The sequence below is a fragment of the Paraburkholderia sp. GAS448 genome (assembly GCF_050435685.1).
Classification (GTDB): domain Bacteria; phylum Pseudomonadota; class Gammaproteobacteria; order Burkholderiales; family Burkholderiaceae; genus Paraburkholderia.
Genome location: NZ_JBNDKT010000005.1, coordinates 339815 through 397212, shown reverse-complemented (window position 1 = coordinate 397212; position 57398 = coordinate 339815). Strand labels below are relative to the sequence as shown.

General features: G+C 60.4%; 54 protein-coding genes (1 of these 54 cut by a window edge). 25 read left to right on the top strand and 29 right to left on the bottom strand.

Features of this window, described 5'->3' with window-relative positions:
- Window positions 1-1308: the 5' portion of a pyridoxal phosphate-dependent decarboxylase family protein gene (locus tag P3T23_RS13195; protein ID WP_429316599.1), read on the bottom strand. It extends 114 nt beyond the left edge of the window; only the first 1308 of its 1422 coding nucleotides appear in the window; it begins with the start codon at window positions 1306-1308; the stop codon falls past the left edge of the window.
- Between the two features lie 278 nt (window positions 1309-1586).
- Between P3T23_RS13195 and P3T23_RS13190 the strand changes: the two genes are divergently transcribed.
- Both P3T23_RS13190 and P3T23_RS13185 read left to right on the top strand, forming a co-directional pair.
- Window positions 1587-1775, top strand: coding sequence for a hypothetical protein (locus tag P3T23_RS13190; protein ID WP_429316598.1), 189 nt, complete (start codon window positions 1587-1589; stop codon window positions 1773-1775).
- Window positions 1776-1893: 118 nt separating this feature from the next.
- Window positions 1894-3153 carry a M20/M25/M40 family metallo-hydrolase gene (locus P3T23_RS13185; protein ID WP_429316597.1) on the top strand — a complete coding sequence of 420 codons (1260 nt, stop codon included), beginning with the start codon at window positions 1894-1896 and terminating at the stop codon, window positions 3151-3153.
- A 56-nt stretch (window positions 3154-3209) separates the two neighbouring features.
- Here P3T23_RS13185 and P3T23_RS13180 read toward each other — a convergent pair whose 3' ends face one another.
- Entirely contained in the window at window positions 3210-3770 is a 561-nt protein-coding gene (locus tag P3T23_RS13180; RefSeq protein ID WP_429316596.1) for a hypothetical protein, read from the bottom strand.
- Between the two features lie 485 nt (window positions 3771-4255).
- On the opposite strand from P3T23_RS13180, the gene P3T23_RS13175 reads away from it, so the two are divergent.
- The 10 genes from P3T23_RS13175 to P3T23_RS13130 all read left to right on the top strand — a co-directional run bounded on the left by P3T23_RS13175 (window position 4256) and on the right by P3T23_RS13130 (window position 13144).
- Complete coding sequence (locus P3T23_RS13175) at window positions 4256-4861, top strand: hypothetical protein (RefSeq protein ID WP_429316595.1); 606 nt, start codon at window positions 4256-4258, stop codon at window positions 4859-4861.
- Window positions 4858-5427, top strand: a complete 570-nt coding sequence (locus tag P3T23_RS13170; RefSeq protein WP_429316594.1) for a hypothetical protein — start codon at window positions 4858-4860, stop codon at window positions 5425-5427. Before P3T23_RS13175 ends, P3T23_RS13170 begins: the two co-directional genes overlap by 4 nt.
- Before the next feature lie 476 nt (window positions 5428-5903).
- On the top strand, window positions 5904-6737 hold the full coding sequence (locus P3T23_RS13165) for a transporter substrate-binding domain-containing protein (RefSeq protein WP_429316593.1): 834 nt from the start codon (window positions 5904-5906) through the stop codon (window positions 6735-6737).
- Between the two features lie 40 nt (window positions 6738-6777).
- Complete coding sequence (locus P3T23_RS13160; RefSeq protein ID WP_429316592.1) at window positions 6778-7494, top strand: amino acid ABC transporter permease; 717 nt, start codon at window positions 6778-6780, stop codon at window positions 7492-7494.
- Window positions 7495-7516: 22 nt separating this feature from the next.
- Window positions 7517-8167: an amino acid ABC transporter permease gene (locus P3T23_RS13155; RefSeq protein ID WP_429316591.1), complete on the top strand. Its 651-nt coding sequence runs from the start codon at window positions 7517-7519 to the stop codon at window positions 8165-8167.
- The gene (locus P3T23_RS13150) at window positions 8164-8916 is read left to right on the top strand and encodes an amino acid ABC transporter ATP-binding protein (RefSeq protein WP_429316590.1); all 753 of its coding nucleotides are present in this window, start codon (window positions 8164-8166) and stop codon (window positions 8914-8916) included. The genes P3T23_RS13155 and P3T23_RS13150 overlap by 4 nt, the downstream gene beginning before the upstream one ends.
- Window positions 8917-9041: 125 nt before the next feature.
- Window positions 9042-9803 (top strand): IclR family transcriptional regulator, encoded by a 762-nt coding sequence (locus tag P3T23_RS13145; RefSeq protein ID WP_429316589.1) that lies wholly within the window; start codon window positions 9042-9044, stop codon window positions 9801-9803.
- Between the two features lie 321 nt (window positions 9804-10124).
- Window positions 10125-11630 (top strand): hypothetical protein, encoded by a 1506-nt coding sequence (locus P3T23_RS13140; protein ID WP_429316588.1) that lies wholly within the window; start codon window positions 10125-10127, stop codon window positions 11628-11630.
- Window positions 11631-11789: 159 nt separating this feature from the next.
- The gene (locus P3T23_RS13135) at window positions 11790-12233 is read left to right on the top strand and encodes an SRPBCC family protein (protein ID WP_429316587.1); all 444 of its coding nucleotides are present in this window, start codon (window positions 11790-11792) and stop codon (window positions 12231-12233) included.
- Complete coding sequence (locus P3T23_RS13130; protein ID WP_429316586.1) at window positions 12230-13144, top strand: ATP adenylyltransferase family protein; 915 nt, start codon at window positions 12230-12232, stop codon at window positions 13142-13144. The genes P3T23_RS13135 and P3T23_RS13130 overlap by 4 nt, the downstream gene beginning before the upstream one ends.
- A gap of 78 nt (window positions 13145-13222) precedes the next feature.
- Here P3T23_RS13130 and P3T23_RS13125 read toward each other — a convergent pair whose 3' ends face one another.
- Complete coding sequence (locus P3T23_RS13125; protein WP_429316585.1) at window positions 13223-13846, bottom strand: MlaC/ttg2D family ABC transporter substrate-binding protein; 624 nt, start codon at window positions 13844-13846, stop codon at window positions 13223-13225.
- A gap of 367 nt (window positions 13847-14213) precedes the next feature.
- Here P3T23_RS13125 and P3T23_RS13120 point away from each other — a divergent pair, with 367 nt between their 5' ends.
- Window positions 14214-15707, top strand: a complete 1494-nt coding sequence (locus tag P3T23_RS13120) for an MDR family MFS transporter (RefSeq protein ID WP_429316584.1) — start codon at window positions 14214-14216, stop codon at window positions 15705-15707.
- Between the two features lie 139 nt (window positions 15708-15846).
- A complete protein-coding gene (locus tag P3T23_RS13115; protein ID WP_429316583.1) occupies window positions 15847-16812 on the top strand; it encodes a D-2-hydroxyacid dehydrogenase family protein in 966 nt (321 codons plus the stop codon).
- Window positions 16813-16911: 99 nt separating this feature from the next.
- Here the strand turns inward: P3T23_RS13115 and P3T23_RS13110 are convergent, their stop codons facing one another.
- From P3T23_RS13110 to P3T23_RS13100, 3 genes are all read right to left on the bottom strand, one after another.
- A complete protein-coding gene (locus tag P3T23_RS13110) occupies window positions 16912-18294 on the bottom strand; it encodes a pyridoxal phosphate-dependent decarboxylase family protein (protein ID WP_429316582.1) in 1383 nt (460 codons plus the stop codon).
- 141 nt (window positions 18295-18435) lie between these two features.
- The gene (locus P3T23_RS13105) at window positions 18436-18678 is read right to left on the bottom strand and encodes a hypothetical protein (protein WP_429316581.1); all 243 of its coding nucleotides are present in this window, start codon (window positions 18676-18678) and stop codon (window positions 18436-18438) included.
- Window positions 18679-18818: 140 nt separating this feature from the next.
- Window positions 18819-20276 (bottom strand): FAD-binding oxidoreductase, encoded by a 1458-nt coding sequence (locus tag P3T23_RS13100; RefSeq protein ID WP_429316580.1) that lies wholly within the window; start codon window positions 20274-20276, stop codon window positions 18819-18821.
- Window positions 20277-20592: 316 nt separating this feature from the next.
- Between P3T23_RS13100 and P3T23_RS13095 the strand changes: the two genes are divergently transcribed.
- Window positions 20593-20886, top strand: a complete 294-nt coding sequence (locus tag P3T23_RS13095; RefSeq protein WP_429316579.1) for a DUF1330 domain-containing protein — start codon at window positions 20593-20595, stop codon at window positions 20884-20886.
- Window positions 20887-21019: 133 nt separating this feature from the next.
- On the opposite strand, the gene P3T23_RS13090 is transcribed toward P3T23_RS13095, so the two are convergent.
- Window positions 21020-21973, bottom strand: a complete 954-nt coding sequence (locus tag P3T23_RS13090) for a LysR substrate-binding domain-containing protein (protein ID WP_429316578.1) — start codon at window positions 21971-21973, stop codon at window positions 21020-21022.
- A gap of 164 nt (window positions 21974-22137) precedes the next feature.
- On the opposite strand from P3T23_RS13090, the gene P3T23_RS13085 reads away from it, so the two are divergent.
- Together P3T23_RS13085 and P3T23_RS13080 are read left to right on the top strand one after the other, a co-directional pair.
- Entirely contained in the window at window positions 22138-23307 is a 1170-nt protein-coding gene (locus P3T23_RS13085; protein WP_429316577.1) for a M20 aminoacylase family protein, read from the top strand.
- A 52-nt stretch (window positions 23308-23359) separates the two neighbouring features.
- On the top strand, window positions 23360-24148 hold the full coding sequence (locus P3T23_RS13080) for an ABC transporter substrate-binding protein (RefSeq protein WP_429316576.1): 789 nt from the start codon (window positions 23360-23362) through the stop codon (window positions 24146-24148).
- 98 nt (window positions 24149-24246) lie between these two features.
- Here the strand turns inward: P3T23_RS13080 and P3T23_RS13075 are convergent, their stop codons facing one another.
- Genes P3T23_RS13075 through P3T23_RS13065 form a run of 3 tightly spaced genes read right to left on the bottom strand, consistent with a single transcriptional unit; the run spans window position 24247 to window position 27094 of the window.
- Window positions 24247-25017 carry an ATP-binding cassette domain-containing protein gene (locus tag P3T23_RS13075; protein WP_429316575.1) on the bottom strand — a complete coding sequence of 257 codons (771 nt, stop codon included), beginning with the start codon at window positions 25015-25017 and terminating at the stop codon, window positions 24247-24249.
- Entirely contained in the window at window positions 25017-26006 is a 990-nt protein-coding gene (locus tag P3T23_RS13070) for an ABC transporter permease (RefSeq protein ID WP_429316574.1), read from the bottom strand. The genes P3T23_RS13075 and P3T23_RS13070 overlap by 1 nt, the downstream gene beginning before the upstream one ends.
- An 8-nt stretch (window positions 26007-26014) precedes the next feature.
- A complete protein-coding gene (locus tag P3T23_RS13065) occupies window positions 26015-27094 on the bottom strand; it encodes a sugar ABC transporter substrate-binding protein (RefSeq protein WP_429316573.1) in 1080 nt (359 codons plus the stop codon).
- Window positions 27095-27428: 334 nt separating this feature from the next.
- Here P3T23_RS13065 and P3T23_RS13060 point away from each other — a divergent pair, with 334 nt between their 5' ends.
- Window positions 27429-29171 carry an IlvD/Edd family dehydratase gene (locus P3T23_RS13060; protein WP_429316572.1) on the top strand — a complete coding sequence of 581 codons (1743 nt, stop codon included), beginning with the start codon at window positions 27429-27431 and terminating at the stop codon, window positions 29169-29171.
- A gap of 30 nt (window positions 29172-29201) precedes the next feature.
- Here the strand turns inward: P3T23_RS13060 and P3T23_RS13055 are convergent, their stop codons facing one another.
- Window positions 29202-29930, bottom strand: a complete 729-nt coding sequence (locus P3T23_RS13055) for a FadR/GntR family transcriptional regulator (RefSeq protein WP_429316571.1) — start codon at window positions 29928-29930, stop codon at window positions 29202-29204.
- 363 nt (window positions 29931-30293) lie between these two features.
- Window positions 30294-30884, bottom strand: coding sequence for a TetR/AcrR family transcriptional regulator (locus tag P3T23_RS13050; protein ID WP_429316570.1), 591 nt, complete (start codon window positions 30882-30884; stop codon window positions 30294-30296).
- Window positions 30885-31099: 215 nt separating this feature from the next.
- Between P3T23_RS13050 and P3T23_RS13045 the strand changes: the two genes are divergently transcribed.
- Complete coding sequence (locus tag P3T23_RS13045) at window positions 31100-31876, top strand: SDR family NAD(P)-dependent oxidoreductase (protein ID WP_429316569.1); 777 nt, start codon at window positions 31100-31102, stop codon at window positions 31874-31876.
- Between the two features lie 90 nt (window positions 31877-31966).
- Here P3T23_RS13045 and P3T23_RS13040 read toward each other — a convergent pair whose 3' ends face one another.
- The 4 genes from P3T23_RS13040 to P3T23_RS13025 form a co-directional block, all read right to left on the bottom strand.
- Complete coding sequence (locus tag P3T23_RS13040; protein WP_429316568.1) at window positions 31967-33067, bottom strand: NAD(P)H-dependent flavin oxidoreductase; 1101 nt, start codon at window positions 33065-33067, stop codon at window positions 31967-31969.
- 187 nt (window positions 33068-33254) lie between these two features.
- Complete coding sequence (locus tag P3T23_RS13035) at window positions 33255-34169, bottom strand: LysR family transcriptional regulator (RefSeq protein WP_429316567.1); 915 nt, start codon at window positions 34167-34169, stop codon at window positions 33255-33257.
- Window positions 34153-35232: a LysR substrate-binding domain-containing protein gene (locus P3T23_RS13030; protein ID WP_429316566.1), complete on the bottom strand. Its 1080-nt coding sequence runs from the start codon at window positions 35230-35232 to the stop codon at window positions 34153-34155. Before P3T23_RS13030 ends, P3T23_RS13035 begins: the two co-directional genes overlap by 17 nt.
- 12 nt (window positions 35233-35244) lie before the next feature.
- Window positions 35245-36057 carry an oxidoreductase gene (locus tag P3T23_RS13025; RefSeq protein WP_429316675.1) on the bottom strand — a complete coding sequence of 271 codons (813 nt, stop codon included), beginning with the start codon at window positions 36055-36057 and terminating at the stop codon, window positions 35245-35247.
- On the opposite strand from P3T23_RS13025, the gene P3T23_RS13020 reads away from it, so the two are divergent.
- Together P3T23_RS13020 and P3T23_RS13015 are read left to right on the top strand one after the other, a co-directional pair.
- Window positions 35938-36222, top strand: a complete 285-nt coding sequence (locus P3T23_RS13020; RefSeq protein WP_429316677.1) for a hypothetical protein — start codon at window positions 35938-35940, stop codon at window positions 36220-36222. The genes P3T23_RS13025 and P3T23_RS13020 overlap by 120 nt on opposite strands.
- A gap of 508 nt (window positions 36223-36730) precedes the next feature.
- The gene (locus P3T23_RS13015) at window positions 36731-37492 is read left to right on the top strand and encodes a carboxymuconolactone decarboxylase family protein (protein ID WP_429316565.1); all 762 of its coding nucleotides are present in this window, start codon (window positions 36731-36733) and stop codon (window positions 37490-37492) included.
- 65 nt (window positions 37493-37557) lie between these two features.
- Here P3T23_RS13015 and P3T23_RS13010 read toward each other — a convergent pair whose 3' ends face one another.
- The 3 genes from P3T23_RS13010 to P3T23_RS13000 all read right to left on the bottom strand — a co-directional run bounded on the left by P3T23_RS13010 (window position 37558) and on the right by P3T23_RS13000 (window position 42954).
- Window positions 37558-38853, bottom strand: a complete 1296-nt coding sequence (locus P3T23_RS13010; RefSeq protein ID WP_429316564.1) for an MFS transporter — start codon at window positions 38851-38853, stop codon at window positions 37558-37560.
- A gap of 788 nt (window positions 38854-39641) precedes the next feature.
- Window positions 39642-41468 (bottom strand): cytochrome c biogenesis protein DipZ, encoded by a 1827-nt coding sequence (locus P3T23_RS13005; protein WP_429316563.1) that lies wholly within the window; start codon window positions 41466-41468, stop codon window positions 39642-39644.
- Window positions 41469-42255: 787 nt separating this feature from the next.
- The gene (locus P3T23_RS13000; RefSeq protein WP_429316562.1) at window positions 42256-42954 is read right to left on the bottom strand and encodes an HAD-IA family hydrolase; all 699 of its coding nucleotides are present in this window, start codon (window positions 42952-42954) and stop codon (window positions 42256-42258) included.
- A 405-nt stretch (window positions 42955-43359) separates the two neighbouring features.
- Between P3T23_RS13000 and P3T23_RS12995 the strand changes: the two genes are divergently transcribed.
- Entirely contained in the window at window positions 43360-44088 is a 729-nt protein-coding gene (locus P3T23_RS12995) for a haloacid dehalogenase type II (RefSeq protein ID WP_429316674.1), read from the top strand.
- Between the two features lie 62 nt (window positions 44089-44150).
- Here the strand turns inward: P3T23_RS12995 and P3T23_RS12990 are convergent, their stop codons facing one another.
- From P3T23_RS12990 to P3T23_RS12970, 5 genes are all read right to left on the bottom strand, one after another.
- A complete protein-coding gene (locus P3T23_RS12990; protein WP_429316561.1) occupies window positions 44151-45038 on the bottom strand; it encodes a LysR substrate-binding domain-containing protein in 888 nt (295 codons plus the stop codon).
- 701 nt (window positions 45039-45739) lie between these two features.
- Complete coding sequence (locus P3T23_RS12985) at window positions 45740-45946, bottom strand: tautomerase family protein (protein ID WP_429316560.1); 207 nt, start codon at window positions 45944-45946, stop codon at window positions 45740-45742.
- A 19-nt stretch (window positions 45947-45965) separates the two neighbouring features.
- Window positions 45966-46196 carry a tautomerase family protein gene (locus tag P3T23_RS12980; RefSeq protein ID WP_429316559.1) on the bottom strand — a complete coding sequence of 77 codons (231 nt, stop codon included), beginning with the start codon at window positions 46194-46196 and terminating at the stop codon, window positions 45966-45968.
- Window positions 46197-46221: 25 nt separating this feature from the next.
- The gene (locus tag P3T23_RS12975; protein ID WP_429316558.1) at window positions 46222-47631 is read right to left on the bottom strand and encodes an MmgE/PrpD family protein; all 1410 of its coding nucleotides are present in this window, start codon (window positions 47629-47631) and stop codon (window positions 46222-46224) included.
- 95 nt (window positions 47632-47726) lie between these two features.
- Window positions 47727-48719 (bottom strand): NAD(P)H-dependent flavin oxidoreductase, encoded by a 993-nt coding sequence (locus P3T23_RS12970; RefSeq protein ID WP_429316557.1) that lies wholly within the window; start codon window positions 48717-48719, stop codon window positions 47727-47729.
- A 371-nt stretch (window positions 48720-49090) separates the two neighbouring features.
- Here P3T23_RS12970 and P3T23_RS12965 point away from each other — a divergent pair, with 371 nt between their 5' ends.
- A complete protein-coding gene (locus P3T23_RS12965; RefSeq protein ID WP_429316556.1) occupies window positions 49091-50002 on the top strand; it encodes a LysR family transcriptional regulator in 912 nt (303 codons plus the stop codon).
- 93 nt (window positions 50003-50095) lie between these two features.
- On the opposite strand, the gene P3T23_RS12960 is transcribed toward P3T23_RS12965, so the two are convergent.
- Window positions 50096-51607 (bottom strand): CoA-acylating methylmalonate-semialdehyde dehydrogenase, encoded by a 1512-nt coding sequence (locus P3T23_RS12960; RefSeq protein ID WP_429316555.1) that lies wholly within the window; start codon window positions 51605-51607, stop codon window positions 50096-50098.
- A gap of 109 nt (window positions 51608-51716) precedes the next feature.
- Here P3T23_RS12960 and P3T23_RS12955 point away from each other — a divergent pair, with 109 nt between their 5' ends.
- Together P3T23_RS12955 and P3T23_RS12950 are read left to right on the top strand one after the other, a co-directional pair.
- Window positions 51717-52661, top strand: coding sequence for a LysR family transcriptional regulator (locus P3T23_RS12955; RefSeq protein ID WP_429316554.1), 945 nt, complete (start codon window positions 51717-51719; stop codon window positions 52659-52661).
- Between the two features lie 354 nt (window positions 52662-53015).
- Window positions 53016-53870 carry an aldo/keto reductase family oxidoreductase gene (locus P3T23_RS12950; protein WP_429316553.1) on the top strand — a complete coding sequence of 285 codons (855 nt, stop codon included), beginning with the start codon at window positions 53016-53018 and terminating at the stop codon, window positions 53868-53870.
- Between the two features lie 125 nt (window positions 53871-53995).
- On the opposite strand, the gene P3T23_RS12945 is transcribed toward P3T23_RS12950, so the two are convergent.
- From P3T23_RS12945 to P3T23_RS12930, 4 genes are all read right to left on the bottom strand, one after another.
- Window positions 53996-54856, bottom strand: coding sequence for a class I SAM-dependent methyltransferase (locus tag P3T23_RS12945; RefSeq protein ID WP_429316552.1), 861 nt, complete (start codon window positions 54854-54856; stop codon window positions 53996-53998).
- Between the two features lie 5 nt (window positions 54857-54861).
- On the bottom strand, window positions 54862-55323 hold the full coding sequence (locus P3T23_RS12940) for a GNAT family N-acetyltransferase (protein ID WP_429316551.1): 462 nt from the start codon (window positions 55321-55323) through the stop codon (window positions 54862-54864).
- 392 nt (window positions 55324-55715) lie between these two features.
- A complete protein-coding gene (locus P3T23_RS12935) occupies window positions 55716-56156 on the bottom strand; it encodes an ion channel (RefSeq protein WP_429316550.1) in 441 nt (146 codons plus the stop codon).
- Window positions 56157-56620: 464 nt separating this feature from the next.
- The gene (locus P3T23_RS12930) at window positions 56621-56935 is read right to left on the bottom strand and encodes a YdhR family protein (RefSeq protein ID WP_429316549.1); all 315 of its coding nucleotides are present in this window, start codon (window positions 56933-56935) and stop codon (window positions 56621-56623) included.
- Window positions 56936-57398: the final 463 nt, after the last annotated feature.

Genomic DNA, 57398 nt, shown 5'->3' with positions numbered 1-57398 from the left:
GGTCGTGTTGCTGAACAGCGCTTCGCCGCTTGCCAGCACCGCACTTGTGACAGCATCGGTCCATGCATCGTGGTCGGCCTCGGTGGCGTCAGGCCGTCGATCCAGAAAACGGACCAATCCCTGATTGATTGTCGGCTCCCACACCAACTCCGTGCCAGGAAGAGCGGCGATGCCAGTCGCGAGGCTATGCGCTGCGTCGCAACAGCGATCGATCAGAGCGCCGACGCCCTGGCGGCCGAGTTGACGTAGCGCGGCATAAGCCGCGACACCGCGCCCGCGCCGGGACCAATCCGGGTTCCAGTCCTTTTGCTCGCGCACCTGATCGTTGTGCGAGATGTAGCTTGCCTCGTAGGACATCGCATTGCGGTGGGCCTGCGGATGCGCGACGAAAGCAAAACCGCTGTCATACGGCACGTTCAGCCATTTGTGCCCGTCGGTTGCCCATGAGTCGGCCTGCTCGACGCCGGCCAGCAAATACTTGTAACGCGCGCTGACGTTCGCCCACAGGCCGAAAGCGCCATCGACATGAACCCACGCATCGTAGCGATGCGCGAGAGGAATCAGTTCGGCGAAACAATCATAGGCGCCGATGTTCAGATCGCCCGCCTGAAGCAGGACGAGAGTGGGTGTGTCGGGCGCTTCCTGCAGCGCCTGTTCGAGCGTTGCAGCATCCAGTTGACCGGCCTGATTCGTCCGCAGCCCTGTCATCGCTCCTGTTCCCATCCCCAGCAAGCGCATGGCGCGAAGGATGCTGCCGTGGAATTGATCGCTGCTCAGGATACGGATTTTTGGTGCGCCGCAAAGGCCGTCGCGCTCGACCTGCCAGCCGCGGCTCGCAAGCAATGCGTGGCGCGCTGCCGCCAGCGCGGTGACGTGCGCCATCTGACAACCGCTGGTCATAGCGAAACTGGCGTGGCGGGGCAAGCCGAGCAAATCCTTTAGCCAGTCTCCGCATACTTCTTCAATGACGGCTTCTGCCGGTCCGCATGAATACGATGCGGCATTTTGATCCCAGGCGCTGGTCAGCCAGTCCGCCGCCAACGCGGCGGGCAACGATCCACCGATCACCCAGCCGAAAAACCGGCCGCCGGCGCTACCGATGATGCCCCCGGCCGTGTCGGCGACAAGTTCATCAATCACCCGCTCGGCGGGCATGCTCTCGCTGTTGAGTGGTTTCGCCAGGCGTTCGCGCAACGAATGCAGACTTGCGCTGGCGGCGACTGGACTATGTTCCAGATTTTCCAGATGCGCGAGGGAGTGGCTTAGCGCATGTTCAAGCGCGAGGCGAAAAGAGGATGTGTCGTTCATGCCTGGTTCCCTGATAGATGTGGCCGGGCAATAACCAGCGCCGCTGGCGCCGCAGCGATCACCTGGCATTCGGGGCAAGTGTAGCGACTATACACAGCGTTGACTGGCGTTCGCAGCATGGAACCTGGCCTGCGCTGCGCCTACCTTATCCAGACCACAACGATGTCGAGGCTGCCGCCCTTGACATTCCAGCGGTGGGAATGTTGAAACTGGACCCGACAGCGTGGCAAACACGAAGTCGCGCTGGCGATCGCGTTTCAGTCTCGGAGAGAATCGTCGTGAAGATCAATCATATTCATCGTCTGGTTACTATCGCAGCAACTTTGGCCATATCCCTGTTCGCTGTCGACGCGTCGGCGCAGCAAGCTGACAGCATGAAACCAGGCATGACGGACATGTTGGGAGAGCAGATGAACATGTCACAGACAAAGACAAAGACAGCAGACGACCCGTCGACGGGGCTATGATTCGATCAGGTGTTTCTCTCTAGTGTGTAAGGGAGCCCCGTTTTCGACCAGCCCGTTATCGCCTTGATCATTTCATTTTGCAGGCTGCGGATGTGATGTGATAGATGCGAGAGATGCCATGAACCACACCGAATTGAAGAACCGTATCGCCGGATGGCTCGACCAGCATCGCGACGAACAGCAGGCACTGCTTGCAGCACTCGTCCGTTGCCCATCGGACAACCCGCCGGGAGATTGCGCGCCCCATGGCGAACTCACCGCCAGCGAGATGGAAAAGCTGGGCTTCGCGGTGGAGCGTCATCGTGTTCCTGACGAAGTCCTCGCGCGTCACGGCATGCGCAGCGTGATCAACGTCGTCGTGCGCGAGCGGTTCGGTAGAGGCCCGACCGTCGCCCTTAACGCGCACGGCGACGTGGTGCCTGCCGGCGGCGGCTGGAGCACCGACCCATACGGCGCGGAAATACGCGACGGCTGGATGTATGGGCGCGGCTCGGCGGTATCCAAGTCCGACTTCGCAAGCTATGCGTATGCGTTGCGCGCGCTCAAGGATTGCGGTGCACCGCTTGCCGGCACGGTAGAACTGCACTTCACCCACGATGAAGAAACGGGTGGATTGGCAGGACCCGGCTGGCTGCTCTCAGAGGGCATCACGCGCCCCGATTTCGCCGTCTGCGCTTCGTTTTCGTATCACGTGACAATCGCCCACAACGGCTGCCTTCATCTCGAAGTCAAGGTCAGCGGAAAGTCCGCGCACGCGGCGCGACCCGACACGGGACACGACGCGCTTGAGGCCGCGACACGTATCCTCGCCGACCTGTACGCGCATCGCGCGATCCTCAGCGAGCGTCATTCGAAGGTTGCCGGCATCGACACGCCGACGCTCGTGGTCGGCCTGATCGAAGGCGGCATCAATACGAACGTGGTGCCCGACGAAGTCACGTTCCGGCTCGACCGGCGGATCATTCCCGAAGAACAACCCGAAGCGGTCGAAGCCGAACTGCGCGCGCTCATCGAAGCGAGCGCCGCAAAGCTGCCCGGCATTCGTGTCGGTATCACGCAGATCCTGCTCGCCCGGCCATTCATGCCAATCGAGGGAGCCGAACGGCTCGCCGATATCTTCTGCCGCGAGGCCAGCCTCGTGATGGGCGAGGAGGTGCCGACCAACGGTGTCCCGCTGTACGCCGACGCCCGGCTCTACGTCGAAGCCGGTGTCCCGACCATCATGTACGGCGCGGGACCGCGCACGCTGCTGGAGGCGAATGGCCATCGCGCGGACGAACGCGTACCCGTTGCGACGCTTTCGCTCGCGAGCAAAGTGGTGGCTAACGCGATCGTGGAACTGCTCTGCACATCCGCCGGGTCAGGGGAGGGTCAATGACGCGCTCGACAGGATGGTCGAACGGGCGCAGGATGGCATGACGATGATGTCAGGTTCTAATCTGCAGCCGAACCGGAAGCCGAGCGGCGGCCATCCAGATCTTTTATCGCCGGGAACACGTCGCGATCCCAGGAATGGTAGCCATAAGACCGCCACACGGTCTTGTGCGCCACGACGATTTCGAACAGCGGTGTCCCGGGCTGCAGATTCCCGCGTTGCTGATTCCTCTTGAACAGCCATTGCACGCTGTCGGGATGATAATCCTCGGCTACTTCTGCACTGGCGATGGCCTGCCGATCCACGATGACAAGATGAACGTCAGGATGAGTTTGAGCCCATGACTCGAATTCACCCTTCCCTCCGAGCGAGCCCTTCCAGCGCGTGCAATAGATACAGTCTTTCGCCGAATGCACAACGAGCAGGACAGGCTGGCCTTCCTTGACGGTGGCTTCCCGCAATCGCTCCTTCCAGTCCACTTTTGGCTTTGATGCGGGAACACTTGCGTCGCTGGCGGTATTTCCGTCATCTGTCTGTGCAAACGTCGGTGGCGCCAGAAGCATCAACAAGACCATCCATACAATCGATGTCGAAGACGGTATCGCTTTGAACAGTCTCACGGCAACGCTCCTGTAGTGGCCGGCAGAAGAGCCCTGAATGTTTTCAAAGTTTATCCCGTCCGGCAAGGCGCGGACGGTGCTGCAACACACATACTGTACTGCAATGCAGGAGCGCGGCAACGGCGTCTTGTGCCATCACGGCGAAGTCAAATGCGACCCGAAGCGGCTAGCGACCCTTGCCCGGCTGTGACGGCCATTCACCCTTCCCCGTCGCGGCGATCATTCCGTCGCGAAGTCCAATACTGCCATCCAGACAGAAAGGCTTAATGTCCAGAATACACAGGGCATCGAGCGCTTAGCCGTCCAGTGCCTTGCAGAAAAATAACACCAGCCACGAAATCTAAAGAATCGTAGTTGTGGGCCGTAAAAGAGAATACGTGTTCTCGTCGTTCGACGCATCTGATGCTGTCTGATCCATCGAGTGACGGCTACCGGGGCCAGCTTCTGTTCGAGATAATCCGAAAAAGTAGAAACAAGAGATATTCATGTTCAATACAAAACGCACAATCGCGCTTGCCGGTGCAATCGGTCTTGCGCTATCGCTCTCCGCCTGCATGACGCCTCATTCCTATGTGGACCAGTCGCTCGGCGAACCGCACTACGCAGATCTGAAAAAGTCCGCAAGCCCACAGCCCATCCAGTTGCTGGTCGAGTTCCAGACCAAAGGCGTAACCAATGCACGGGCCACTGACGCCGTCAGACCCCGCGTGTACGAGCAGGTATCGCAATCCGGCCTGTTTAGCCAGGTGTCGTACGACCCTGTACCGTCTGGCCGCAAGCTGTCCATTTCCATCAACAACATCGCGTTGACGGACAACGTTGCAGCCAAGGGCTTCGGCGTAGGACTGACTTTCGGCCTCGTAGGCACGATGGTCACCGATGGGTACATCTGCACCGTCAACTACGTCGAACCTGGCCACGATGCGGTGACCAAGGTAGTCAAGCACGCTATCTACACGACAATCGGCAACGCATCCGGCCCGGCGGGACTTCAACCGATGCCCATTCAGCAAGCCTCCGACACGATGATCAAACAGATCGTGGCCAGGAGTCTGGAAGAAATCGATCAGTCGTCGGACCTGGCCCAGTGATTCGCTACCTCGAAGCCCGTCGGCGCCTGGCCAGGTCGCTTGCCGTACCGGCGATTCTGGCTGGCGCGCTGAGCTTGAGCGGGTGCGTCACGCAGCAAGTGCTGCCCTATCAGGTGAGCGTGTCCAACCAGATGACGCTAGCGCGTCTCCCTCATGCAGCACGCTACCGGGTAACGACTGGCGCAGAACCCGCCGACGTTCAGACCTCGGTGCGAGCCGTTCGCTTCTCCGCGCCGGGAAGCGGTTCGTGGTCCTCATACCTGAACGAAGCGATCCGCACCGAACTGTCGACCTCGGGAAATTACGACGCTGGCGCAACTGCAACACTGGAAGCGACGCTCCTTGAAGTCCGGGTGACAGACGGCAAGGCAGAACTGACGGCGCACTTTGTCGTCAGACGCGATCAGACCGTCCGCTACGACAAGATGCTGCGCGTGGACACCCATTGGGATTCGGAGTTCCTTGGCGTGCTCGCCGCGTCGAACGGACTTAATCAAACCACAGCCATCTTCCAGGATCTGCTTCGCAAACTGTTCGAAGATCCGGATTTCATCGCAGCCACGTAGGTCGGAGCCGGCCTGGATCACCGGGTTGGGCGGCTGCGGGATAGGTGATCGCTGATGCATGTCAATTCCCGGCTTATCGGTGTTCGATTCCACCGCATCGCCGACAGTAAAAAAATCCGTCGACAATATTTCGCATTCCATATTTATCGCCGAATACGCGTAAAGAACCCCATCGAAGACCAGGCGCTTCACCTCCGGGCGGATTCAGCAAAAAGCCCGCGATTTCTTTCGCTTTGAAAGCACCGCACGTTCACGCGCAATGCGTTATCCGCGTCCGTGTATACCCCATTGCAACTATTTTTTTCCCGTGAAACACTTCCCTCCATCTGCTGTGTCGGACATGATTCCGATATATCAGACAGCCGGGCATAAGCGCGCGATTCGTTCGATCTCACCGATCGGAGCATGCCGGGAAGGCCATGTTGATCGCCGTTTCCTCCACGCACGGAGTTCTCACACCAGATCGGGATCGAAAAATGAGATTTGTCAGGGAAAGCGCAAAATTCAGTTGCTTGTTCGCGGTAGCCGGTCTGCTGATGCTCGCCGGCTGCACGAAGGTCGCCCCGCCGGAACAAGGCGCCGCGGTTGATTCGACGCTGAAGCAGGTCCTGCAACGGGGCACGCTGCGCGTAGGCGACTGTTTGACCTTTGCGCCGTTCGGCTTCTACAACAAGGACGGCCAACCTGACGGCTACGACGTCGACCTGGCGAAAGAACTGGCGAAGCAGATGGGCGTCAAGCTCGAAGTCGTGAATACGACGAGCGCCAACCGCATTCCGAACCTGCAAACCAGCAAGGTTGATGTCGTGTTCTGCAACTTCACCCGCAACCTGGAGCGGGCGAAGGAAATCGCATTCACGAATCCCTATGTGGTCGCAAGCGAGGCGCTTCTGGTCAAGAAGAGCAGCGGCATCAAGTCCATCAACGACATGTCGAATCGCACGATTGCGACGGTCAAGGGCTCGACGAACGGCGACGAGGTGCGCTCGCTGAACATGAAGGTCAAGATCCAGGAATTCGACAGCTCGCAGGCCGCGATCCTTGCCGTCAAGCAGGGACAGGCCGATGCGATGATTGAGGACAACAACTTTCTCGCCTATCAGGCATCGCTCGATCCGGATCTGACCGTCACCAACGAAGCGCTGGTTCCGCTCGAATACAACGCATTCGGCGTGAAGGCAGGGGATGAGGTTTGGCTCAATTACCTGAACCTGTTCCTGTTCCAGGTCAATGCATCGAAGCAGAACGCGCAGCTATACAAGAAGTGGTTCGGCGCCGAGCCGCGCTTCCCGCTGAACCCGCAGTACTGAAACCCCGCTAGCGCCGCGCTGCTCGATCGACGGAGGAACCATGAGCTATGAATGGGTGACCCTTGCGGGTTATTGGAACGATTTCGTTCGCGCGTCGTGGCTGACGCTCCAGGTCACGCTGCTGGCCTTCGTCCTCGCGATGCTGCTCGGTTTGCTCACCGCACTCGCAAGCTCATCGCGCGTCGGGCTGCTGCAGGCGATCGCGAGGATGTATGTCGAAGCGATCCGCAATACACCGGTGCTGCTGCAGATCTTCATCGTGTTCTTCGGCTTGCCCTCGCTCGGCATCACGCTCAATGCCTATACCGCCGGCGTCATCGCGTTAGGGGTGAACGTCGGCGCGTATCTGGCCGAAGTGTTTCGCGCGGGTATCCAGTCCGTGCCGCGCGGTCAGCTTGAGGCGGCGTCTATCCTTGGTCTGGAACGTTCGCAGATCTTCATCGAGGTGGTTCTGCCGCAGGCCGCGCGCGCCGTCTATCCCGCGATCGTCAACAACCTGATCCAGCTGTTGCTCGGCACGTCGCTCCTGTCGGCGATCGCGCTGCCGGAGTTGAGCGGAACGGCAACGGTGATCAATGCGCGCACGCTGCTCTATATCCAGACCTTCTCGATCACGCTGATTGCCTACCTGTTCCTGAGCAACCTGCTGTCGTGGCTGGCGGGCCAGATCGGTGTGCGTGTCTTTCATCCGCCGCTCGTCATGAAGAAACGCACGCGCCGGCCGTTCCTCGTCGCACGACAGGCCGATCGCACCTGAGCGCTCAAACCGGAGACCGAACATGTCGAGCGAATTGTTGATGACCAGCCTGGCGATCCTGTTTCAGGGACTGCTGGCGACCCTGCTTCTCTCTGCGGCGTCGATCGTTGGTGGAACGCTGATCGGGCTGCTGGCAGCCGTATTGCGCTCATTCGGGCCATGGGGCACGCCGCGCGTCGCCAGGCTCTATACCGAACTGTTTCGCGGCACGCCTGTGTTGATCACGCTGATGTTCATCTATTTCGGCGTGTCGTACTTCGGCTACGCGATCGATGTATTCGCGGCGGGTGTCGTAGGCTTGAGCGTATATCAGGGCGCCTACATCGCCGAGGTGTTCCGCTCGGGCATCGAAGCCGTTCCGAAAGGCCAGTGGGAGGTGTCGCAGATCCTAGGGCTCAGCAAGACTCAGGCTTTCTTTTCAGTGATCCTGCCGCAAACCGGAAAGATCGTGATGCCGCCGCTCGTCGGCCAGTATTTATCGCTTATCAAGGACACGTCGATCGTCAGCATGATCGGCATGTCGGAATTGATGCATGGTGGTCAGGCCATCGTCGACCGGGTCGGCAAACCGGTGGAAATCTATGGACTCGTTGCCGTGCTTTATTTCATCGTGTGCTTTCCACTGTCGCAGTGGGTGCGCCACCATGACCGAAGAAGGAGCCTGTTGTCATGACCACTGTCGCTACGTCGAAGCCCATCATCAACCTCACCGGCGTCAGCAAGTCGTTCGGCGCTACGCAGGTCCTGAAGGAGATCAACCTCGATGTGCGGCCGGGCGAAGTGCTCGTGCTGATCGGCGCGTCGGGCTCGGGCAAGAGCACGGTGCTGCGTATCATGAGCGGTCTGGAAACGGCCGACACGGGCGAAGTCTGGGTCAACGAAGTGCCGCTGCACGATGCGCGCCGGGCGAAGGAAATCCGCGGTCATGTCGGCATGGTATTCCAGCAGTTCAACCTGTTTCCGCACAAGAGCGCGCTTGGCAATGTGACGCTCGCGCTGATCAAGGCACGCAAGATGAGCGCAGCGGACGCGAAGAAGCGTGCGATGGACGCGCTCGACCGGGTGGGCCTTGCCGATCGCGCCGAGCACTATCCGAGCCAGCTTTCCGGCGGCCAACAGCAGCGTGTCGCGATCGCAAGAGCGTTGGCGGTCGAGCCAGGCATCATGTTCTTCGACGAGGCTACGTCCGCCCTCGATCCGGAACTCGTCGGCGAAGTGACCGAAGTCATGCGAGGACTGGCGCGCGACGGGATGACCATGGTCGTCGTCACGCATGAAATGGGCTTCGCGCGCAAGACCGCCGACCGCGTCGTGTTCATGGACAAGGGGGTGATCGCGGAACAGGGCGCCCCCGAGCAGATCTTCGTGAACCCGCAGAACGAACGTACGCGCCAGTTCCTGCATCGTGTGCTCGACCATTGAGCGCGCCGCCGAAGAGGCGGCAGTCGTCTTCAGGCCGCAGGCTGACAGCGCGTCGCCCTTCACGCGCTGAACTTGCGTCACACAAACGATAAACTGCGAACCCTTTCGCCGACGGAGTTGAAGGAATGTCCGCACCAGAATCATCGAGGGCCAGGGGAGTCGACCGCGTCATCGGCATTCTCAAGCAGTTGCATATCGCGCGGCGTCCGATGACGATGCGCGAACTGATTGAAGCGACCGGCGCGCCGCGCTCGAGCATCTACGAACTGGTCACCATGCTCACGGAAGCCGGATGGCTCGAGACAACGGCCGACGGCAGCGTGTTTTTCGGCCGCGAGATGCATTACTACGGCTCCGACTATGCCGTACATAACGATCTGATCAGTCGCGCCCATCAGGCGATCCTCGCGCTCGTCCGGACCCACGATGAGACTGCGCAGTTGTGCATGCTCGAAGGCAACAAGTACACCGTGGTCCTGTCGGAGAACAGCTCGCGGCCCTTCAACATCAGTTCCGACATCGGCGTAAAAGTGCCGATTCCGTGGACTGCATCGGGCCGCCTGCTGCTCTCCCATCTGCGCGCGGAGGAGATTCGCAGCCTGATCCCGGACGAGGACTTTATCCTCGACAACGGCAGGCGCGTTGAATTTCAGGACTTTCTGCACGACGTCGAGCAGGCGGCCGAGCTGGGGTACTGTTGCACCGAAGGCCTTTCTCACACCTTTCGACTGTGCATGGCGGCGCCTATACGCGACCGGACGGGGCTTCCCGTCGCTGCGCTTTGCTTCATGACGAGCCGCGACACGGATCCGGGAAAGCGCGCGATGATGCTGGAGGATCTCATCAGGTCTTCGAAGTCGTTATCGCAGCCTTACGCACGGTTGTAGACGCCGTGTCTCTCGGCTCAAACACTTCGCACTAACCAACCGGGAAATATCCGACTATATTTCGAATGGTCGCGCCGCCCCCTGCCCGTTTCCGCAAGGGGCAGACTCGCCCGCGCGTCCGTATGCCGACGCGACCATCGACAGCGCTTCAAAAGCCATTACCGGAACGGGTACCGCGGAACTCCTGTTTTTCCAGGTCGACGCCAGCATTTCCCTTGACGATCGAAACCTTACGTGAGGATCGTTCAACGCCCAGGGCATGCCGCGTCGCGACTTCACGCTCGCGCAAGCGTTGTCCGCCAGCGCAGGATGGAGGGGCCAATGTCCATCGCCAGACTGATGCTAAAGCTTCTCAACCTGTCCGTACTGTGGATGTGCGCGTACGCCGGCTCGGCGTGCGCGCAAAGCGGCGATTCAGTGCCCGCCTACCACCACACCGGCAACCGAAGCGGCCAGTATGTCGTGGCGGGCCTCACCTGGCAGAGTGCGCCACGCCTGCATCGGGACGTGCGCTTCGACGGCACGGTCGAAGGGCATGTCTATGCCCAGCCGCTCTACTGGCGCCCTCCCGGCGCGACGGGCGGACTGCTGATCGTCGCGACTGAAGCGAACGTCGTCTACGCGCTGGATGCCGTAACGGGTCACGTGGTATGGCGCGATGCACTCGGAACGCCTGCACCTGCCGCCGACCTGCCTTGCGGCAACATCCATCCACTTGGAATCACTGGCACGCCGGTGATCGACTCCGCGACGGGCGCGCTATACCTCGACGCGCTGGTGGTCCGCCAGAATGAGCCGAGGCACCTGGTGTACGCGCTGTCGCTGCGCGACGGCTCGGTGCTGCCCGGCTGGCCGGTCGATATCGCCGCAGGGCTGCAGGCGAAAGGAATGTCGTTCACGCCGCGCCTGCAGAACCAGCGAGGGGCGCTGACGCTTCTCGATGGGCGGCTGTTCGTCCCATACGGCGGCCACTACGGCGACTGCGGCGACTACCACGGCTGGGTAGTCGGCTTGCGACGCGACACGCCAGCGGTCTTCGACGGATGGGCGACTCGCGGACGCAAGGGCGGCATCTGGGCCCCCGGAGGAATCGCCACGGCCGACGGCGCCCTGTTCGTCTCGACCGGCAACACCGACGGCGCCGATAGCTGGGCGGATGGCGAGGCAGTCATCCACCTCGCCCCCGACCTTCACCGATCGGCAAGCCAGCACGACGCGTTTGCGCCCGCCGACTGGCACGAGCTGGACGAGGCCGACCTCGACCTGGACGGCGCCAACCCGATGCCGATCGACTTACACGGCCATCGCCTGATCGTAGCGTTGGGCAAGGACGGCAAGGCCTATCTGCTGGACCGGGAGAATCTGGGCGGCATCGGCGGTGCGCTCGACGTGCAGCAGGTGTCGCGCGGGCCGATCCGCGCCGGGCCTGCGTCATACTCTACGCCGGATGGGGTTTTTGTCGCATTCCCAGGCGCCGGGTCGGCATGTCCGGGCGGAAGCGACCCGAATGGTCTGGTCGTGTTGCGGATCGGGGCGGCTTCTCGTGGCGGCTTGAGTACGGCCTGGTGCGCGAATATTGACGGTGCGGGTAGCCCGATCACGACAACCAGCGACGGCAGCGCGGACCGCATCGTGTGGATCGCTGGCGCGGAGGGCGACAACCGTCTGCATGGTTTCCGGGGCGATAGCGGCCAGCCGGTGTTCGTCGGCGGCGGCCCTGACGATGTCATGCCCGGGCTGCGGCATTTCGTGACCATCCTCGCCGCAGAAGGGAAACTCTACGTCGCGGGTGACGGCAAGATCTACGCGTTTAGCATTCGACCGTGAGCCTCAGCTTGACGGGCGTCTTCTTCGACCGAAGACGAACCGCATCGCATGCATCACCGGTGCCCAGCCAAGTGTATAAAGAAAACTCGACGCCGCGGAATTCACAGCCCTCGTTCTCAGGGGCCACGCGAAAGGAGCACGCGGCCATCGGAGGTAGTGATGACCGATCTCTATCATCAGATCACGATCGAGGCCGCGACCGAGCGCGTCTTCGCCGCGCTGGCCACCCGGGAAGGACTTCAGGCGTGGTGGACGGAAGATAGCGTCTTCGAAGCGCGTCCGGGCGGCATGGCCGAGTTTGGTTTCTGGGAACGCAGCGTCGTCTTCCGCATGCGTGTCGACGAGCTGGATCCGCCGCACAGGCTGGTGTGGTCCTGCGTCAACGGGCCACCGGACTGGGTCGGCACTACGCTCAGTTTCGAGCTGGCGACGCTCGAGGCAGGCAAGACCCAAGTCTCTTTCCTGCACACCGACGCACACTCGGCGGCGAAGGCGATAGCCGAGCGCAACACGACCTGGGGGTGCCTGATGCGCCAGCTGAAGCACCATCTTGAAGGCATACCCTTCAACCCGGTGTTCAAGGTGTCGGGACGTCTGCAATGAATCTCCCTCTCCAACCCGACACCTTGTGGCCCGCCATCCTGCGCCAAACGGCGCATGCGCTGGCTTGTGGCGCGTTGCACCCGATCGGCACACTCCGCACGACGATCGAAGATGGCGGCGTACGCTTCCTCGTTCGCCAGGTGTCGAGTCTCGCGCGCAAGGATGAGGACCAGCAAAAGCGCATGGCCAGGACTGCGGACGGTCGCAAACCTAACCCTTTCCTCCCTTACGACCCGGACCTCTTCGTCGCTGATATCTCGGAGACGCACCTCGCTCTCCTCAACAAGTTCAACGTCATCGATCATCACCTCCTCATCGTCACGCGTCGCTTTGAACTGCAGGAGGCATTACTCAATCTGGAAGACTTTGGCGCATTGTTCAACTGCATGGCCCAGTTCGATGGCCTCGGCTTCTACAATGGCGGTCCGGCCGCCGGCGCGAGCCAACGTCATAAGCATCTGCAGATCGTGCCCTTGCCGCTCGACGAACTGGACCCGCTTTTGCCGATCGAGCCGCTCCTTGCGGCTGCATGCATGGACGGATTCATCGGTTCCGTACCCGGCCTCGCTTTTCCTCACGCGTTTGCCCGGCTGGAACCGCTGGGCGCAACGAATTCGCTGGAGACGGCTCACAGTGCATTCGAGCGCTACCTCGCGTTGCTCGACAAAGCCGGTATGCCGGGGATGGTTGTCGATGGCGAACCGCGGCAGTCGGCGCCGTATAACCTGCTGGTCACGAACCAGTGGATGCTGCTCGTGCCGAGATCGACAGAGTGCGTCGAGGGAATCGCGGTCAATGCCCTGGGGTTCGCGGGGTCCCTCTTCGTTCGCGACGAAATACAGATGGAAACGGTCCGGAGACTCGGCCCGATGACCGTATTGCAGCGCGCCGCCAGGTCGACTTCGACGTAGGTCCGCTCTTATGGCCTGCGTGAACAGGCCCTAACGTCTTGTCAAGGAACGTCCAACATCATCCTGCCCACCGGACAGTTACTGCTTGCCCGAAGCAAGCTGCTGGTTGCGCTCAGCAAGAAACTGGATCAAGGCGTCTACGCTGTCCTGCTGAATCTTGTCGTTGAACTGCTGCCGATACGTTTGAATCAGCCACGCGCCGAGCACATTCAGGTCATACACGCGCCAGCCTTGCGGCGTTTTGTACAAACGGTAGTCGATTTCTACGGGTCCGGCCTCGTTGATCGCGACCGTGCGTACCACGACGTCGGTATCGGTCGGCGCGACGCGCATCGGCGGGTAATCGATCTTTTGATCCGGGCGAAGCTGCGCAAGCGTGCCCGAATACATGTGGATCAGCAGCGTCTGGAACTGGTCGACCATCTGCTGCTGCTGCGTCGGCGTCGCCGTCCTCCAGTGGCGGCCCATCGCGAGCTGCGTGGTACGGTGAAAATCGATGTAGGGAAGGATGTCCCTGTCCACGACATCCTTGATGCGAGGGATATCGGTCGGCTCGATCGCCCGGCTGTGCACCTCGTCGAGTACCTGCTGGGTTACGGTCTTGATCAGCGCCTGCGGATCCGACTGGTCGACCTGCGCGTAGGCCGCGCCGCCGAAAATGAATAGCGCTGAGAAAACAGGGATGAGGAACAGAATCTTCATATGTAGGGTTCCGGCAATGTTCACAATCGCGAGTGACAAGCATATTCCATCTACGCCGAATCGGCCGTTGCTGCTGCGCATCACCGTGAGTGTCACGTCCAGCGGGTGAAGCCGTCGGCACTCTGCGTCGTCCGCCCGCTCGACAATGATAGGAAGCCGTTCGGCGCGTCGCCATGCATTTTTTCGATGCAGGAAGGGCTGATGGATTGCCTGAACCCGCTTCGGCGCCCGTCCTCAGGGGCCGGGACGCCTGCAGACATCTTTCGCGAGGTGCATAATCGACGCCGTCCGCACTGGTGCCAGCGGACGCAAGCGTCGCCACGGAGCGATCTGCGACGCGCTGTCGTTTCTCACTCTAACTGTCCCCATGTCCCGCAGCCCACAGTCGTCGCGCCCTCTCATCATCGCATCCGTCATGGCTTCCATGGCAATGGTCGCCATCGAAGCCACCATCGTTTCCACCGCCATGCCGCAAATCGTCGCCGAACTGGGCGATCTGCACCTCTACAGCTGGGTCTTCTCTTCGTTCCTGCTCACGCAGACCGCGATGACGGTGATCTTCGGCAAGCTCGCCGACCTGTATGGACGCAAGCCCGTCATCCTCGCCGGTATCGCGATCTTCCTGATCGGCTCCGTGCTCGCCGGCTTCGCATGGTCGATGCCGGCGATGATCGTCTTCCGGCTGATTCAGGGAATCGGCGCGGGGGCGATCCAGCCGGTCACGCTGACAATCGTCGCCGACCTCTATCCCGCGCGCGAACGAGGCAAGGTGCAAGGCTACCTTGCGAGCGTCTGGGCAATCTCGGCGGTCGTCGGGCCGATGGTCGGCGGCTTCATCATCCACAATCTGTCGTGGGCATGGATCTTCTGGATGAACGTGCCGATCGGGCTCGCGTCGGCCGCGGGCTTTATCGCTTTCCTGCGGGAATCGGAGCGACACGCCCGTCCCTCGATCGACTTTGCCGGCGCGGCGCTTTTCATGGCCGCGATTGCAGCGCTGATGATGTCGCTGACCTATGCCGGTGACGACGACATCACCAGGGCATCGATCGCCGGCGCTGTGTTTGTGGTGAGCGTGCTGTGCTTCGTGCTGCAGGAGCGTCGCGCCGCCGAACCGATGATCTCTTTTGCGCTCTGGAGCCGCCGACCCATCGCTGCCTGCAACGGCGCGACGGTCCTGTCCGGCATGATTCTGATGGGCGCCACCACGTTCCTGCCGATGTACGTTCAGGGCGTTCTGCATCGTTCGCCCGTGGTCGCCGGCCTTGCGCTCACGATGATGATGGTCGGCTGGCCCGTAGGCGCGACGCTCGCAGCGAAGTCATTTCACCGCACCGGATTGCGACCCATCCTGATCGGCGGCAGCGCTTTTATTCCGGTGGGTGCGGTGCTGCTTCTCCTGCTGTCGCCCGGAAGCTCGCCGCTCGTCGCCGCGTTCGGTTCGCTCATCATGGGCTTCGGTATGGGAACGTCGAGCGTCAGTTCGCTCGTCCTGATCCAGGAAATCGTCGATGCCGCGCAGCGCGGAAGCGCGACCGCATCGAATCTCTTCTCGCGCAATCTCGGCAGCACGCTTGGCGCCACGCTGTTCGGCGCGGTGCTGAACTTCGGTCTTGGTCATTCAGGGCACGGCGTGGCGGTCACGTCAGATCAGCTGAAGGCACTGCTTCAAAATCAGGCAGCGAGTCTTGCCAGTGGCGATGCGATCCGTCAGGTGCTGCATCAATCGCTTCACCTGACGTTCCTGTCGATTTTCGCGATTGCGATCTTTGTCGTCGTGCTTCTGGCCTTTGTGCCCGCGATCCACATAGGACCCGCAAAGAAGGTGCCTGTCGAGGCGTTGTCGCCGCTCGAGGACTGAAGCGCAGTGCGGCGATTGCTGGCGTCTCTGCAGGCAAAGCCGGTTTGCGTCAAACTGACGGTTCACCGGCAGCCAGGGCGTGCACGTCATGCGCGCGGCGCCTCGGCCTCCCAACCACGCAAGACATGGAGAATGCAGCATGTCCACCCTGCCCCGTATCAAGGCGGCGATCCTCGACGATTATCAGAATGTCGCACTGACGATGGCCGACTGGTCGCCGCTGGACGGCCGCGTCGACATCACTGTGTTCAATGACCACATCGACGACGTTGAAAAACTGATCGATCGTCTGAAGCCCTTCGACGTGCTGTGCGTGATGCGCGAGCGTACGCCGCTTACGCGCGACGTCATCGAAAAGCTGCCGAACCTCAAGCTGATCGCGTCGACCGGCGCGGCGAATGCGTCGATCGATCTCGACGCCGCTGCTGAACGTGGTATCGAGGTGCGTCACACGGGTTACAGCTCGACGCCGACGATCGAATTCACGTGGGCGCTCATCTTGAGCATGGTTCGCAACATACCGCTGGAGAACCAGTCGTTCCGGCAGGGCGGCTGGCAACTGTCGCTGGGAGAAGAACTCGCCGGCAAGACGCTCGGCCTGCTCGGTCTGGGACGCGTCGGGTCCGCCGTCGGTGTGATCGGCCGTGCGTTCAGAATGAACGTCATTGCGTGGAGTGAGAATCTCACGGCGGAACGCGCGCAAGAGAAAGGCGTACAACGGGTCAGCAAGGACGAACTGTTTTCCAGCTCGGACCTCCTGTCGATCCATGTGCGGTTGAGCCCGCGAACGCATCATCTGGTTGGCGCAGCCGAATTTGCCCAGATGAAGCCGACCAGCCGGCTGATCAATACGTCGAGAGGTCCGATCGTCGACGCCGCCGCGCTCGTCAAGGCCTTGACGAGCGGTCAGATCGCCGGCGCCGCGCTGGATGTTTACGATGTCGAGCCTCTTGACAATCCGCATCCGCTGCGCGAATTGCCCAATCTATTCGGGACCCCGCATATCGGCTACGTGTCGAAGGAGCTGTATCGTACGTTCTATGGCGATACGGTTCGCAACATCGTTCAGTGGCTCGACGAGACCGGGCGTTCCTCGAAGGTGTGACGCAAGCAGTATGCAATACCCGCCGCGCGGGTGGTGAGCAGGCCCGCGAGTTCCCGGGCCTGCTCACGCACCGGCAGAAAAACTGGCGCTATTGCTTCTTTAAAGTGCGTTCGTAATCGCAGCGAATACGCGTTCGACGTCCTCTTCACTGGTGCGCCAGTTACTGAATGCGGCACGGATAGCCCACGTGCCGTGCAGGACCGTGGGCGACAGGAATACCTGCCCATCGTCGCGCAGACGCCTTATCAGCGTTTGAATTCGCTCTTCACCCGGTTCATGGGCGAGCGTAAAACAGACCACGTTCATTCGAACCGGCGCCAGTAGCAAGAGTCTCGGTTCGTTGGCGATACGCTCTCCCAGCGCACGCGCCGCGGCGATGTTCTGTTCGACGATGTCACGATGCCCTGCTTTACCGTAGCTAGCCAGGGCGAACCATGCCGCGAGTGCCCGCAGACGTCTCGAGTTTTCGGGCGTGAGGTGCACGAAATCGGGTTCCCCCTGTGGAAACCCAAGATAAGACGCGTTGTTCTGGAACACGCGTACCTGCAGATCGCGACGCCGCGTGAACTGAAGCGCACTGTCATAAGGCACGTTCAGCCACTTGTGGCAGTCGATGCAAATCGAATCTGCCGCGTCAAGCAGGCGCACGAGGTGTGCGTGCTCTGCAGTCAATGCGGCGAATCCACCGAAGGCTGCATCGACGTGCAACCAGAAATCGTGCCGGCCCTTCAGTTCAACAATCGCATCCAGATCGTCGAAGTCGACGGTATTCACTGTGCCGGCGTTGGCAACGACAATCGCTGAGGCGCCCGCGAGGCTGGTCAACACTTCATCCAGCGCGACCACATCGATTGCCTCACGTCCGGGTAATAGCGGTACACGCTGGATGGCCTGCCGTCCGAGACCCAGCATGGATGCCGCCTTGTAGATGCTCGAATGCGGCGCTCCCGACAACACACGCACAGATCCCAGTGCGGCCAGACCTTGCTCACTGACGGATACGCCCGATCGCTCGCCGACCCATTCGCGCGCGATGGCCAGTCCCACCATGTTCGACATGGTCGCGCCACTGACGAACGTCCCTGTGTGCGCAGTCGATATACCGAACATCTCCCGCATCCACGCTACGGTCTCACGCTCGAGATCCGGGGCCAGTGAGTCGAGGCCGGAGGTTGGATTCTGGTCGAAAACGCCGGTCAACCAGTCGCCTGCCAGCGAGGCAGGTGTCGTGCCGCCGGTCACGAATCCCAGATAACGCGGCCCGGCACTGCCTGAAAATCCCGGCGCCCATCTTGCGCGAAAGTCGGCGAGGGCGGCATCGAAGCCTCGTCCTGTAGCCGGCAAGGCCATCGATGCGGGCGCTTTAGGTGCCTGCGCAACCGGTCGGTCATCCACAGTGGCAAGCAGCTGAGCCGCGTATTCCTGCGTCGTGGACAGAATCTGGGCGATACGGTCGAGATCGTGTTTCAGGTCGGGATGCATGATGGTTCGCTATCAACGTGTCCGACTAGCATGATCCATCAGACGGAAATCCTGAAGATACAATTCGATAAGAACTGTACTGGTCAGCGGGACGCGCGGCTACCTATGCCGGGTTCGCGGCCGATCGCGATTCGATTGCGTTCAACGCTTGCGCGAAGCGGCGGGCAGGCCGTCCAGCCTCGTCAACAGCATCGAAGCGCGCCTGCCCAGTGCGCGAGGCAACCCCGGAGTCGCCAGCACCGTATCGATGCGCGCGCGCCAGTAGGCCGGTGTCGTCACCGTGGCCGACGGGTTGATGTCGTGGCAGCGAATCAGGCGCTCCAGCTGCACAATCATGGTCTCGATATGCGACAGCTCCTGCATGGCATGGTCGTGATACCACATATGCACCTCGTCAATTCAGCTCTGGTGTTGCTGTTGTATGCGCCGTCGCTCGAATTCAGGCATGGCACGGACGCGGCCATCGCCGCGACTTACGCGAGCCACGGCGCCCGTGGCCATCGATGCGGCATCGAGCCATCGGCCTACCGCGGCGCGGGTCGAACGTTCTGGTTAAGGCGAAAGAAATTGGTCGGGTCATACCTCTTCTTCAGTTCCATCAGCCGCGGATAGTTTTCGCCGTAGGCAGAGCGCACCCGATCCTCACCTTCCTCGCCGAGGTTGTTCGCATAGACCCCGCCAGTGGAGAACGGTTTGACTGCGTCCCATACGTCGCGCGCCCAACGGATATTCAGGTCGTCGTCGGCGGGATCGTCCCAGATCGAAATCGGAAAGCAGTCGTATAGCGCATCACGGTTCACATAGGGCGTCTCCGATTTTGAGATCCGCGCGATCGCCCCACCAACCTGCTGCAACACGAGCAGTGATGAGACGGAGGGCGCGTTCGCGTAGACGCTGAGCATTGTGTCGATGGCGGTGTCGGTGAGTTCGCCCAGAAACTGGGCTTTCCAGTAATAGCGCCGCCCCCGCGGGAAGATGCCGTCACTGGCTGTCTGGATCTGCAGATAAGGCACTGGACCGAAGCGGCTCTCCACCGGCGTGCCGTATTCCCTGAGCTGTCCGATGACGCGCTCGCCCAGCGCAAGGGGGCCGATATAACATGCAGAGACACTGAAGAACTGTTCGCCGGACGGCGCCGTAACAAGCGCCGCGTCCAGACTCAGCTCATCTGGAGCATTGCCGGAAAAATCCCTGTAGAACCGCATTGCGTCGCGTGCCTGACCGTACGGGTAAGACACCGAGCCCGCGAGGATCATGGGCCCAACTGGATGAAGCCGGTATTCGAATGCGGTCACGATACCGAAGTTGCCGCCGCCTCCGCGTACGCCCCAGAACAGGTCGGTGTTTTCGGAAGCACTTGCCCGGTGCAACTGGCCGTCTGCCGTCACGATTTCGGCGGCGATGAGGTTGTCGCAGGTCAGCCCATGTTTGCGGGCGAGCTTGCCGAAACCTCCGCCCAGAGTCAGCCCGGCTATGCCGGTGTCACTATTGACGCCCATTGTCGTCGCCAGTCCATGAGCCTGCGTCGCCGCGTCGAACTCGCCCAGGTTCAGGCCGGCTTCCGCACGTGCGATCCGGCGCACGGGATCGACTTCGATTCGCTTCATGCGCGAAAGATCGATCACGATGCCCTGGTCGCACACCGACAGACCCGCCACGTTGTGGCCGCCACTGCGAACCGACACAACGTAGTTGCCCGACCTCGCGAAGTCAACCGCCTCGATGACGTCATTCGCGTCGGCGCAATAGACGATGATCGCTGGTCGGCGGTCAATTGCACCGTTCCACACCTTACGGGCGCGCTCATATCCAGCATCCACCGGCAGGACGACCTCGCCATGCACGCACTGCCGGAATCGCTCGACACTCGATGCTGGTTGATCGACGGCCCCTCCGGCACTCTCGATGCGTTTGCCCACTTCCATCGAACCTTCTCCTTGCGCCACGACCAGGTCGCCGACAGCTTCGCATTCACCTGCCACTGCCCACTCGTACGAAGTGATGTGCAGATCGCCTGTATGACGACGTTGTTGACCAGATTCCTACGCCGCCCCAAATTCTTACACAACGTAAGATAGACGAAAATATGAAAGTATTTTGTAGGGATTACCCGAGTGCAGGCTTGAGCACAGGGTGCGCCAGCCACCTGTGTGATGGGTGCTTTGCGATACCTTGCTTCGAACGCGATGATCGTCGCGCACGCGGACAAACGGGAATGCTGGCAAGTGACATAATTGCCACTTTGCTGGTTTGCAAGACAGCGACTGCTTGATCGCCTCGAAACACAAGGAGATTTAAATGAGCAAGGGATATTGGGTGACCGCATACCGCAAGACGAAGGACCCGTCGAGGTTGGCAGCGTACGCACAGTTGGCAGCGCCCGCCTTGATAGCGGCTGGCGGCAGATTCATCGTACGGGGAGTCGCCGAAGAGGCTCATGAGCAAGGTTTGAAGGAGCGGACGGTCGTGGTTGAGTTTCCGACCTACGAGCAGGCAGTCACCGCATACGAAAGCGACGCGTACAAGAAAGCGCTTGAAGCCTTGGGCGACGCCGTCGAGCGCGATCTGCGCATCGTCCGCGGCGCGGAATGACGCGCAGCATGCGACCGACGCGGACGGCGTAAGAAGGTCCGCTGCCGGGCGGATCGCACGGCCGGATGTCTTTCGCGAATGCACAGGCCAACCGATGCGCGTCTCCGACGCGCTACCCATCCCAGGTGCGAGGTCAAACGAGCATCGTCAAGGTGTCAAATAGCACAAGATCTTCTTTCCTCGCCGATCTTGCGTGTCGGCGGATCACTTGCAGGAGGCACTCGATGAAGCACGAGGCCGCTCCGCTCAGCGTGCTGTTGCGCCGGGTGACAATGCTCAGTTGTCTAGGCTCGAATGCTTCCCTCAACGCCAGAACTGCCAGGTGCCCCTTGAACGGCGGCGCCACTTTTAGAATGGCAGGGCACCACGTGCACATATCGGCCCGTTCGACCAGGGTCTGGAGCGTCCCCAGTGAATGCGCGCGCACAATGCGGCGCGGGTCGATTTGCGCACCATGGCGCGTAAAAAGATAATCGATGAGCGCGTCCTGCCCGTCCGGCGCGAAATTCAGCGCCCAGTCCTGGTCCAGTAAATCGTGAATTGAGCGACAGTCCTGCCGCGGATGTCCCTGGCGTACCATCACGGCCGTCTCGTAGCTCAAGACCGGCTCGCAGGAAAACTCCCGCGTGACAATAGACGGATCCAACTGCCCGATCACGAAGTCCATGTCGCCCGCACGCAAGAGCGGCTGCGCGACAGCCATCAGACTCTCGAACAGTTCCAGCTGAATATCGGGCATTCGCTTGCGGAACAGCAAGACCGTCTCGGCCAGAAACGTCAATGTAATCCACGGCGTGACACCGACACTAAGCCGTCCTTCCGCCCGACCGCGTAGCCTGGCCAGTTCGTTCTGCGCGTGCTCCATCTGATTGAGGACGAGCCGCGCATGCGTCAACAGCGCCTTGCCATATTCGGTAAAGCTGATCCCTTCAGGCGCGCGTATCAGCAACGGCAGTTGCTCAGCGGCTTCAAGTTCGCGCAGTGCGCGCGTGACAGCGGCCTGAGAAATCCCCAATGAACGCGCGGCCGCTCTGATGCTGCCCGTTTCCGCACTCGCGACCAGCGCCTGCAATTGATGAAGCTTCACGAAACCACCCTGACAACAAACGGTTGTCAGGATAACAAAACTGCGGCTTCCCGCTCGATATTTCGCTGACTAGCATTCCGACCAGTGCACACATCTGCGTCGTCCGAACACCTGAGGGCGTCGTGCGACGACAGAACCGGTCCACTCTCCAAAGGAATTCGTCAATGGTTCAAGACTGCGTTTTGCCCGGCATCGCCGCGATTCAAAAGGAAATGATCGGCTTGCGCCATCGCATTCATGCGCATCCGGAGCTGGGTTTTCAGGAGGTGGCAACCAGCGAACTCGTCGCCGAATGCTTGAGCAAGTGGGGATACCAGGTCACGCACGGTGTGGGCAAAACCGGCGTGGTCGGCACATTGAAGAACGGACAGGGACCATCCCTTGGATTGCGCGCCGATATGGACGCGCTTCCCATCAGCGAGGCGACAGGCTTGACCTATGCCAGCCGTAACGACGGCGTCATGCACGCATGCGGCCACGACGGGCATACCGCTACATTGCTGGCCGCAGCAAGGTATCTGGCGGAAACGCGAGCGTTCTCCGGCACGCTGAACCTGATTTTCCAGCCCGCCGAAGAAGGCCTCGGCGGTGCGCAAACAATGATGGAAGACGGCCTGTTCGAACGCTTTCCGTGCGATGCCATCTTCGCCCTCCACAACGTTCCGGGTTATCCGGCAGGCCACCTGGGCTTTTTCAGCGGCGCATTCATGGCGTCTGCCGACACCGTCACCGTTCGCGTGGTGGGTCGGGGCGGACACGGCGCCGTGCCGGACAAGACCATTGACCCGATCGTCGTATGCGCGTCGATCGTGACGGCGCTGCAAAGCATCGTGTCGCGTAACGTAAGCCCGCGGGATCTGGCCATTATCAGCGTCGGGTCGATTCATGCGGGTGTCGCGTCGAATGTGATCCCGCCGTCGGCGGAGATGCTACTGACCGTCCGGGCGCTTGCACCGGATGTGCGCGACCTGCTCGAACGCCGGATTCGCGAACTGGTGCACGGGCAGGCTGCAAGTTTCGGTGCGCACGCGGAGATCGACTACTTCCGTTGTCATCCGGTGCTGATCAATCACCCTAAAGAAACGGACTTCGCGCGCCAGGTGGCGGTGGAGTGTCTCGGCGCGCAGGCGATCATCGACGATCTCGAACCCTTCACCGCCAGCGAGGACTTCGCCTGCATGCTCGAACAATGTCCTGGCAGCTACCTCGTGATCGGTAATGGGGACGGCGAGCGCAGTTGCGCGCTACACAACCCCGGCTATGACTTCAACGACGACTGTCTGGCGGTGGGCGCCAGCTATTGGGTCAAGCTGGCCGAGCGATTTCTGGCATGAACGATACGCCCGGCACACAACCCGTTCAACAAACGACATTAAGGAGAATCACATGAAGAAGACGCTTGCGGCGATCCCGTTCGCTTTGATGATGTTGACCGGCGGCGCGGGTGCCGCCGATTGGTCCGGCAAGGAAATCAGGCTGGCGGTGGATCCAACGTACCCGCCGCTGGAGTTCAAGACGCCGGACGGCAAGCTGACCGGCTTTGGCGTGGATATCGCCAACGCGCTTTGTGCGGAACTTCGTGCGCGGTGCGTATGGGTTGAAACGAGCTTCGACGGAATGATCCCCGGACTGCTGGCGAGAAAGTTCGACGCGATATCGTCGTCGATGAGCATCACGCCGAAGCGCATGCAGCAGATCGCGTTCACGAACAAGATCTCGAACGCACCGGCCCGGCTGGTGGTCAAGCGCGACTCCGATCTGCTGCCCACCGCCGCCTCGCTAAAGGGCAAGCGCGTCGGCGTCGAACAGGGTTCGACCCAGGAGGATTACGCGAGAGCGAAATGGGAGCCGGCCGGCGTGCAGATCGTCTCTTACCAGAACCAGGATCAGGTCTACACAGATCTGATCTCGGGACGGCTGGACGCGGCATTTCAGGCATCGATAGAAGCGAGCGAAGGCTTTCTCAACAAGCCCGAGGGCAAGGACTACAGGTTTGCCGGTGCGGCTTTGGACGATCCGAAGTATTTCGGCCCTGGCGATGGTCTTGGCCTTCGCAAGGAGGACGTCGCGTTGCGTGATGCATTCAATCAGGCACTGGCTGCCGTGCTCGCGAATGGAACCTACGCACGGATCAACAGGAAGTACTTCGACTTCGATATCTACGGCGCTAAGTGAGCCTGCCTCGGCGCCCGCCGCCTCGATCAACCGGGGACCGACGGTCAGCTTCGCCGTCCGTCGGTCCCCGGTTGGCTTGAACAGATCTGCCAAACCCCTCACCGCCCCATCGTCCGCATCGCCCGATATTCACGTCGCACGATATCCATCAACTCCTCAACCGACGTGCTCGCCGCCTCCCGCTGATACGTCACGCGCCCTCGCTGCATCAGCATGACGCGGTCCGCAATATCGAGCGTCTGCGCGTAGTTGTGCATGATCATGATGATGGACAAACCGCCCTTTGCCTTCAGCCGCAAGATCAGGTCGATGATCAGCCCCGCCTCGCGGGCGCCCATCGCCGCGAGTGGTTCGTCCAGCAGCAGAATCCTTGCGTTCGAATTGACCGCGCGCGCGACTGCAATGGCTTGTCGCTGACCACCTGAGAGCTGCTCGACCGGCAGATCGACCGACGGCACGGTCACGCCAATCTCTTCGAGACACTCCGCTGCGCGGATACGCATGGCGCGGTTGTTCAACAGCCGGAACGGGCCTGGGCGGATGATCTCCCGATTCAGGAACATGTTGTGATAAATGCTCAGGGAATTGGCCAGCGCCAGATCCTGGTAGACGCATTCAACGCCAAGCGAACGGGCGTGATCAACCGAGCGAAGCATCGTCTCCTCGCCGCCCAGGAAAAGCCTGCCACTCGTCTGCTGATGAAACCCGGTGAGAATCTTGATCAGCGTCGACTTGCCCGCACCGTTATCGCCGAGGATGCCGAGGATCTCCCCCTGCCTGAGCGTCAGCGATACGCCATCGAGCGCCGTGACCGCCCCAAAGCGCTTGACAATATCTTCGACGCGCAGCGCCTCCGACACGTCCGACATCACAACTCTCCCTTGCGTGCCAGACGAACGACGTGGATGTTGAAGATCATGGCGGCCAGGATCGCAGCACCGAGAATCATGTTGAAGGTGAAGGCATTGATGCCGATCAGCGTGAACCCGTCATTCAGAATGCCAAGGACTGCTGCGCCGATCAGACCGCCGATGATCGTGCCCGAGCCGCCGGCAAGTGGCGTGCCGCCGATCACCGCGGCGGCGACTGCGAGGAACATGATCTGGTTGCCCCCTGCCTGCGGATCGATCGAAGAAATCCGGAACCCCTCCAGAATTCCGGTGAAGCCCGCGAGCACCGCGGCGATAACGAAGTTGCCGAGTTTCAGGCGCCTGATATGGATACCCGCTTCGCTCGCGCCTAGCGGATTCGCCCCTGACGCGATCGTGTGCAAGCCCCAGCGCGTATGCCGGAGCAGGACGTGCATGACGGCGGCAATCGCGATCGCCCAGATGATTTCGCTGTAGCCCCACGCCCCCATGAACGCCGCGAAACCGGCACTCTCGGGCGGTGAAACCGGAGTGCCTCGTGAAATCGTCAACGTGAAGCCGTTGACGAAAAACAGCGTACCGAGCGTGGTGACAAAGGATGGGATCCGCAGGTACACCGTCACGGCACCGTTGATGAACCCGACGAGGCCGGCCGCAAGCACGCCGGCCAGCAACGCAATCCCGGCGGGCAAGCCGGCCTCGTGGGCGAAATGCATGACGAAGGGCGCGAACGCGAAGACCATCCCGGCGGAAAGATCGATCTCCCCGCCAATCATCAGCATGATTTCGCCAAAGGCAATGAGCGCAACCGGGGCGATGAACTGCGACAGGTTCTGGAGGCTGGCCCCCGTCAGCAGAAAATCATGGTTGGCTGCCTCGAAGTAGGCACTGAGGATCAGCGCAACCGCGAGGATGCGAATCTCGCTCGACCGCACGATCGACCGGGACCAGAGTCCCGATCGTCCGCTGGATTTTTTAGTGTCCGTCACAGAAGACGTCACCCCTTGATCGCACCCGTGCGCGGCACGATCTGAGGCTTCGTGCTCTTGCCTTCATAGCGTGTCGAGGTATTCAGGTAGGGTTCGACCGTGCCTTTAGTGACGAATTTCAGGCCCGTGTTGACATTGGCGGGTCCGACAAGCCCACCGGACGACAGGAAGACGAACGCCTGGACCACCGTATAAAAACCTTGCACGTAAGGCTGCTGATCGATCGTGAAGTCGAGGAAGCCTTCGTGAATCAGCTGGACCGTGCGCGGCAACAGGTCAAAGCCGCCGCCATGCACGCCCTTGGCTGGCAGGTTGGACTCTTTCATCACCTCCGCGACGCCCTGGGTACTGCCCGCATCGACCGCGAACATGCCTTTGAGGTCCTGGTGGCCGAGGTAAAACGACTTGATCTTCGAGAGCTCCTCGTTGACCGTCGCACCCGTCGCGATGGTCTGCACGTCGATTTTCTTGCCCGATTTCTTGATCGCCGCGACCGCGCCGTCGAGCCGGGGCTGAATGTTGAGCTGGCCTGGCGTCGCGATGAAGAGCCCGACCAGACCGCTATCGACGAGGCTTACGATGCGTTCACCCATCTGATAGCCAGACAGATACAGATCCTGGCCGATGTAGGAGAGACGAGGGTTCGACGAGCCCTGAGGGGCATCGGCGTTATAGGCGAACACCGGGATGCCTGCGTCGAGCGCCGCCTGGATCGGCTTGTCGAACGCCTTCGGATCGACGATCGGCACGGCGATGGCGTCGGCTTTGCCGGCAATTGCCGCGTTGACCGCGTTCACCATCTCGGCAATGTCAGCATTGGCCGAGCCGGTCCACTGATAGTCCATCCCGAGCAAAGCCGTGGAGTCCTGAATGCCATATTGCGTCGGAACGAAGAACGGGTTCGTCGTGACATGGTTGACGAATACGATCTTCCAGCGCTTGTGGTCCGGAAACGGACCCGCTTCCGCAGCCTGTGCCGGCGTAATCGCTCCGCCTAGCAGCGCCAGTGCGGCGCCGAGGCCCGCACCCTGCAGCAATCCGCGACGCATGACCTGCACTTCGCCCTTGCCTTCCTGCTCTTGCGCCATGTCATCCTCCAGTCTCTCAGTTATTGAATAACTCACTGTGCATGACGGCGCAGGCCGGGAAAGCGCCGGTGCCGGGCATCACCACACCTCACGAACCACGTGTGCATGCGCGTGCGCCTGACGACCCTGCGGAAAATGCTATATCACGCACTTTTACCTATTAATCGATGTATACCCTTAACTAGTCCGACTATTTGATCGCGGCCGGCAGCACGAATGCGGGACCGGTCGCGGACCTGTTCGCCGGCCGTGGCTCGAACGTTCCCGATAGCGATCTGCACTATGTGCCGTTTTAATAGTATTACTATCAAGGCAGATCCAGGAGGAGACAGACATGAAGGACGCCAAACGCCTGCTGCGCTCTGCCCAATGGTTCGGTTCAACCGACAAGAACGGCTTCATGTACCGCAGCTGGATGAAGAACCAGGGTATCCCTGATCACGAATTCCACGGAAAACCAATTATCGGGATCTGCAATACCTGGTCGGAGCTGACGCCATGTAACGCACATTTTCGTAAGCTCGCCGAACACGTGAAGCGCGGCGTACTGGAGGCTGGCGGCTTTCCGGTCGAATTTCCCGTGTTCTCCAACGGCGAATCGAACCTGCGCCCGACCGCGATGTTTACACGCAATCTCGCGAGCATGGATGTCGAGGAGTCGATCCGCGGCAATCCGATCGACGCGGTCGTCCTGCTGGTGGGTTGCGACAAGACCACACCGGCGCTTCTCATGGGCGCCGCAAGCTGCGACGTACCGGCGATCGCCGTGAGCGGCGGCCCAATGCTCAACGGCAAGCATCAAGGCGGCGACATCGGTTCCGGCACAATAGTCTGGCAATTGAGCGAACAGGTGAAGGCCGGCAAGATTTCGCTGCACGACTTCATGTCGGCCGAAGCCGGCATGTCGCGTTCGGCGGGTACCTGCAATACGATGGGGACCGCCTCCACGATGGCCTGTATGGCCGAGGCGCTCGGCGTCACGCTGCCGCACAACGCAGCGATTCCCGCGGTGGATTCGCGCCGCTACGTGCTCGCCCACATGTCGGGCATGCGCATCGTCGAGATGGCGCTTCAGGACCTGCGTCTGTCGAAACTGCTCACCCGCGCAGCATTTGAGAACGCGATCCGCGTCAATGCAGCCATCGGCGGGTCGACCAACGCGGCGATCCATCTAAAGGCGATCGCAGGCCGCATCGGCGTCGGGCTCGAACTCGACGACTGGACCCGGATCGGGCGTGGCACGCCGACGCTGGTCGATCTGCAGCCGTCGGGCCGCTATCTGATGGAGGAGTTCTATTACGCCGGCGGTCTGCCAGCGGTGCTGCGGCGCCTTGGCGAAGCCGGCCTGCTGCCGCATCCGGATGCGCTGACCGTGAACGGCCAGTCTCTATGGGACAACTGCAAGGACGCCCCGCTCTACAACGATGAAGTCATCCGCCCGCTCGACAGACCGATCGTCGCCGACGGAGGCCTGTGCGTGCTGCGCGGCAACCTCGCACCCAATGGCGCGGTGCTCAAGCCCTCCGCGTCCACGCAGGCGCTGCTGCGGCATCGCGGGCGCGCGGTGGTCTTCGAAAACCTTGAAGACTACAAGGCACGCATCGGCGCCCCAGACCTGGACGTGACCGCCGATTCGGTTCTGGTACTGAAGAACTGCGGCCCCAAGGGCTACCCCGGCATGGCCGAGGTGGGCAACATGGGGCTGCCGCCGAAGCTGCTCGCACAAGGCGTCACGGACATGGTGCGTATATCCGACGCGCGTATGAGCGGCACCGCCTATGGCACGGTGGTGCTGCATGTGGCGCCCGAGGCGCGCGCGGGCGGCCCGCTTGCGGTCGTACGGAACGGCGACTGGATCGAACTGGATTGCCATGCGGGGCAGTTGCATCTCGATGTCAGCGACGACGAACTGGCCGCGCGCCTTGCTGCATGGAAACAAGGCCAGCAAACGGCGCCAGCCGATGCGAGCGGCTACCGTCATCTCTACGTCGAGCACGTTCTGCAGGCCGATCAGGGGTGTGACTTCGACTTCCTGGTAGGCTGCCGCGGCGCAGACGTGCCGCGACATTCGCACTGACGGATGCAAGCGCCGTACCCCTGGCGAGCGTTACGCGGGGTGGTGGCTGCCGACTTCGAGGATGCTCTCGGCATCCGCGCGGGCGTTCTCGAGCTGGACCAGACTGGCGTGCCGCGCACCCAGTGGATCGCGGTTCTGGATGGCCGTGAGGATCGCCTTGTGCCGTGGCAATGACAGCGCATGGGTATCGGGATGGCGGCTCGTCAGCTTGATCGACTCCGACAGGGCGAGCGACAACATGTTGCCTATATACGCCAGCATGTCGTTGTGTGTCGCCGTCATGATCGCGCGATGAAACTCGAGGTCCGGATCCAGCAGCGCGCTGGCGGTTTGCGCGTGCTCCATCCGGTCATAGGCGGATGCGATGCGCGCAACCTCGTCGCTGGTCGCCGCGGTGGCGGCGAGTGCCGCTGCTGCAGGTTCGATGATGCGGCGCACCGTCAATAGCGAACTGAAAAATTCGCCTTCCGGAACGCTGCTGATTGTCCAGTACAGGACGTCGGGGTCGAGCATATGCCAGTCCGCACGCGGCTTCACGACACTGCCGACACGCGGTTTCGACACGACCAGTCCTTTTGCCACCAGCACGCGTGTCGCCTCGCGCAGCACCGGGCGGCTGACACCATAGCTCTCGCACAGGACCGCTTCCGCAGGCAACCGCTGTCCCGGCTGCAGCTTGCCGCTCACGATATCCATGCCAAGTTCCTGCACGATGCGACCGTGCATGCTCTTGCGTTCTTGAAGATGACGATAGTCCATGGTCAGAGATCGCGGTCGCGCACGGCTCAGTTCTGCTCCGACCGATGCAGCGTTTGAGACGGCACGTACTCCGTCGATAACGCGGATACTGGTCTGCCACGATGAGCGCCGATGCGTTCCTGAAGCATAGCACGCGCCCTATGGCAGCACCCGGCGGTCGATGCGCCTCGCTCGTCAGCTGATACTTGCGGTGTTATCGCCGTCGGGCTTGTTCACGATGAGGTGTCGCGTTGCCATGTCTCTGGCTGCAGAAGTGTCAGGCAGGGACCAGGACCGCACGGTCTTTCTCTCGACCTAACGCATGGCATCGAAGCGAGCGTGCGACCTGAAAACAATCAGTCCCGCCAATCTTGCAATGCGCGTCTAACGCGCTACAGCGCCGACGGCGTCCTGCGTCATGACGAGCGCCAGCGAGGCGGACAGAATCGACTTCGCCAGTTCGTCGTCGTCCACGGCGCGCGCAAGCGTAATTGCCCCCACGATGGTCGCGACAATGCCAAGCGCCGAATGTCCGCTAGCATTGGACGTGGCCCGCGCTATTCGTGACTCCAGCTTGCGCACGTATCCGGTCAGTCGTTCCCTGACGTCCGGATTCGCGTGTCGCGCCTCTCCAGCGAGTGCGCACAACGCACATCCGCTACCGGGATTCTTCACGTGACGCTCACTGAGGAAGGCCTCTGCGATGGATTGCAGCGGCGTTTCCGTACGCTTGCCAGGCTCGGTTGGATGGGACGCCAGGCGCTTCTCGCTTTGACGGACCGCATGCTCGAGCGCTTCGAGGATCAACGCATCACGCGAAGAAAAATGGCCGTAGAACGCGCCATGCGTCAGCCCCGCGCTGCGCATGCAATCAGCGACGCCGAGCGCCTCGATGCCGTGTTCGCGAATCTGTCGCGACGCAGTCTCCAGAACGCGCTGCCTGCTCTCAGCCTTTTGTGCCTGCGAATAACCCATTTTTCGCCTCGTAGCGCCCCGTAGCGCTTGACAATCTGCATGACGAGCATAATACTGAATTTGAGCATGATGATCAACATACAGAATTTCGATGTTGTCGACGTTCATGCAGGTTCGAATGCGGCTGCTTTTCTGCGCCGCGTGACAGATTCTTGCGCCGCCAGCCGGCGTCGCTTTCGGCGCGATTTCGCGGCGTAATACACAGGAGAAGGATGATGCGTTTTACTGGAAAGACAGCTCTCGTGACCGGGGGCAATAGCGGCATTGGCTTTGCCACGGCGAGGCGGTTGATCGCCGAGGGCGCCCGTGTTGCGATCACCGGCCGCGATCGTGCGAAACTGGACGCGGCAACGTCCGAGCTCGGCGAAAACGCGCTGGGCATACAGGCCGACCTCGACGATGAAGCCGGGGTCGAGTCGCTGTTCAAACAGATCGAGGACGCCTTCGGCTCGCTCGACATCGTTTTCGCCAACGCCGGGATCTCAGGTCCGACTCCCCTCGGTGGCACGACAGCGGCGGCGTTCAACGCGATACTTCGCACCAATCTCACCGCTGTCTTTCTCACGGTTCAATCGGCCCTCCCATTGATGAAAGAGGGCGGCTCGATCATATTGAATGGTTCGGTGATGCGCGAGCTAGGCTCGCCGGGGTCCGCCGCTTATTCCGCCACCAAGGCTGGCGTCACCGGGATGGCGAAGGTGTTTGCGTCCGAACTCGTTCAGCGCGGCATCCGCGTGAACACCGTGATCCCGGGCGGCACGCGCACGCCGATCTGGACGCGCGGCGCAAGAGCCGGAGCGACCATCGATCAGGTCGAAGAGGCGTTCGCGCCCAGCATTCCGCTGGGTCGCCTCGCTATGCCGGAAGAGGTTGCGGCGGCTGTGCTTTTCCTCGCGTCCGACGATGCTTCGGGAACGACGGCGGCGGAGATCGTCGTCGACGGTGGCATGACCGGCGCGCCACGGGGCGCGCCTATGTTCCGCAAGGGGTGAACGGCAAGGACAGGCATGCATTGAGGCAATCGACACGCGCGGGATAGCCGGCGTGTCGACGATTACCGTCTAGCCCTATAGCAAGACCCGTCAGCCCGCAAACTGCTGCAACTGTCTGACAGCATCCCGCAGCTCGCCCTCCAGTTGGGCGAACAGTTCAGCCGCAGGCAATGACCTTGCCAGAGCGGCTGCCTGCCCTGCCCATTGCGCACCGTATCCAAACTCTCCCTTCGCTTTGGCTGCCGCGTGAAGCGCCTTTCCTGCGTCGTACGCGACCGGATACACGGGCGGCTTAGGCGATTGCGCGTCGTCACCGAGTTCGGTGAATCTGTTCACCATACTTCTCGCGATCCGCCCGGAGATCGCTGCCGTAAACGTTGTCTGGCGCGCCGGGGCTCCAAGCATCGCACGGCGATAACCTTCGTCAATCGACGTTTCCGGGCAGGCAACGAAGGCGGTTCCGAGCTGAGCGGCCTGAGCACCGAGCGCCAGCGCCGCCGCAATCCCGGCGCCATCCATGATGCCGCCAGCGGCGATGACCGGCAGATCGAATTCCTTAACCAGCAAGCGAGTCAGAGCAAACGTGCCCAACCGGTCGTCAAACGCATCCGGGTCGAAGATACCGCGATGTCCGCCCGCCTCGATGCCCTGGGCAACAATTGCGTCGACACCCGCTGCGGCAACCTGAGCAGCCTCCTTCAGATTCGTCGCCGAGGCCAGCAGCCTGATGCCGGCTTTTCTCAGGTCAGCGATGACTTCGGAGGGTGGCAAACCGAAGTGGAAGCTGACAATCGCTGGCTTCTCTTCGAGGAAGACCTCCAGCATGGCCGGGTCCGCAACAAAGCTCGTATAGATCTCCGACAGCGACGCAGGCGGCTTGGCTCCGTATTTTTCGAACAGCGGCGCGAGCCAGCTCAACCATTGGCGATCGACTGCTTCGTCCGCCACCGCAGGGCTATGACAGAAAACGTTGATGTTAAAAGGCTTCCCGGTCAGTGCCCGCGTCTCCTTGATGACCTTGCGCGCGCCCTCAGCGTTCATCGCTCCCACCCCCAAAGAGCCCAGGCCCCCGGCATTGGATACAGCAGCAGCCAGTGCAGGCGTGCTGACGCCAGCCATTGGCGCCTGAATGATCGGCTTTTCGATGTTCAGCAAACTCAGTAACGCTCGTTTGTCCGTCTGGTTGCTCATCTCGCTTCCTCTTCAAATTGGGTTTGTCGCCAATGCCGTCTACCCGATCCTGTGCGTCAATCAGAACACCAGTCGGAGTCCGGCTTCGTTAAACGTCTGTTATGCGGACGTCTCGCTCGCCTTGGCGAGCAAACCCGGCAGACCCGATGCTTCACAGTCCACTGATCGAAACGTTCTGCTCGCCCGCCTAGGCCCCCAGTCTTTGCATCAGAAAATCCACAAAACTGCGCACACGCGACGACAGATGCCGTGAGTGCGGATAAAGCAGGATGAACGGCCTCGAACACCCCCCATACGGCTTGAGCAGTTCCTTGAGCGTTCCGTCCGCGATATCTTTCTCGACAATGAAGCGATAGGTCTGGAATACCCCTGCCCCATATCGAGCCAGGGTCACCCCCGCAAGCGCATCGCCTGATGAGCCATACCCTCCGCGCGTCACCATCTCGACGGATTCGCCATCCCGCTTGAAATCCCAGGCCAGGTTGCGACCGGTACTCGGCAATTCGAACTGGATGCAGTCGTGGTTAATCAGATCGTCCGGCGTGTCCAGTCTGGCGACAGCTCTGCGCAGGTACGCGGGTGATGCCACGACGACCAGCTCCGAGTCCTCGAGCTTTCGCGCGATCAGACTGGAATCCTGCGGAGCGCGACCCCGGATCGCCAGATCGTAGCCTTCATCCGCAAAGTCGATGTTTCGGTTGCTCAGGTGCGTTTCGACGGTGACATCGGGATAACGCTCACGGAAGTCCGCCAACAGCGGGAGAACACGATAGTGACCGTACGGCGTTGGCATGCTGATTCGCAAGACGCCAGCCGGGGTTGTCTGTTGCCCTGTCGCTTCGCGCTCCGCATCCGCGAGCTGGCCCAGCGCCTGCCGGCACTGCTCGAAGTACCGCTTTCCAAGGTCCGTCAGCCGGATCTGCCGCGTCGTCCTCACGAACAGGCGTGCACCCAGGCGTTTTTCGAGCCGCGCCACTGAACGGCTGACCGCAGCCGGCGTGACGCTTGCAGCCGTAGCAGCGAGCGTGAAACTCCCCAGTTCCGCGGCAAGACAGAACAGTTCGATACTGCCCAGAAGGAGGTCGTCAAACTGGCGCTGCATGGTCTTTCAATGACATACGTTTCGTGCTCCTGTCGAGCGCCTCCTGAGCGATGACACCTCCCGTTGGAAAGTGCCGTCGGGCTTCCACGGATCGAAGTAACGCTTCGTACGCGCTGCTGACGTACGTCGAACGCGCGATCAGCCAGGTATCGATCGTGGCAATTTCCTGCGTCCGGACATCGATCGGGGCGCGCTGCACATCCAGTATCGACTTCGGGCAAAGCGCAAAACACGATCCCGCCGCTACGGACGCGAGGATTGAGTGGTACGACCCGAACTCCATCACGTTCCAGTAATTGTCTCCCTCAAACGCCCTGGTGCTCAACCATCGCTCGAGCACGCTTCGATACGTGCAGCCCCTGGAGAATGCAGCCAGCGTTGTTATCTTGAGGTCCTCCGGCCGGCTTGCAGGAGGGTGGTTGGGCGGCAGCACCAACAGCATCTCTTCCGCGTATGCCCGTGTTGCCTTCAATCCGCGCTCGGTAAACCTTGTGTCAGGTTCCGGAAAGCCATCGAAACCCGCCTCGGCGACAAACGCGCAGTCCAGCCGGCTGTTCGCCACATCGTCGACCAGTGAACAGGATGTACCGATCGACAGTTCCAGATGAACCTGCGGCCATCTGCTGTGGTACGACGAAAGAAGCGCCGGCAGACGCGTCGCTGCGGTACTTTCCATCGCGCCAATGCGCAACTGACCCGTGGGTTGATCCGGCGTCATTGCCTGACGCGCTTCTTCAGCGAGAGAAAGCAGGCGCTGTGCGTAGGCGAACATTCGGTGCCCGTCAGGCGTCAAGGTCATCTTCCTGCCGTCTCTCGAGAAGAGCTGAACCTTGAGTTCCTCCTCGAGCAGCTTCACCCGTGTCGTTACGTTTGACTGGACCCGCGCCAGATGCTGCGCTGCCCGAGTGACGCTTCGCTGCGTTGCGACTGCACAGAATATTTCTAGCGATGAGAGGTCCATTTCGCGCTCGGTGAGATTCTCACTCGGGGACAATACCTGTCGATTGTTCATCTCGAGGAAATCGCCGGTCAACCGGCAGGCGGGCAGACCGACTCCGGGCATCCCGCAATCCGGTCACGAGAAATCAGTCGATTTCGAAACCGCTTCCCACTTGTCTATTTCGGTGCTCAGCACAGACAACTTATCCCGGACCACGCTCAGAGCGTCATTGCCGAGCAGCAGATGAACCGGCGGCTTATCCATCCCGACGATATCCAGAAGGACCTGGGCAGCCCTTGCCGGATCGCCTGCCTGCCTTCCGTCTTTTGCCATGCGGGCCCGGCGAACCGGGTCGAAGACCGGGTTGTAGTCGTCTATTCTGCGCTCCGTGCGCACCATCGAGCGGCCGGCCCAATCAGTCCGGAATGCGCCTGGTGCGACAGCGGTTACCTTGATGCCAAAACCGCGCACTTCCTTGTCGAGTGTTTCCGAGATCCCCTCGAGAGCGAACTTGCTGCCGCTGTAGTATGAGATACCGGGGAATGTCACGAAGCCGGCCATCGACGTGATGTTGACGATGTGACCCGTGCGCCGCACACGCATCGACGGAAGCACCGCCTTGATCATCGCCACGGCTCCGAACACGTTGACGTTGAACTGGCGGATCAGTTCATCGAGCGGTGACTCCTCAAGGGTTCCTTCATGGCCATATCCAGCATTGTTCACGAGAACGTCGACCGGCCCCACGCGCTCCGTGACGCCTCGAACGATTGGCTCAATCGATGCAAAGTCGGTTACCTCGAGAACCACGCCGTGAGCGAGGCCTGCATGCAGCTTCTCGAATTCCGCTTTTGCGGCCTCGCTTCTGACTGTACCTATGACGGCGTTTCCGGCGGCCAGTGCAGCTTCAGCAAACGCCCGGCCAAAGCCAGAATTTACGCCTGTAATCAGAAACACCCGCTGGGCAGCATTGTTCATCGCAGTTCACCCTTCCATATTCGCAAACGCCACAGCGCTCATATCTGCTGCTTGCGTGGAACCATTCAACCGGAAAAACTCCGTACAAAAATCGACGAAGGTCCGAAACCGCACGGGCAGCAGCTCGCGGTGTGAATTGCAAGATCTGCCCGCTGCACAAACCGGCCCTATCGATCAATTCAACTGAACACGACGCACCAGGACACCCGTCATCGACAGGCGGAACCGGGTTTTCAAATGACAGCCGATGCTGCCTCCCGACGTTCAGGATCACGTACCGTGATGACGACAGGCTCAGATACCAGCGTTACCCGAATTTACTTCGCTTCGATTATTGCCTCATCGCGTATGTGCAAGCTTAGCAACGTTTCAGGGAGGGCACGCGCGGTTTGTGATGATAGGGGTATCGCTCGAATCGATAGCCAACGACCTCTATCGTTTCGATCCGGAATGTCCGACACATTGAACACGTCGGCTGCTCGATAACGCTCGCGGGTTTTCGTTGCACCGCGTACATATGTGCTTGACAGCTTCGCCTCATCGGCAACAGTCAATCGCGGCAACGCGACACTCAATCCGGTACTATCGAACGCAATAGCATCGTGCGGATGCCGGTTGATCAATCTCGATCTGGGGAATAGACATGGCTCTGACTGTCAGGCAACAAGCGATAAAGGATGAGTTCATCCGTGTCCGAAATACGTGGGCTCCGCAATGGGAGAGCATCCTGCGCATGGACTGCGAGTTTCTGCAAGCCTATCTGAAGCTGTCGGCGGTTCCCCTGACGCACAACTACCTTGAGAACAAGGTAAAAGAATTCATCTACGTTGCCGTCAATGCCTCATCGACGCACCTGTTCGCGCCTGGCATCCAGATGCATATCAAGGCGGCGATTGAATTCGGCGCCACACGTGATGAACTCATGGAAGTACTCGAGCTAACCAGCACAGTCGGCATCCATGCATCGAACGTAGGGGTTCCGATCCTGCTCGAGGTTCTGGAAGAAGAAGGCTTGACGAATGGCGCGGCGCTTCTCGACGAAAGACAGGAGGCGCTCAAGCGACGCTTCACTGAAGAACAAGGGTATTGGGATGCGTCATGGAGCGCGCTGCTAACACTTGATCCCGATATGTTCGAGGCTTACTTTGAGTTCTCCGCGATCCCCTGGCGCACCGGCAAGCTCGATGCAAAAACAAAGGAGCTCGTGCTCTGTGCGCTGGATGCGGCAGCCACCCATTTGTACAAGCCGGGCATCAAAACGCATATGCGCAACGCGATCCGGCACGGAGCGACCGCGCACGAAATCATGGAAGTGCTGGAAATCGTGAGCGTCATTGGCATTCACGGCGCGCTTATCGGGACACCCATGCTCGAAGATAGCCTCGCGGCGTCGGCCGGGAAATAAGACGACGCAGGAAGGACTACCCGCGCCGGCCTTTTGCACCATCTACTGCGCTTTACCCCACGTTGTCACGGCTGCATCGCCGCCGGCGCTTGCTGATGCTTCGCCCACCGGTCGGCGATCGCGCAGGCAATCAGCACCCCGCCCGTCACGAAGAAGACCCAGCGCATGCCGAAATGCACGCCGATCGCCCCACCGAGGAGCGGGCCAATAACCTGGCCCGCATACTGCGCGGACTGAAGATAGCCGAGCATTTTTCCGGACTGTCTTTCGTCGACCGAATGACGTACAAGCTTGGCAATGGACGGCAACAAACCGGCAAGTGTCATGCCCATCAAACCACGCAGCACGGCGAGTTGCCACCACTCGGTGACGAACGCCTGCGGGATCATCACGAGCCCAGTCGCGATGAGGCACCCGATAATGACGTTCCAGCCTCCTATGCGATCTGCGAGTGCGCCAAGCCGTGCGGCCATCAACATGCTGCCGAATGCAGAACAGGCCATCACGATCCCCGCAACGGTAGCCAGCCTGTCATGACTCACACCAAGCTGGCCGATGTATACAGTAATGATCGGCTCGATAGACATGTTTGCAAGCAACACCATCATCGCCGTCACGAGTAAGGCGGCCATCGTCGCATAGTTCTGGCGCTGCGCCGCGACGGCAGTCTTGACGGCTTTCGATTCGCGCGTGGGAGGCTTGCTGAAGTCTTCGCGGACCAACGTAATCGTCAGGATCGCAGCCACCGAAATCATGCCACCCGCTGCGAAGAATGCACCACGAATCCCAATCAGGTTCGGCAGAAAGCCACCAACCAGCGGACCGACCAGATTACCTGCGAGCACGCCGGTCGACAGCACACCCAGCGCCCAACCCGAGCGCTCTTTCGGAGCTTGAGTGCCGATCATCACAATCGCCGCAGACGCATAGCCCCCTACGAGACCGGCGGCGAAGCGCAGCGCCACCAGTTCGTAGACGTTGTGCGCAAGACCAATAGTCGACATGACAACCGCCATTCCTACCGCCGCCCTGATCAACATCGGCTTGCGGCCATACCTGTCTGCAAGCTGCCCCCAGATCGGCGCAGTCACCGCCGTGCCAAGAAACGTGACGCCGAATGCGACGCCTGACCACTGCACAACCGCCGAGGTCGAGGTCACCCCCAGTTGCTGAACGTAAAGCGGAAGGAACGGCAGCAGCATGCTCAGGCTGACGAGCGTCGTGAACGACCCGAACACGCAGATCACCAGGTTTCTACGCCAGTACTGAGCGTTGCGCTCGGCATAGGTGCCCCGCTCGGCGGATTGAGCGGCGCCCGGGCGCGTGCTTGCAGGATTGTCCGTTGTGTAGAGCCGATCCATCAGTTACCTCGTTGTATGAGGGGTGAATGCAAGATCTGCCTGCTGCGCGCAATTGTCCTTTCGAATGAAGCAACCGGACACGACACAACAAGACACCCGTCATTGACAGGCGAAACCGCGCTTCGATGGCAGCCGACGCTGCCGCCCGATGTTCCAGATCAAGTAACGTGATGATGACGGACTCAGATACGTGCGTTGCTGCGATCCACTTCGCCCTGATTGTTGACTCATCGCGTGGAAATGAGCTTATCAACATTTCACGACAGCACCCGCGGTTTGTGATGATGGGGGTATCGCCCGGATTGATAACCCACGAACGTTATCGTCTTGCCGCGGAATGTTTCCGGCTGCGCCCGGATCGCCCGGAAAACCATGGTGCATGCGGGTCGGAGGCGTGGATTGAAAGAACCCCGCTTTGCTTTTGCCGGACGCCGAGACATTCCAGTAGACCGCTTCTCCTCATTTGATACACCGCGTAAAAACACATTTTCTCTGGAAGTTGCGTGCAAACGCGACCATCGAAGCCCAGATGGAATCGTCTCCTGTTACTGCCCAAACGGATCCGACAATGCAGCGCGCAAACGATCATTCCCCTTCGTGCACGGCCTTGACGAGGTTGTTGCGGAGCATCACGATCACCTTCTGTATTCTGGGGAACTCTTCGGGTGTCAAGCCGCAAGCCTCCACGAGGTTCATATCCAGAACTTTTTCGCGCAAAGGCGCAATCAATAAAGGCGGTTCTGCCCGCACAGGACGATACCGACGGGCAGATTCGAGGTTGCGACGATCTAGCCGAACGTGAATGAATAGGCACTGGCGCCTGGATCGAGAAATTCGATGGAAAATGTCCGGTCCCTTACCGGGCCTGCCTGTCGCACCAACTGGTACAGACGCTCGCGATCCACTACGCCGCTGCCATCGGCCGCGACGTCTGCGCCGTGCGATGCTCCCGGCGGGCCACCATCGACAGTCACGCGGAATCGAATGGGCTTCCGGTCAGAAGCCGGCCCCAACACCAGATGCAGATCACGAGCGTGAAATCGATACACGATCTTTCCTGGTGCGGTTGCGAGTTGCACCCGATCCGCGCCGATCTTCCACGGTCCGCCAAGACTCCAGTTGTTGAGCGACATCGTGGCAGGAGAGGTGTAAGTGCGAAGCTCATCAGGCAGTACCGCTTCGACTGACGCGAAACCCTGAGCCTGCTGGTAACCGACATAGGTTTCAGTCGAAAGCAGATCTTTTGGGTCCGACGCCGCCTGCGAACCGCTCGCGCCAGCTGCACCAGTTGCGCTGGGCAGCTTCGAGTGGCCCGCCTCGGATAGCAACTCGCGGACTGCCTGCTCCGATTTGTCGTATTCACCCTCTCCAAAGTGGTGATATCGGATACGGCCCTGAGCATCGATGATGTAGAACGCTGGCCAGTATTGATTGCCGAACGCCTGCCAGATTGCATAGTTGTTGTCGATGGCGACCGGGTAGTCGACTCCCAGATCAGATGCGGCCCGCTTCACATTTCCGATGCTGTGCTCAAACGCAAATTCCGGGGCATGCACGCCGACGACAACGAGTCCCTGGTCGTGATATCTCTTCGACCACGCTTTCAGATAAGGCAACGTGCGAAGACAATTGATGCACGAGTAGGTCCAGAAATTGACGATGACAACCTTCCCTCGCAGGTCGTCCGCTTTCAAAGGCGGTGAATTCAGCCAGTCGACCGCGCCAGACAGCGACGGCATCTTGCCCTCAACCGGTAATGGTGCCAGCATGGATGCATTCCTGACCTCGACCAGAGGGTCGGCAGTCGATGCGTTCGAAGACTCCCGCGATGTCACGGGCGACTGAATGGGCGCGTCATCGTTAGCGGCAAGATTCTTCAACGCTGTTGGGCCACGCGACAGCCGATCGACGAGTTTTTCTTCGATGCCTGCCGTTGTAGCTGCCGGAATATGCGCCAGCACACGCGTATCGAGCCCCAACGCGATCGCGGCGACGGCGAGCAGGATTGCTGCGCCAATTGCCCGCCGGAAACCCTCGGCAATCCCACAGGAGCGCTTCAGCGCGGCCAACACGCGCCCTCCGATCATCAAGGCGATCGCGAGCGAGGTCGACGCTCCCGCCGCGTATCCAAGCAGTAACAGGGTTGTGTCTCCATTCGCCCGATGAAGAATGGCCCCTGTGAGAACAAGGCCCAGGATCGGCCCTGCGCACGGCGCCCAGATCAAGCCGGTCGCGATGCCAAGAATGACCGAAGATACGATTCGAGGATTCGCACCATCGTCTCCGCCAAATCTCGCAAGACGGTTTCCCACGTTCACAAGGGGACGCATGAGCCGCTCTGAAAACACGGGAAGCAGCAGCGCGAATCCGAAAATCCCAAACAACGCAGTCGCAACCCAGCGGCCATATTGATTGACCTGCGTGACCCATGCCCCTCCTGCAACCGCGAGGCTCGCGACCGCCACGAAAGTCAGAGCCATACCAGCCAGAAGCGGCAAGCCACTACGAACGAACGGCTGATCAACGCGCGAGAATACAAAGGGGAGCACGGGCAGGATACAGGGACTCAGTATCGTGAGCACACCACCCAGATAAGCGAGGATGATAAATAACATAGGGTTGCGCTTCCTTTCCGGTCACTTCAGCCCGAACGTCGACCCCAGAGCGATGAACGTCAAATCGGGGGGACGCAACGCCGCTCGTATATGCCTGCAGTGCAGGCTGGTTTCGCCCCGGTCTGATCCATCGCGTCGACCATGAATCGGCGCAGCAGTGCCGTCTCGTGAAAGATGCGGAGATTGCAATGAACAGTACGGGCGAAGCCGGCGTTGACGCATTAAAACGCGCGAAAGTATCTCGCTTGTGTCGACAGGAACAGCCTGTGCAAGCTTATGTATCAGCGTCTGGGGCTGATACATTGCGATACAAACATAGGACTTGTTCCTGTGGGGAATTCCAGTTTTTCCATTAACGTCGTATCCGATGTTATCGAATGCGCTTGACATCGCCACGCGAACAGACGATCATTCGACTTATCCGCTTTAATCGTATGCGATTTATGTGCGGCCCCGCAGGATCAAAACACGGAAGTCAGCACGGCCGAACGCAGCGCCGGCGTCGATGCACAGCGCGCATACGGCGGCGTGACCGCCGGATCCTCTCAATCGGGGAGCCGTAGGGGCTTCTCCCTCCAGGGTGGTCTCTTTGCCCACCACTGATTGCATTTGAAACGTCATCGCGTAGGATCGCAGTGCACTATGCGGTGACGATGTTCGCCCGGTCTTCTGATGCAGAGCGTAGCCAGGGATCTCGGGCGCAGTGGTGTCCTTCGCGAAAGCCAGATTCTCGAGGTTCGGGATATGCCCCGTTTCGGGTACGAGGCACGGGTTCGCTTCGTGACTGTCAGCGACCCGCCTCCACCGCGTCCGCCAGTTCGGCCAGGGCATGGAAATGATAGTCAGGTTTCGTCATGGCCGACTCGATGGTGCCGCCCGATCCCTTCTGCGCATGACGGCGCTCGATCCAGCATGTGGCAATTCCCAACCGCATCGAAATTCCAATATCGTGATACTGGCTTTGTGCCACGTGCAGGTTGTCTGCCTGCGTATAGCCCCATTTCTCCTCAAAGCGACCACGCGCATAAGCGAAGTAGCGCGCGTCGGGCTTCTCGCATAAGGCATTGTCGCAGCTCAACTCCAGGTCGAACGGCTGCTCCAGAGTCGCAGCGAAATGCTTGAGCGCCCAGGTTTGCGCATTAGTCATGGTGACCAGCCTGAAATGTTTACGCAGACGCTTGAGCGCCTCGACCGAGTCTGAAAATGCCGGCCATTCGGCCACGGAATCGCGAAAGCCCTGTGCAATCGCGTCGCTGTCGGGCAAGCCCAAAACAGGTGCGACGACATGCCAGCAGCGCACCAGGTCGTCCGGATACGCGATGGTATCTCCGCTTTTGCGAGCCTGACGGTAAGCGGCAAGGAAGTCTTCGTCGGAGACCCTGGCGTCTTCTGCGACCGCATGCAGACAATTGAGCATGCCGCGCTCAAAGTCGATCAGCGTGCCGACGACGTCAAAAGTGAGCACCTTGAAATCGGTGAGTTTCATGTTTGCGGATCCTTTGCCTGTCTTGCCGAGTATCTTCAATATGGACCGCTTTCGCGGACAGTTCAAACATCGTGCGGACTTGCCGCAGGGTTGCCGGCTTCGTCACACCAGCCATAACAAAACAAGGACCACGCCGCCCCTCATCGTGGCGCAACCGGTTCTCCCGGCGTACCGCAAAGCCCTGCGTTAAAAGGAATATACGAGCCGACGTTCCAGATGGCAATTCCCGAATTGTTTGATCAGACATAACATGGTGTTATGCCAAACCTGCGCGGAACTGCACGAACGAACGCGTCGCTCGTCGTCGAAACCTGAGCGCGTGCGCAGCGGGATCAGGGCGACGCGACTTAACGGCACAGAGCCGGGGTAGACTTGAATGATCTCGATGGTGACGAGGGGGCTGACGTGATCAATAGCCCGGAAACAAAGGCTCTCCTGTTTGACGTCTTCGGGACGGTGGTCGACTGGCGCAATGGAGTCGCGCGAGAGCTGCGTCCGTTCCTCAGCCGTCATGCTTTAGCCGTCGACGCATTCGAGCTTGCAGATGCGTGGCGACGTCAGTACTCGCCTGCCATGGAAGAGATACGCAGTGGCCGACGGCCGTTTGTGCGGCTTGACGTATTGCACAGGGAAAACCTCGACAAGGCGCTGGCCGAGTGCGGCATCAATCCCGGTTCGATTTCTGCGGATGAGCTTGATGAACTCAATTTCTGCTGGCATCGGTTAGACCCGTGGCCTGATTCTGTCGAGGGTCTATTGCGGCTCAAGCGTCGCTTCATGATTGCCCCTCTCTCGAACGGCAATATCAGGCTGATGCTGGACATGGCAAAACGGGCAGCACTCCCTTGGGACGCGATTCTGGGTGCAGAGTTGGTTCGGGCGTACAAACCGTCACCGCAGGTCTATACCGCAACCGTCGAAATCCTTGGATTGAACCCTGCAGACGTCTGCATGGTCGCGGCACACAACGCCGACCTGGCAGCAGCGCGCCGTTGCGGATTGACGACGGCTTTCATAGTAAGACCCACTGAACACGGCCCGGCGCAGACAAGCGATCTGCATGCCGAGCAGGCATGGGACTTCGCAGCGACGGACCTGAACGACCTCGCTACGCAGCTGGGTTGTCCCACCTAGTCATTCGGCCTGCGGACGTTTGAACCTGCTGTGCTCTCCAGTCCCACATCGACTCGCCCATACTACGCGGCGGCCATGACGGGACCCAGCTGGGAGCGTGCGACTTCGACGAAAGCCTCCATCGCACTCGACACGTAAGCGTCGTGTCTGCGGATGAAAAGTGTCTCCACGTGCGCCTTTTCCGGTGCTATCTCATGAATGGCGACAAGGTCTTGGGCGGCAGCAGTCGCCACCACGCCTCTAGGCAGCAACGTCACACCGATTCCCGCGGCCACGCACGCGATAATCGCGTCCATCGAACCGAATTCCAGCGGCGTTTTGACAAGGATGCCCATTTCCGCCAGCAACGCCTCGAGCCTTTGGCGATACGAACATCCGAGACGGAACACGATCGTTTTGAGATCCTGGGCCGATCTGAGCGCTTCGAGCGAACGCATCGTTCGCGGCGTGACGAGGACCAGCTCCTCCTGGAAAATCGTTTCGATGTGAAGATCGGGATGATCCAGCGGGCCGGCAATGAACGCGCCGTCGAGGCGACATTCGGCAACATCCTGCGTCAGGCTGCAGCTCGTGCCGGTCGTCAGCGAGAGTCTGACCTGCGGATACATTCTCGCGAAGTTGCTCAGGATTGGCGAAAGACGAAGGGCGGCAGTGGTCTCGAGCGTCCCAAGTACAAGGGTCCCGTTAGGTGGACCCTCATCCAGGGCCGCCATTTTCGCGTCTGAAACGAGCTTTGCAATGCGGGCGGCGTACGGAAGCATCCGTTGACCTGCAGGGGTGATGCTGACCCCGCGCACGTGGCGCTGAAACAGCGCCACACCCACTTCCCGCTCTAGCGAACGTATCCGTGCGGTGACGTTCGACTGAACCGTGTGTAGCTCTGTCGCTGCCCGATTCATACTTCCATGCCGGGCAACGGCCTCAAACACCTTGAGGTCGGCAATGTCCATCCTTTGCACCTCTATCAACTGAACATAACCCGCACAAAGCCACGTTACCCGACCAAGCTACTTTCATTACTGCACGATACTCGATACCTTCGACTTATCGCGCCACTTTGCCAGGACCGCCAGCGACTCCCCTGATAACAGCGTGCACTGCGGGGGCACACAATGCGCTTCCGGACTATCCAGCGCCATCGGCGACACTCGAACGGGAAGCTCTCCGATCAAATCGTCTGCGCTTCACGATCACGACGTAACCGCTGAATGCGACAACTATCCTACACCAAAGCAGGATTAAGCATACGCGTGAAACAATGCTGAAAGCCTCGTCGTAGCCGGCACAAGACTCTTTCCTTTGCGTCACAAATCAGGCTCGTTGCGGCGGTCCCAGGCTCGTCGTCGACCGGATATTCACTCGCACAGTCAGCAGCCGGGCGCATTAGCTCCCGACCGGCCCGACATACGGGCTGCCCTCTATCGAAGCATGAGTCCTGCCCCGGTCGATGTCCGCCTGCAAGGATATTGGATTGCCAATGTCCGGCTCTTTTTTCTTGATTTCGTGGAAGCCGGGCAAGACGGGACAAATAGTTATTCATGATTGTGTGAGGGGCGGCAATGCGCCCCACGTCACCACCGGGCAGGTTGGCCCGGTGCGAGCGAGCCAGTTACCCGACGTGGGACGGGGCCAGCTCCTGGAAAGCACTTAGTCAGCCCGCGCCCTTTCTCCTGAAATCTTCGCCGTTGATACGGCTCGAGACGCTAATATTTTCAACTGGATGTTCGTGCAGGATCACGTTGATGATCTTCGGATCCGAGCCGATCGAATCATGCGTGACCTGAATGATGTCTCTGATGAGTTGAGTACGACGCTCCTGCGTCAGACTGGCTTTAATGTGGCATTCAATAAAAGGCATGGTTGTCTCCCGGCATTCTCTATTTCAGACGATTGACCAGGTCTTTGTCGTTCGCGGCACCTTCGACATATTCCGGAAGATGCTCGCCGTGCTCGACGAAATTGATCCCGCGACCTTCACGAATCACAAGAAAAATGTCGTCTTTCGTTGCTCCCGTCGCTTCGCTGACCACACGCAGCAGACCAGCCGCAAGCTGCCGCTTCTGCTCGTCCGTTCTACCAAATCGCATATCACAAGAAATAAGGGCCATTCGCCTCTCCTAAGCACTTGCGTGGTTACTGAATTCCCGGGTGTTTCGCCGGAAACGTTGGTACTGGACTCACCTTCGTCATGAGTTGCATCAACTCAGCAATCGAGTGCTCATCCAATCTGGAGACCAGATCGACGATCTGACCTCGAAGCTTTTCATCGGCGTATTGCTCGCTCAGCCAATGGAATTTCTCGACCGTGCGATCCCAGCTCAGCGGATTGTCGAGACCACCCTCAAAGCCGGTGTGCTCAGCAGAGAACACGCGGCCGTCCTTGCATCTGATGGTTACTCTCGTGTTCAAGGCGCCCGGATACTGGGCAGTAAATTCCGGGTCGGGGCGCACGGTCACTCGATTCAGCAGTGCCTGTGCATCGGGGGCCTGCACTCGTGCGGCTTCCAGCTGGGCCGGCCCGACCTGGTCGTCGAGCAAGGCGGCCGCGATAAGGTACTTGAGGTTGTAGTCCGCCTGCTCTTTGGTCTGGGGATGGTCCTTTGGGCCAAAGCCTCCCCCGCCTGCGATATCGAATCCCGTCTGGAAGATGTCACACAGCACTTCCTCGACATCATCGCTTTTCACGTTGTTCTTGCGCTTGAGCGCAAGCGTGACTTCAAGCACGGGTTGGCCATGAATCAGCGAGCAGTACTTCTTCATCACGGTCTGGAAGATCACTTCCAGCCGCTGATCTTCCCAGTCAACGTCGACAGGTTGATCGAACATCCGGACGAGGCCGTTGGGCCCTTCGAACAGGCGCAGCGGGCCGGTGAAACCGCGCTTCGCAAGCGACGCCGAATACACGGCGCGCATTCCCGTGATGCCCGGCGAAAAGCCTTTCCATTGCGAAACCGGCTCCGAGTGAACACAGCTCAACGAGATGTTGTCCACCGTGGCGATAGCGATCGCATGAGCGAGTTGATTCGCGTCGAGGCCGAACAGCTTCCCTGCTCCGGCCGCCGCGGAAGCCGCCAGTTGAACGGCGTGATTGAAGCCCTTTGCCATCACGGGGACGACCGCCGTGATACGGCTCTGTATTTCGTACGCTACCGCGAGCGCAAGCATGAAGTCCTCGCCGCTTGCAAACGCGTGCTCGGCCGCCGCCAGGATCGCGCCGAAATTATCGCTCGGGTGGCAAAGTCCACCCTGAGACATGTAGCTATCCAACAGATCGACGTAACGAACCAGGGCTGAGTTGTACAGGGCAGCCTGGTCGGGCGATGTCGTTCCGCCGCCGATCAGCGAGCATGAACCCGAGCCTCGGTACTCGTCGAACTGCTCTCGCAGCGCCTTGAACGGGGCGCCAGGCAGCGCGGCAATCGCGCAGCCGAGACTATCGAGTATGTTGCGCTTGAATAGCTTGCGAGCCTGCGGTGTCAGGTGACTCGCTCGCGCGTTCGAAGCGAACGTCCCAATGCGTTGAACAGTGGTTAGTGCAGTCATTTTCGACAGTTGTCTCTCTAAGATTGGAAGATCACGGCGAATGTGAGTCTGATCTGGTCTGCTCCTGCCGCGTCGGCTTCGTGACCGCACGACGTTCAGGCCACCCCTTTGAACCCACGCTGGTCGCCTGCAGCCGCATAACCGAGAATCTCGCGCATTTCCCTGACGATGTTGCCGACGATGGTTCTCGCCGGCAGAATGTCATGGACAAGCCCCGCCGATTCTCCAGCGATGACCGCGGCGGTGTCGAAATCACCGTTGGCGCGAGCCTCGAGATAGCGCGGCGTCTCAACCTGCAACTGCTGAAGCAGATCGCGCTCGCGACCCACCCATTTGTCGGAGAACTGATTGCGAAGCACGCGTCCTGTGAACGGCGCCGGCCAGACGTTATTGCGCGCGATGTCAAACAGAATGCCGCGAATCGTCTCTTCGCCACCCTTGCACTGGACGATGCGCCGCTTCGCATCCGCGTGTCCGATCGCCTCTTCGCTGGCATAGAAACGCGTGCCGACAACGATTCCCGAAGCACCCAGCGCAAGCGATGCCGCAAAGCCACGTCCGTCGGCAATTCCGCCCGCTGCAACGACGGGCACCTCGTCCCCGACTGCATCGACGACCGTCGGCACCAGCGAAATGGTCCCGCATGCGACCCCGTGACCACCACCCTCCGCGCCTTGCGCCACGATGATGTCCGCGCCATATGCCACGGCTTCGCGCGCCATCGCGGCGGTCTGAACCTGACAGATCGACAGAATTCCCGCCGCTTTAACCTTCTTGATGTGCCTGCTCGCGTCGCCGAACGAGAACATCACCGCGACCGGCGAGTGCTCGAGACATACATCGATCAGATGAGGCTGGCGGGAAAGGCTCCATGTAATGAAACCAACCCCGACCCGCGCCCCCTGCGCCGCGGCGAACTGTTCGCGCAGCCAGGCTTCGTCACCGTAGCCGCCACCAATGATGCCGAGGCCACCGGCTTCAGTCACGGCTGCGGCGAGCTTTCCTCCCGCCACGAGGTCCATCGGTGCAAGCAGCACGGGGTGATTGACGCCTAGTTTCTTCGAGAGCTTTTCATCATTCTCAAACATCACTGTCTCCTGTTTTTCGGCATGCCATTGCCACGCCGAGCTCACGCGAACACATGAACGAAAATATGAGGAAGCGATTCTCTACACGCTTGCCAAACCACCCCGTGGCCGGGCTGGCGGTCGCCCTGCGGCAGTGGCGGTGGCGGCGAAGCGTGCGTTGTGTGTGCGGTTCCTGTGTCAGTAATATAGGTCCATCGAATCGAGCATTTGAAACGATTTATTTTGATAGCAGCGATCGTTTCAGCAGATAGCTACGACCGCTCGTCAGCCACGTGGATGCGTGCAGTTCCACACACCATTTTTTCGCAACCGGCCCACAAATTCGGCGCTAGAATCGATCGAAGGCATCTGTTAGAGAGGAGACCGAATTCATGGACGTGCGCGATCTGAAGGTCTTTGCGGCAGTGGCAGAAGCGGGTGTGGTGACACGCGCAGCGACGCAACTGAATACGGTTCAGTCGAATATAACGGCTAGACTTCGTGCGCTCGAACAGGAACTGGGTGTTCCGCTCTTTGACAGGCACAGCCGCGGCATGTCGCTCACTGCGGCCGGCATGCATCTGCAGCCCTATGCGACGAAGATTCTCGCGTTGGTCGACGAGGCGAAGAACGCCGTCTCCGATAATGGCGAGCCCAAAGGCATGCTCCGTTTTGGATCGATGGAAACGACGGCCGCAGTCCGCATACCCTCGTTGTTGATCAGTTTCACTAAACGTTTCCCGCTGATCGATGTCAATTTCTATACTGGAACGACGGAGGAACTGGTGCGGGATGTTCTCGAGCGCAAGCTCGACGGCGCCTTTGTAGCAGGCCCTGTTGCGCACCGTGATCTGGAGTCAGCCGTCGCGTTTGAAGAAGAACTCACCATTGCGACGTCGAGTCACGTGAGATCTCTGGACGACCTTATTGCGTCGTGTGCAGAGCTGCGTATCCTCGTATTTCGCCAAGGTTGTGCTTACCGGCGACGGCTCGAAGTGCTTCTGGGAAGGCGCGGTGTGGCAAACGTGAAGGTCCTGGAGTTCGTCACGCTGGAAGGCATTTTGGGCTGCGTCGCTGCGGGCCTTGGCATAACGCTGTTGCCCACGTCGGTGGTGAAACCCGGCGCCGGCCTCGCCTGCCACGCGTTGACCACCGACGAGGCGCGTATCGAAACCGTCTTCATTTCTCGCGCCGGCAGCCGTGCCCATTCCCCGCTCGCGCACTTCCGGCGACACGTCGAGGAGCGCACTACCGCGCTTCATGCGATCGCCGCGAGGCCCTGCCGGCTCGTCGCCATAACGTGAGGCGCAGTGAAATCACGACGCCAAAAGCGGGAGAGGCGCCACGCGAGATGACTCGCGCAGCGCCTCGCGGTATACAACCGGCGTCTGGTCGACTTACCTGGCGGTCGGCATGGCGAATTCAGCGCCCTTTTCGATACTTTCCGGCCAACGCTGCATGATGGACTTCTGCTTCGTATAGAACCGAACGCCTTCTTCGCCGTACGCATGCGTGTCGCCGAACAGGCTGCGCTTCCAGCCACCGAAGCCATGCCAGGCCATCGGAACCGGAATTGGCACATTGATACCGACCATACCCACTTCGATCCGACGACTGAATTCACGCGCGATATGACCGTCGCGCGTATAGCACGCGACACCGTTGCCGAACTCGTGCGCATTGATCAGATCGACAGCTTCGGTGAAATCCTTGACGCGAACGCAGGCGAGGACCGGCCCGAAGATCTCTTCCTTATAGATGCGCATTTCGGGCGTCACGTTGTCGAACAGCGTGCCTCCGGTGAAGAACCCGTCCTCATGCCCCTTGACCTTCAGACCGCGGCCGTCCACCACCAGTTTCGCACCTTCATCGACGCCCGTGGCGATGTAACCCTCGATACGCTCGAGAGCCTGCCGGGTGACGATGGGACCCATTTCCGCATCGGGTTCCATGCCGTTCTTCACGACCAGGTTGCGAGCGCGTTCGGCCAGTCGCGGAATGATCCTGTCGGCGACGTCGCCGACAAGCACTGCAACCGAGATCGCCATGCAGCGTTCGCCGGCGGAGCCATATCCGGCGCCCACGAGTGCATCGACAGCCTGGTCGAGGTCCGCGTCCGGCATGACGACCATATGGTTTTTCGCGCCGCCGAGTGCCTGCACGCGCTTGCCATTCTTTGCGCCGGTCTCGTAGATATAGTTGGCAATCGGCGTCGAACCCACGAAGCTGACTGCCTTGACGTCCTGATGGGCGAGGAGCGCGTCGACGACGACCTTGTCGCCCTGAACCACATTGAAAATGCCATCAGGCAGGCCCGCTTCCTTCAGCAGCTTCGCCATGAACAACGAAGCGGACGGGTCACGTTCGCTCGGCTTCAGGATGAACGCGTTGCCGGCGGCGATCGCAACCGGGAACATCCAGCACGGCACCATGCAAGGGAAGTTGAATGGCGTAATACCCGCTACGACACCCAGTGCCTGACGAACCGTCCAGTTGTCCATCCCGGTAGAAACCTGCTCGGTATAGTCGCCCTTCAGCAATTGCGGAATGCCACAGGCGAATTCGATCACATCGATGCCGCGCGCTACCTCGCCTTGCGCGTCGGAAAATACCTTCCCATGTTCGGCCGTAATGATCGCGGCAAGTTCGTCGCGGTGTCTGTTCATCAGTTCGAGGAATCGCAGCATCACGCGTGCACGACGAATCGGTGGCGTATTGCTCCATTTCGGGAAGGCGGCCTTCGCACTGGCCACCGCCGTGTCGACATCGCCTGCCTCGCCCAGCAAAAGCCTGCGAGGACGCTCGCCCGTTGCAGGGTTAAAGATGGGCTGGGTACGCGTGCCTGAGCCACGGACAGGTTCACCGTGAATGAAATGGGTCACATCGGCAGTATCGTTGAACGCTTGCATGTCGATTCCTCTACATTGATTGGCGATGTGACGAAGTGTATGGAGCTCCTTCGAGTATGCAAAGGCGTTAAACTTGAAATCATTGTTTTCATTAGTGAACAATAGGCACATGGATACGCAAAAAGTCGAAGGTCTCTGGACGCACCTGCACTGGTTGACGGTGCTTGCAGAACAAGGGAGCTATACCGCTGCCGCCGCTCGCCTAGGCGTCAGCAAGGCGGCGATGAGCCAGCGCATCGCCGAGCTCGAGCGGGTCGCAGGGGTCGCGCTGGTGCAGCGCACCACGCGTAGTGTGCGGTTCACCGAGGCCGGTCAGCGGCTCGTTGAAAGCACGCGCGGGGAATACGAGCACATTGCGACGAGCTTCGCCACGGTTAGAGAGATGGCGGGCGTCGCACGCGGGTTGATCCGTGTAACGGCACCGGTTGCATTTGTCCGGCAGCAACTGGTGCCGAGAATGTCGGCATTTCTGCGAGCGAATCCTGAAGTCCGCGTGCAACTCGAAGTGTCTGACCGGCTTAGCTCGATTGCTACCGAGGGATTCGATCTGGCGATCAGGCACAGCGCGCAAGCACCCGAGACGCATGTCGCATGGAAACTTTGCGCAACGCACTCCGTGATCGTTGCGACGCGCGCATACCTCAAGCGACGAGGTATTCCGGAGTCGCCGACGGATCTGTCGTCCCACGACTGCCTGTTTTACCCTCGCGCATTAGGCCCGGGGATCTGGTCTTTTGAACGAAAGACAACGCGCAAGCCGGGGACCGGACCTGTCACGGTCACGGTGAACGGACCACTTTCAGCCAACAACAGCGAGGCCTTGCGGGACGCGGCGCTCGATGACCTGGGTATCGCACTCCTGCCTGACTTTACTGCGCAGACAGCGATTCGATCCGGCAAACTGCAGGTCCTTTTGCGGGATTGGCGTCCGGTCGGCGCCTTTGCCGAGCAACTCTATGTCGTACGCCCCTACACACCCCACGTCCCGCGTGCGGTCGCACTGTTCGTCGCGTACCTTCGCGAAACGTTCGCTGACGGGTTTTCGGTTCAGTAAATTGAATCGGCGTGCCGTCGGTGGAACGGCCAATCCTCTGGTCGACGCACAAGACGCAGCTTCGCCCCGAAAGCAAGCGGGCACGGTCGACTTATCAGAGCGCCGCCACGATATTCACAAAAAGGATTTTCACAATCGTCATCACCGGAAAGATCATCGCGTAGCCGACGTCAGGTCTGTCGGTGGGCGCGATCCTGTTTGCATAGGCGAGGGTAGATGACCAGAATCGGGCCTGCCACTCCGTTGAACTCCACCGTTGTTCACTTTTTCGAACGACCCGTACAATCTAGATCGGGTTATCGAACAAAGCAATCGTCGCCATACTTGTGCTCAGCATTCGTCAAGGAGAGCGCCATGTCGAAGTTCACCCCCGTCAGCACATTTCCGCTTGCCAGCCGCCCCGTCTATCGTGTGGGCTACGGCGCCATGCAGCTGGCCGGTCCCGGCGTGTTCGGACCGCCGAAGGATCGTGACGCGGCCATCACCGTGCTTCGCGAAGCGGTGGCGTCGGGCGTCAACCACATCGATACGAGCGACTTTTATGGGCCGCACATCACCAACCAGCTCATCCGCGAAGCGCTCCACCCCTACCCGGACGACCTCGTGATCGTCACCAAGGTCGGCGCCGTCCGTGGCGAAGACGGTGCGTGGCTACCGGCGCTGGAGCCGGACGACATCAGGCGCGGAGTCCACGACAACCTCCGCAACCTCGGCCTCGATGTGCTCGACGTCGTCAACGTGCGCATCATGGGCAGCATCCATAGCCCCGCTGAAGGTTCGATCGAGAAGCAGGTCGCGGCCCTCGCCGAACTCCAGCACCAGGGGCTCGTCCGGCACATTGGCCTCAGCAATGTGACCCTGGCCCAGGTCGCCGAGGCGCAGCGCATCGCGGAGATCGTCTGCGTCCAGAACCATTACAACCTTGTCCACCGGGAAGACGATGGGCTCGTCGACGACCTGGCGGCCAGGGGCATCGCCTATGTGCCGTTCTTCCCGCTTGGCGGGTTCACACCGATTCAGTCGTCAGTGCTGTCCGAAGTCGCCCGGACAATCGGCGCGACGCCAATGCAGTTAGCGCTTGCCTGGCTCCTTCATCGCGCGCCTAACATTCTGCTGATCCCGGGGACTTCTTCGCTCGAGCATCTGCGGGAAAACATGCGGGCGGCACAACTCGAGCTGACAGACGAGGTGCGCGCCAAACTGCCGTGAGGCGGTCCAGCACGATTCTCCCGTGGAATAAGTGCTATCCGGCTTTGCACCTTCGTTCTCCCAATGGATAAATTCGTCTCACCGGGGTCGTTGCCTGTCATGTCGGTCGGAAACCGTGCGGACAGCTATGTACTTGCTACCAGCAGTTCCTCCGCATTGTCTGGCGGACGCAGATCATCTGTCCTGCCCACGAAGTAGCGCCGGGTAAGATCGGCCGCCGAGACGTGCCGTGCTTCCCTAAAGCCAGCTTCGTGGGCCAGCGCCAGGATCTCCGGCGGGGTGAAGAAGCTGAGGAAAGGTGTCCCGCTCGCTCGCGCTCCCTTCTCCGCCATCTCGAGCCCCGGACGTACCTCGGGGTCCGCCAGCTCGAGCGGGAGCAGGAACGTCATGGCGAGCGTCGATCCTGGGGCGAGGGCCGCGACCTGGCGCAGCGTGGCCGCGTTCGCATGCCTGCTGAGATACATGCTGACGCCCGTGGAGACCACGATCGCCGGCTTGCTGTCATCGAAGCCGGCAGTCACAAGAGCGTCCCGCCAGGCGTCTCCCGCCTCGAAATCGACCGGCACGAAGCGCAGCCAGTCCGGGACGCCGAAGCCGAGCTCGATCAGGCGCTGACGCTTCCATGCCTGAGGACCTGGCTGGTCGATCTCGAACACCCTGAGGCGGGTCGCGATCTCCGGCCTCCGTTGCGCGAAGCTGTCAAGGCCGGCGCCGAGGATGACATACTGACCAAGCCCGCGGCCGGCCTGTTCCACGACCAGGTCCTCAATGAAGCGAGCACGAGCCACGATCGAGGCGCGAAAGGGTCGCGTGAACTGCAGGTCCATGTCCCCGCGGTGGCGCCAGCCCTTGTCCGGAGACAGCAGCTTAAGGCCGACTTCGTCTTCCAGTACATGAGGCGGGGGGTCGGCCTCGACATGCAGAGCGCGCCACAAGGCGACTCGCGCTGCCGTGCTGTCTGGCGCTACATCTGGTTTGTCGTTCATGACTTTCAATCCTGTTTGTTCGTCTTTGCCGAAGGAGCAAGCACCAGCGTGGAGACCTTGCCGTCGTTCTCGATTTCGACAAAACCGATTCTTCTGTACCAGTCATAGGCGACCCGGTTGCACAGCAGGACATTCAGGTACAGCGGTTTTTGCAAGGAACTGGACAGCGACATGACCTTGGCAATCGCTTCACTGCCGATCGACCTGTTTTGCATCTCCGGAACAATACACAGCATCCTCAGCCATACGAGATCTGGTTCGACGTCCCAGTGCACAAACCCGCATCGGTTGCCTTCGCACGTAACGATCTGACAACAGCCCTGGCGAACGCTTTTTGCAAACCCCGCTCGTTGCAGGTTCTCGTCCCAGCCATACGCTGCGGTAACGAAATCCCTCATCGTTCGCTGGTACGTGTCAAATAGCCACTCCGAGTCTGCGGAGACAGCCTGTCGAAAATCCAGATCCATAGCAACCGCCGCTTCGCCAGATGTGATGGAAAATAGAGTTTGACACATGCTGCCCCATAAAATCAGGAGCCAGGCGACACACGCGCACTCACTTCAGAGAAATAGAGTTCGACACAAACGCACCTCAACGCGATTCGACCAGAAATCTTGCGGCAAAAGAGATTGACACAACGTGCTAGCGGCAGGGCGCCATCAAATGCGTTGGCTTGCATCGACACATTCGATTGGTGCTCCGTCTGACGCGACCGACCGTGATCGACCCACTTCGGCCCTTCGCCTCGTCGGGCTGTCAACGACCACATGCAAGGGACCAACGGCCACTCGAGCAACCGCCGCGGCCCGCTGCTGCCGATTTTCATTCCTTCGGCGCCTCATGTGCAGTACTTTCGTGGCTACTCCTTCTGCAACCGGGCTTGATGGTACTTAATCACATCCATGACCGCAGCCGTCATAACCGAGGTTGAGACTCCGAACATCAGGATGCCGTTGGCAGCTTCGATTGGGCCAAGCATGCGCCAGCGCTTGGACATGACAATGTCGCCGTAGCCCAGCGTGATGAAGTTGACCGCGGAGTGATACAGAGCAGTGGCGAAATCGGAAAATTCGCCCAGGAACATGAACAGCGCAGCCCAGATTGCCATCTGGGCGAAATTGCAGAGCAAGGTCAGCAGCATCACGGTTATCAATAGCAGGACGTCCACCCACAACAAATCCTGACCCTCAACGTTGCGCCGGAAGCGCGCGTACCGGCGCAGGCAGATGGCTACCACCACGCCTTGCAGCAGCAGGCACAGGACCATGGCCGGAGCGGCGGCCAGTACATTGTGTAGCATGATTGACTCCGTCTTCAGGGGGACACACTGGGACATACGGCGCCGCATTCGGGACGCGGAGATCGCAAGTTCAAAGCTTTGCTACCCCGACCAATCATAGGGCACATTGCGTCAGCCGCACCCAGCCTTGTCCGCTCCAACTATTGAGCCTGCCGAACGGTCGCTTACTGAGCGAAGCAGTCGCCCGACGTCTGAATGCGGATACGGGCGAACGACGGCTCATGGCCGGTTGCCGAAGATCGCGGTTCGAACGCTGTGCATTCGTGCCGACCGCGTCACGAGCTTCTGTACTCGACCCGTTAAGGTCACTCGCAGTAGCGGCGCGAAGGTCCGGCCATGAGCTTCGTCCAGCCAATCGCCTGCGTTGTCCAACCACATCGCAAGATGCGGGTCGTATGTGATTGCGGAGCCTGGATGCAAATGAATATCCGATTGCGTCCCGCAGGGCCGGTCCCCACCGCCGATCAGTCGAGCCCGCCTGCCTGGCCGCCCGCCTTGTCGGTCAGCGCGACGGTCTCGTAATAGCTGATTGTCGGCTCCGTTCCGTAGCGGGCGCGGATTCCGGCGAGCCATTCGCCGGAATAGAAGCGTTCGGCCGCCTCCTGGCTTTCCCACAAATAGACGCCGCCCGCGACCTTGCCGTCGCGGGCACAGATGAACTGTTTGCGCAGAAAACCGGGAATTTTGAGGAAGTCCGGGGCGATCTTCGTGAAGTGGGCGCGGCACTCCTCGAGGCCGATGTCCGACGGCAGGTCATAGAGGACGATGGCGGTGATCATGGGTGTCTCCTTGGATCGACGGGTCGTTGACTGGCTGCAAGCCTGGGCGTTCACCGGCGCGCGTCCAGGATAGTCTTCCCTGCCAGTCGGGCTCTTGGCCAGCAATCCGGCGGGCTCGGCCAGCACGATGCGTCTGCGCTTCTCATCACCGCCTCCTGTTGCTGATCCTACGCCAGAGTTACGACACGGTACGACACAATTGCCTGACCTGTAGACGAGGCGGCACATGTCGGCATCGGAATTGGCGGCAATTCAGGATAAGTCCGCGAGACGGTCTCAAATGCGCGGGCAGTCCGGATTGTTAATCCGGGCCCCGCGACACGGACAAGCGGTATGCTCGATCCGCCGTGATTCGCTATCCGTGAAATATGAATGACCGGTACGGGCCAACGAGCGGAGATTCGGCCGCACCGAGCGAACGTCCCTTCATGGCCGGGTACTGCCTCATGCAATTGGCATACAC

Coding starts and splice junctions, on each gene's coding strand:
- P3T23_RS13030 (WP_429316566.1), bottom strand. CDS start 35,232: ATGCCCGGAGTCGGTCTGCCCGCCTGCCGGTTGACCGGCGATTTCCTC.
- P3T23_RS13020 (WP_429316677.1), top strand. CDS start 35,938: ATGCAGCTTCTCGAATTCCGCTTTTGCGGCCTCGCTTCTGACTGTACC.
- P3T23_RS13095 (WP_429316579.1), top strand. CDS start 20,593: ATGAGCAAGGGATATTGGGTGACCGCATACCGCAAGACGAAGGACCCG.
- P3T23_RS13085 (WP_429316577.1), top strand. CDS start 22,138: ATGGTTCAAGACTGCGTTTTGCCCGGCATCGCCGCGATTCAAAAGGAA.
- P3T23_RS12970 (WP_429316557.1), bottom strand. CDS start 48,719: ATGTTTGAGAATGATGAAAAGCTCTCGAAGAAACTAGGCGTCAATCAC.
- P3T23_RS12930 (WP_429316549.1), bottom strand. CDS start 56,935: ATGATCACCGCCATCGTCCTCTATGACCTGCCGTCGGACATCGGCCTC.
- P3T23_RS12950 (WP_429316553.1), top strand. CDS start 53,016: ATGTCGAAGTTCACCCCCGTCAGCACATTTCCGCTTGCCAGCCGCCCC.
- P3T23_RS13035 (WP_429316567.1), bottom strand. CDS start 34,169: ATGCAGCGCCAGTTTGACGACCTCCTTCTGGGCAGTATCGAACTGTTC.
- P3T23_RS13105 (WP_429316581.1), bottom strand. CDS start 18,678: ATGTGGTATCACGACCATGCCATGCAGGAGCTGTCGCATATCGAGACC.
- P3T23_RS13060 (WP_429316572.1), top strand. CDS start 27,429: ATGAAGGACGCCAAACGCCTGCTGCGCTCTGCCCAATGGTTCGGTTCA.
- P3T23_RS12980 (WP_429316559.1), bottom strand. CDS start 46,196: ATGGCCCTTATTTCTTGTGATATGCGATTTGGTAGAACGGACGAGCAG.
- P3T23_RS12935 (WP_429316550.1), bottom strand. CDS start 56,156: ATGCTACACAATGTACTGGCCGCCGCTCCGGCCATGGTCCTGTGCCTG.
- P3T23_RS13010 (WP_429316564.1), bottom strand. CDS start 38,853: ATGGATCGGCTCTACACAACGGACAATCCTGCAAGCACGCGCCCGGGC.
- P3T23_RS13135 (WP_429316587.1), top strand. CDS start 11,790: ATGACCGATCTCTATCATCAGATCACGATCGAGGCCGCGACCGAGCGC.
- P3T23_RS12975 (WP_429316558.1), bottom strand. CDS start 47,631: ATGACTGCACTAACCACTGTTCAACGCATTGGGACGTTCGCTTCGAAC.
- P3T23_RS13130 (WP_429316586.1), top strand. CDS start 12,230: ATGAATCTCCCTCTCCAACCCGACACCTTGTGGCCCGCCATCCTGCGC.
- P3T23_RS13080 (WP_429316576.1), top strand. CDS start 23,360: ATGAAGAAGACGCTTGCGGCGATCCCGTTCGCTTTGATGATGTTGACC.
- P3T23_RS13155 (WP_429316591.1), top strand. CDS start 7,517: ATGTCGAGCGAATTGTTGATGACCAGCCTGGCGATCCTGTTTCAGGGA.
- P3T23_RS12940 (WP_429316551.1), bottom strand. CDS start 55,323: ATGGATCTGGATTTTCGACAGGCTGTCTCCGCAGACTCGGAGTGGCTA.
- P3T23_RS12965 (WP_429316556.1), top strand. CDS start 49,091: ATGGACGTGCGCGATCTGAAGGTCTTTGCGGCAGTGGCAGAAGCGGGT.
- P3T23_RS12945 (WP_429316552.1), bottom strand. CDS start 54,856: ATGAACGACAAACCAGATGTAGCGCCAGACAGCACGGCAGCGCGAGTC.
- P3T23_RS13055 (WP_429316571.1), bottom strand. CDS start 29,930: ATGGACTATCGTCATCTTCAAGAACGCAAGAGCATGCACGGTCGCATC.
- P3T23_RS12960 (WP_429316555.1), bottom strand. CDS start 51,607: ATGCAAGCGTTCAACGATACTGCCGATGTGACCCATTTCATTCACGGT.
- P3T23_RS13160 (WP_429316592.1), top strand. CDS start 6,778: ATGAGCTATGAATGGGTGACCCTTGCGGGTTATTGGAACGATTTCGTT.
- P3T23_RS13150 (WP_429316590.1), top strand. CDS start 8,164: ATGACCACTGTCGCTACGTCGAAGCCCATCATCAACCTCACCGGCGTC.
- P3T23_RS13165 (WP_429316593.1), top strand. CDS start 5,904: ATGAGATTTGTCAGGGAAAGCGCAAAATTCAGTTGCTTGTTCGCGGTA.
- P3T23_RS12955 (WP_429316554.1), top strand. CDS start 51,717: ATGGATACGCAAAAAGTCGAAGGTCTCTGGACGCACCTGCACTGGTTG.
- P3T23_RS12990 (WP_429316561.1), bottom strand. CDS start 45,038: ATGGACATTGCCGACCTCAAGGTGTTTGAGGCCGTTGCCCGGCATGGA.
- P3T23_RS13120 (WP_429316584.1), top strand. CDS start 14,214: ATGTCCCGCAGCCCACAGTCGTCGCGCCCTCTCATCATCGCATCCGTC.
- P3T23_RS13000 (WP_429316562.1), bottom strand. CDS start 42,954: ATGAAACTCACCGATTTCAAGGTGCTCACTTTTGACGTCGTCGGCACG.
- P3T23_RS13075 (WP_429316575.1), bottom strand. CDS start 25,017: ATGTCGGACGTGTCGGAGGCGCTGCGCGTCGAAGATATTGTCAAGCGC.
- P3T23_RS13065 (WP_429316573.1), bottom strand. CDS start 27,094: ATGGCGCAAGAGCAGGAAGGCAAGGGCGAAGTGCAGGTCATGCGTCGC.
- P3T23_RS13185 (WP_429316597.1), top strand. CDS start 1,894: ATGAACCACACCGAATTGAAGAACCGTATCGCCGGATGGCTCGACCAG.
- P3T23_RS13115 (WP_429316583.1), top strand. CDS start 15,847: ATGTCCACCCTGCCCCGTATCAAGGCGGCGATCCTCGACGATTATCAG.
- P3T23_RS13045 (WP_429316569.1), top strand. CDS start 31,100: ATGCGTTTTACTGGAAAGACAGCTCTCGTGACCGGGGGCAATAGCGGC.
- P3T23_RS13140 (WP_429316588.1), top strand. CDS start 10,125: ATGTCCATCGCCAGACTGATGCTAAAGCTTCTCAACCTGTCCGTACTG.
- P3T23_RS13125 (WP_429316585.1), bottom strand. CDS start 13,846: ATGAAGATTCTGTTCCTCATCCCTGTTTTCTCAGCGCTATTCATTTTC.
- P3T23_RS12985 (WP_429316560.1), bottom strand. CDS start 45,946: ATGCCTTTTATTGAATGCCACATTAAAGCCAGTCTGACGCAGGAGCGT.
- P3T23_RS13145 (WP_429316589.1), top strand. CDS start 9,042: ATGTCCGCACCAGAATCATCGAGGGCCAGGGGAGTCGACCGCGTCATC.
- P3T23_RS13175 (WP_429316595.1), top strand. CDS start 4,256: ATGTTCAATACAAAACGCACAATCGCGCTTGCCGGTGCAATCGGTCTT.
- P3T23_RS13110 (WP_429316582.1), bottom strand. CDS start 18,294: ATGCATCCCGACCTGAAACACGATCTCGACCGTATCGCCCAGATTCTG.
- P3T23_RS13005 (WP_429316563.1), bottom strand. CDS start 41,468: ATGTTATTTATCATCCTCGCTTATCTGGGTGGTGTGCTCACGATACTG.
- P3T23_RS13015 (WP_429316565.1), top strand. CDS start 36,731: ATGGCTCTGACTGTCAGGCAACAAGCGATAAAGGATGAGTTCATCCGT.
- P3T23_RS13050 (WP_429316570.1), bottom strand. CDS start 30,884: ATGGGTTATTCGCAGGCACAAAAGGCTGAGAGCAGGCAGCGCGTTCTG.
- P3T23_RS13040 (WP_429316568.1), bottom strand. CDS start 33,067: ATGAGCAACCAGACGGACAAACGAGCGTTACTGAGTTTGCTGAACATC.